Below are 54,828 nucleotides of genomic sequence, written 5' to 3'. Positions count from 1 at the left end.
ACCAGGAAGCCGGAGGTCCGTGCCTGGGAGGGTTGGACCAAAGAGCTGACTCGGCAAGTGGTGGACATCGAGGGTGAAGGGTCTGTGGAGGAGTGGAAGCAGCTGACTGGAGTCGACGGCGAGTTCGTCAGCTTCGAATCTCCCACCATCTTTCACACCGATGGCGAGCGCATCGTTTCTCTCTCCACGCTGCGATTCAGACCCGAACAGGTCCTGCGGCGAAACCTGGCAGAGGCCGGTTTTGCTCAGGTGGAGGTTCTCGACCTGCCCTATGCGCCAGACCGCAGCTGGTTGTTCATCGCCCATGCCTGAGCCTGCTCACCGCACGCCGGGTCGCAGGACGCGGTAGTGGCGGGTGTGGGCACCTCATGCATGAAGGCCGCGATCTCCGGATAGTGCTGGTGAGCCTCGGGAGAGAGCCAGAACTCCGCGAAATGATCGTAGGTACGCCGCCCCAGCAGAAGGGTGCCGACGTGTGGAGACTGCCGGGCCTGGCGGGTCTTCCAGACGAAGAGCTCGGGATCGTCAGTGTTCCAGTCCAGGCGCTGCTCGGTGTCCTCCACAAAGCCGTCCAGGGAGCAGAAGATGAAGGCGAAGACCTGCGGCGATCGTGTGGTGCTGGTAGTGGTGATCATCTCATTCAGTCCATCAGCGGGTGGATGGTGGTGGAGCCGTAGCTGAGGTGGGGCATATCGGCTGCGACCTGCTCGGCGGCGTCGTCGGAATCCACCACGATGGCATGTACCGCGAAGGTCACTTGCGTGCCGGAATTCGACTCGACGGCCCCCAGAGTGGCGGTTGCGGTGTTCAGTGCCCATCCTTCGACCAGCTGTCCAGCCTTACGCAGATCGGCATCAATCCGGGCCCAGACCTTCATCTCAGCGTCCAGCTCTGGTGTGCCTTCCTGCGGCCCGGTGCCGGGAGTGTAGCGGTGGACGAGAAGGTGGGTGGGGGTTGTCATGAAGTTCCTCCTATCAGTTATCCGATTGCACTCTGCAACTGGTAGAACCATCGCACCACAACTGGATGTAGAATGCAAGCAGTTAATGTCGGAGTTCTCGAAAGGAGCCCAGTGACTGAGCCGAATCAGCACCGCTCAGGCTGTCCCATCAACCTCTCCCTGGAGGTCCTGGGGGACAGCTGGTCGCTGATCATCATCCGCGACATTATGTTCGGCAACCGTCGCCACTACCGCCAGCTGCTGAATGAGTCGGAGGAGGGCATCGCCTCGAACATCCTGGGTGATCGGCTCAAGCGACTCACGGCCCACGGCCTGGTCACCAAGGCACCTGATCCCGCACATAAGCAGCGCCAGCTCTACAGCCTCACCGAGCAGGCCATCCAGCTGGTGCCTGTGCTGGTCCAGCTGGGCACCTGGGGACGGAAGTTTCTGCCGGTCAGCCGGGAGCTGAGCATTCGGGCCAAGATCCTGGAGGAAGGCGGGCCGCAGCTGTGGGCAGACTTCATGGACGAGCTGCGCGTGATGCACCTCGGGGCACCGCCTCAGGGCGCAGGGTCAGTGTTTGACAGGCTGGAGCAGGCCTATCAGGATGCGGCGGCTGCCCAGGTGTGAGACTCGGCGGTCAGCACGATCAGCGCAGACTCGGCGCTGCCGCCCACCAGGAATCCCCAGAAGATCGCAAATGGAGTCAATCTTGCGGGTCTTCTGTATCGGAGGTGCGAGCGCCTCTCATCGGAGAGAGTCCGATGACCAGTGCTGCTGCGGTGAATACGCCCACGATCGTCCACAGCGTCCAGTGATACCCGATCACTCCGGCCAATAGGCCGCCGAGCAGCGCGCCGATCACGGCGCAGGTGCGGTTGGCCGAACGCATGGTGGCATGCATCCGGCCCAGCAGATGCCGGGGAGTGACGGATTGGCAGTAGCCCATCTCATTGGGATCCTCAAACCCCATACAGAACCCGTAGAGCGACTGCGCCAGCCCCAGCATCACCAAGCCCCAGACCGGATCCTGCGGAGCCAGGGCCACCAGCGCCCAGGAGATCGGATAGAGCAGTCTGGCCAGAATGACAGCATTGCCCTCACCCAGGCGTCGGCCGATCTGCGGGGCAATCAGCGCGCCGAGCAGTCCCGAGATCCCAGCCAGTGCCAGCGTGACTCCATAAAGAAACGGGCTGAGACCCAGATGCCGCAGTGCGAACAGCGCGAAGACGGTCACCGCCGCACTATTGGCCACGAACCAGATATGTGTGGAAACAGCCAGTGGCGTGAGTGTGCGATGCCGGTAGAGGAAGCCCATTCCCGCGCGGATTTCCCGCCAGATGCTCGGTCGACCCGCATCTGATGGTGCAGCCTCTGAGGATGCCGTTTCGGAGATTCTTCTTCGAGCGTAGAGCAATGCAGACAGCAGATATCCCAGGGCGCTGGCCCCCAGGCTCAGCGCAGCACCCAGCAGACTGACCAGTGCACCACCAAGCGGCGGGCCCGAGGTCTGAGCCACCGTCATCGACTGACCCAGCCGCGCATTCGCTGGGACCAGCTCGTCGCGTTCCACCAAGGAGGGAAGGATGGACTGCTGGGCCGCAGCAGTGAAGACGCCGAAGACGCCGGCCAGAAACAGCACCACGGCCACCGCCGCCAAGGATAAGCTTCCGGTCCACCACAGCGCAGGAATCACCGCCAGTGCGACGCCGCTGCCCAGAGCGCTCAGGACCAGCACCGGCTTCTTCCGCCACCGGTCGATCAGGGCACCAGCGATCAGACCCACCAGAAGATATGGCAGGAACTGCACCGCGCGGATGAGCCCGACCTCCGCCTCCGAGGCACCGAGTTCATTGATCACCAGGGCATCCACCGCCACGGTGGCCATTGATGCGGCAAAGAAGGTCAGCGTACTGCCCGCCCAGAACTGTGCGAAGCCAGGACGGTGCAGCGGCTCCCGAGGAGGCGGTGAGTCGCTTTCCTGCCGCATTGTTGGGATTAGCCCTCTTTTCCGCCCTGTGCCGCTGGCCTCCATGAACTGCCTAAAGAGTACATCCACGCAGTGTCTGTTTTCCCGAGGCCCTTCGGGGCGTCTATCGTTACAGCGGACTCGTAGCTCATTAGCTCATCCAGCTGAGAATCGATGGTTCGAGGCAGATAGCTCATAGATCTGCGCTACAAATAGCAGCGTGTGGCTCCAGGCTCTAATCTCTACGACGAGCTCGAACTGTCGCTATGAAGCGTCCCTCAGGGCGTTCTGACGCCTGCCTGCGGTTGACAGCACGTCTTGTTGATTCAATAATTGAAGTGCCAGTTCAAAAAATAAAGTGAAAGTGATTGCCATGAGCACAGCCCTCATTCGCTCGATCGTCCTTTATGTGTCGGATCCTGCGACGTCTCAGCGCTTCTACGAACGTGCGCTCGGCATCACCGCTAGTGGTGTCACGAATGGCCGCGTGGAATTCGAGGCCGGCGGGATCCGTCTGTTGCTTCACCCGACAAGCGTTGATGAACACGACCGTGCAGCAGCGCGGCATGGCCGTACGGAGGTGTACTTCACGGTCGATGACCTTGAGGCATCGCTGGTCAGACTCCGCGAAGGTGGCGCTGAGGTGATTCAGGAGATCATCGAACAGCCCTGGGGCGAACGCGACGCTGCCGTTGTGGACCCGGATGGCTTTCCGCTCTTTCTGACCCAGGCGGCGTGATGAGCATTCGCATGAACAAGCTGGCCGAAGAATCGGGATTGGCCAGGGCTTCCGAGTTACTGGCGCGCCCCTGGACACTGCTGATCATCGACCAACTATCCAAAGGCCCGCTCAGGTTTACGGAGATTGCTACCTCGCTCAAAGGCATCTCAACGAACCTGCTGACAGAGCGGCTCAGAATGATGGTCGCCCATGACATTGCCCGGCGGGCCCCTGGAATCCCCGTGTCGAGCTATGAGCTCACCGAGCGTGGCCGGTCAGTCCTCCCCGCCCTAGAGATGCTGAGGCAGTGGGGCGAGGAACTTCCGGCGTGACTTTCGCGGGCCGCGAGGGCGTAACATCCTTTTGCCGGAGACCGGATTGCCGTTCATCAACGCCAACGTTATTGCCGCGGAGCGGTGGCCCGAAGCCCAGGCGTAGCATGCGTATGACGCTTCTCAGGGGGCATTGCAAGAGCGTGATCGGCACCAGGAGCGCAGGCGCTCCTTTATCACGGAGACAATGTTCAGCCATCCCAGCAAGGTGGACTTGGTGGAAAGGTCTGTCGAAGCGGGTTTCTTGGTGCACCTCCATGTGATCATGGTGCCGGTTGACCTTAAGGTACAGCGTGTTTCAGAACGAGTTCGACGCGGTGGGCATAACGTGCCTGAGCCCAAGATCAGGGAGAGATACCCCAGACTGTGGCGACTGGTCGTTGAAGCTCGGCGCATTGCGCACTGGACAGATTTCTACGACAACAGCAATCCCCGAACTCCTCATCGGCACGTTGCCTCCTATGAGCGCAGTGTACTTATCGGTCACGCCCAATGGCCGCAGTGGACACCTGAGGAGCTTCTATGAATACGACGAGCACAGCTATCGACTGGCTGATGGCAGGGGACCCGGCTATCCGCTGGCAGACGATGCGCGACCTGCTGGGCTCCCCGCAAGCAGCATTGCGGGCTGAACGATCGAAGGTGGAGGACCAGGGCTGGGGTGCTCGGCTGCTGAGCCTCCAGGATCAGGACGGCCAATGGGCCGGCGGGGCTTACCTGCCCAGTGACTTCGCCTGGGAGCAGATGCGTTCCGAGGGACAGCCCTGGACCGCCACCAGCTGGGCACTCACCGAACTGCGGGAGCTGGGACTGGACCCAGGGTCACCGAGTGCTCGCCGCACGGTGACCCTGGTCGGGGAGAACTCCCGCTGGGACCACGACGGCCAGCCCTACTGGGAGGGCGAGGTGGAGGAGTGCATCAATGGCCGTACGGTGGCCCAAGGGGCGTACTTCGGCGTCGACGTCGCCCCTATCGTTGAGAGGCTGGTGAGTCAGCGTATGGAAGACGGAGGTTGGAACTGCGAACGGGAGAACGGTTCGGTGCGCTCATCCTTCGACTCCACGATCAATGTGCTCGAAGGCCTGCTTGAGTTCGAACGGTCCACCGGCGGCACCGCAGACTCGCGGGGGGCCCGGGCGGCGGGGGAGGAGTACCTGCTCACCCGCGGGCTTATGCACCGGCGCAGCACAGGCGAACTGGTGGACCAGGAGTATCTCGACTTCAGATACCCATCCCGCTGGCGCTATGACCTGCTGCGTGTCCTCGACTATTTCCGTGAGGCCAGTCTCTTCGCGGGGACGCTGCCTGATCCCAGACTCGCCGATGCGGTGGAGTATGTGCGCTCCCGCCAGCAGCCTGAGGGGACCTGGCACCTGGACAAGACCTATCGCGGGCGCTCCTGGTTCCAGATGGACCCAGGAGCCGGGCAACCTTCACGCTGGATCACACTGAAGGCTCTGCGCGTGCTGCATTGGTGGGAGAGCCCATGAGCGAACTTGGAGATCTGGACATCACCGATGCCACCCTCATTCCGGCACCCGATGCGGATCAGCTTCCCGGAGTGACGATCCGGATTCGCTCCGGAGTGATCACCCAGATCGAGCGGGGATCGGCACCTGCGGGGGGTGAGGAGTACGACGCCGGAGGCCGCGTCGTCGTCCCCGGTTTCTGGAACTGCCATGTCCATCTGACCGAGCGTGTCTGGGCGCGGGCAGCCACGGTGCCCGCCGGTCGTCTACAGCAGGAGCTCGACGATATGTTCCTGGTCCGAGGATTCACCGGTGCGGTCGACCTGGGTTCCCACCCACGTGACCATGTTGCGGTGAAGCACCGCGTGAGTTCCGGGGAACTGGTCGGTCCGCGACTGCTCACCGCGGGGATGGGACTGTATCCGCCGCGCGGGCTGCCTTTCTACGTACGCGCTGATCTGCCGTGGTACATCCGGCCGCTGCTGCCGCAGTCCAGCAGCCGGGGCGCTGCCCGTCGGGCGATGGGCCGTTCCCAGCGCCGCGGTGCGGAGGTCGCCAAACTGTTCACCGGCTCGTATGTGCAGCCTGATCGGATCAAGCCGATGCCTCTGGAGATCGCCCGCGTCGCCGCGGAGGAGGCGCATCGACAGGGTCGGCTGGTCTTCGCGCACACCTCGGATCGAGAGGGCCTGAGGATCGCAGTAGAGGCGGGGGTGGACGTCATCGCCCATGTTCCCGACGCTCCGGAGGGAACCGAGCCGCTGCTGCAGGAGGCGGCCCGGCGAGGTATGTGGATGGTGCCGACTCTGGAGATGTTCGCACAGACGGTGACCCGCGATCCCAGCTATCTGGAGCCTGTCTACCACGCCTTGGGAGTCTTCCTGGAAGCAGGAGGACGTCTTCTGTTCGGCACTGACGTGGGGTATCTCACCGACCGCCGGACTCGTGGGGAGCTGGAGGCTTTGGATGCCTGCGGGCTGAGCGTTGCCGATGTGCTCACCATGCTCACCACCGCGCCGGCGGAAGCCCTGAGCGTCGGCTCAGGGCGACTCGATGCGGGGGAGCCGGCGGACCTGGTGGTGATCGACCATAGGCAGCTGAACAATCCTGCTCAGCTGGCGGACGTCCTGGCGACCATCCGCTCCGGCCGTGTGGTCTGGCCGCGGGAATCGGCCTAGAGCCGCAGGGGGCCAGAATCTCCTCGACTATAGGTATGAGCCTGACTTTGCCGTTCCATCCTGACTGGCCGTATCAGGGTGGGCTGGTGATCGACGCGATGGTGGGGGATACCGATGCTCTTGACCGGGACCAGCCCTGGGGATCAGTGTGGTTGCTCCTGCGGAAACTGTGCTGTCAGCCAGTCGTTCCAGGCGCTTTCGAGATCCGAGGCGATCGAAGCGCCCTTTTCTCCGAAGAGGAATACTCGGAAAGAGACCATCGTCTGCTCGCCCATCGGCATGATGAACAGGTGGGCGAAGCCCGGCGCTGGCCGCTCCAGGCGCAGTAGCAGTTCCGGTACCGTCCCGTCCATGCCTTCAAGGGTGGCTTTGACCAGGGGGGAGGTTTCTCTCACCCGGAGCAGTGTGGGGTCGGTGATCTCCTTGCTCTGCTGCACACCGGAGAGTTCCGGGACACCAGGGACCGATTCAACCCTGCGTGAGAACTCATCAATAGTGAATGCCTCCACCAGTGTGGCCCATGTCTGCGGCGGGCTGGTCTTGCTGAAGGCAGCAAGATCAAAGGCCGAGCATGTCTGCCCCGCGAAATGCTCGAGGTAGAGGCGCAGCATGCGGAAGTATGAGGCTGCCCATCCGTAGGCGTGGCCTTCGAACTCTCCGTCCCAGTCGTCGGAGTCGGCAAACCAGCGATGCACCACCCGCACCACGCAGGTCGACTCATCCCGGGCCTCGACGATCCATTCAGTGGCAATGGTCCCCGGGCCTTCGGGAGCTTCTGCCACAGGTTCTTCCTGGGCAGTCTCCGCTGTATACCTCGTCGGCGGATCCCAGTGGGTGATATGCGCGACCGAGTCCATGCCGGGTCCGAAACTGTTCACCACCTCACCGCCTGCACGTTCATCGCTGCGGGTGGGGACAAACCATGAGGAGATGCCCTCACCGGTTGCGATCGCCTGCCACACCTCCTCCGGTGTGCCTGGTACTTCGACCTCGGCTTGGACGCGTCGCTGATTGTTCTCGTTCTTTTCGACCGGCATGGTTACCCTGCTCCCCTTCACTCTTCTTGTTTTATGTACTAGTTCGTTTCTGGGTGCGCTCTCTCGGCTCCCGGTGCAGGGAGTGGGTGGGCCATCAGCATCAGCCGATGTGAGCGCCCGCCGGGGGCGGAGTCATCGTGGTACTTCGCCACCAGACGGTTGATCTCCTCGGTGAGCTCCCGGCTGAATGCGGCGCGATCCTTGGCGGAGCGAAAGCGCACGACTGTATCCACCGACAACGTCGCCAGGTGTTTTCCTGCTTCACCTGCACGGCGGAACAGATCGCCGACCTCGCGCACCGCCCGAGCGGCCAGCGCGATGAGGTAACTGGCCGAGAGTCGGTCCAGCTCCCGCTCGGGGTCGGCCGCGACCGAGCCAAGAACTCCGGGCGAAACGACGAACGAGGTTGCTGTGGTCACCAGTTGCCGTTCAGTGAGGCCGCCCCACTTTTTGGTCTCCACTACCTCTACCAGGCCGTGAGACTCCAGGGCGCGCAGATGGTAGTTCACTTTTTGGCGCGACATGCCCACGCGCTGAGCCAGTGTCGCAGCGGAGGTCGGCTCGCGAATCTCCGACAATAGTCGGCTGCGCACCGGGTCGATGGCCACCAACGCCGTGGCAGGATCGTCAATCACGCTCACATCCAACATGCGCAGCATCCTGACATTGAAAAATATTATTGTCAAGCACTGATGGCTACTTGGCGGCGGGCGATGTTGTCGGCGGCATGTGCACCATCGGGATGGGCGTGGCGCTGCCTGGAGCCATATCAACGACTGGCTCGATGCCGCACCAGGCATGGCTGTCGGCACCCGGTCCCCGCCGCCGGGACGTTCTCGGTCAGTTCCTGATGGCAACCTTCACGGGAACCTCGTCACAGACGCCCACCTCGCAGCGCTGGCCATCGAGCACGGAACCGGCATCTGCTCGTTCGACAGCGACTTCGCCCGGTTCAAAGGTCTCCACTGGGTGAACCCCGACCGTCGGTGAACCTGCCTGTCACTGTGCGGGCTGGCATCTGCTTGCCCGCTTCGGTCGGCAAGCTGCCGGGGGCTTCAGCTTTCGCGGAAGCTGAGGCCCTTCTCCGCCATCGCCGCTTTCATGAGCCGGATGGCCTTAGGGCCGACGCCGTGGATCGCCAGCAGTTCTTTCTCGGTGTGCTCGCTGGCCTTCTGCAGGGAATCGATGCCTGCGTACTTCAGCTCGCGGGGAGCTGTCTTTCCCATCGAATCAGGAAGATCTCCCACAGGGCGGATATCTGGTGTGCTCATGGTTCCGATTATCTCCTCTAATCCAGGCAGAACTCATTGTCTTCCGGGTCGGCCATGATGATGAACCCGGTGCTCATCGGAGGCTGAGGCTCATGCCGCTCAAGACGGGTGGCGCCCAGGGACACCAGACGGTCGCACTCTTTTTCCAGTGCTGCCATCCGTTCCTCGTGGTGCAGGTCCGAGGCGGTGCGCACATCCAGGTGGACGCGGTTCTTAGCTGTCTTGCCTTCCGGGACCTTCTGGAAGAAGAGCCGCGGGCCTTTGCCTTCGGGATCTACCAGGGCGGAGGCGCTGTTGCGCTGTTCCTCCGGCACGCCGGATGTTTCGAGGAACTCGTCCCAGGCTGACCAGATGTCTTCACCTGGCTGCAGCTTCACCCCGGGTGGGGCCGGATGAACATAGCCGAGCACCTCAGCCCAGAAAGTCGAAAGTGCCTGTGGGTCATGGGCGTCGAACGTGATCTGGACCATGCGGCTCATTTCTGTGCCTCCTCCTGGTTGAACGTGCCGTGGGTGTGCAGGTAGAGGTCACGCAGCAGGCAGACCTCAGAGAGATGATGGATCAGTTCGCGGTGGATATGGAGCACCAGCCGGGCCATGGAGTCCTCCTCGAAGTGTTCCTCTCCACAGGGCCGGTGCAGCCCTTCTTCGCCGAGTGACTCCACGCCGGTCAGCCACGTCGCGTATTCGGCGTCGAGCTGGTCCAGAGCCTCGGAGGCGGTGGCGGCATAGTTGAAGGATCGGTAGTCGGTGGCCGCACGTCCGAAATGTGAGGCGTTGCGCATCGCCAGGACTCCGACGATGACATGCCCCAACCGCCAGGCGATGGTGGTGAAGGGCTCCGGTTCCGGCGGGGGAGCGGCGAATTCGATGATCATGCTTCCCGAACCTGCCTGAATGGGTGCGTTGCTAATGCCATGAGGGCGCACGTTCCAGGAGCCCGGGGCCGGCTCCCAGAAATACTCCTGGTCGGTGAGTCCCTCCAGCCGCGGCCGCAGCTGATGCCTCCAGTGCCAGTCGATCTGGTCTCGCAGAACTTCGTTCCAGGTTTCGTTCGTCATAGGATCATACTTTCAGTGATAGCGGACAGTTGTCTTCCGTGATTGTTCAGCTGAGGCTCAGAACTGCCTGGGCATCAGCAGCCGTTCGGTGATTGCGGCCTCTCGCCTACCTTCAGCCTTGCGCAGCTGGGCCCTGCCCCGCAGAGTTTCATTGCGCCATGAGGGAGAAGAACTCTTTCTCTGTGCAGAGGCCTCCGCCCATGCGGACAGGGCTTCGGATAGGGCCAGTGCGATGCGTGGCGCTGAACGGTACTGGCCTGAGGGTGGTGATGGAGACATGGCATTCTCCTCAAGCCGAAGACGGGGGTGGGGAACAAAGTGGTGTAGATGATGGGGCGGGGCAGGGGCCCTCGTCTTGGTTGCGGCCTGAGATGTGCTGCTCATGACTACAGGTTCCCAGCAATAGCGGACAGTTTATGTCCGTGATGAGTGCGAGAATCTCTGTATGCCCTCAGAAGGAACCACAGAACGCGTACTCCGTCTGCTGGCGCTGCTGCAGCGGCGCGCCATGTGGACGGCTGTCGAATTGTCAGCTGAGCTGGGTGTCACCGATCGTTCGGTGCGCCGCGATATCGAGCGGCTGCGCAGTCTGGGGTATCCGGTGGATGCGGTGCCGGGCGTGGGCGGCGGGTACCGCCTGGGCGCAGGCAAGGAGCTTCCGCCCCTGCTGCTGGATGATGAGGAGGCCACCGCCACGGCAGTCTCATTACGGATGGCCGCAGGCGGGACGATCTCCGGGATCGGGGACGCCGCCTTACGTGCACTGGCCAAGCTCGATCAGGTGATGCCGCCCAGGCTGCGCGGCGGGGTGCGCGCAGTCTATGAGGCCACAGAGACCCTTGACGGGACCCAGGAGATCGATGTCGAGATTCTCACTGTGCTCTCCCGTGCCTGCCGCGACCGGGTCCGTGTTCGCTTCCTGTACACCCGGTACGGGGCCCAGGAGCAGGAACGGCGGGTCGAGCCGGTGCGGATGGTCGCCGCTGGCTGGCATTGGTACCTGATGGCATACGACGTGGACCGGGAGGACTGGCGGACTTTCCGCCTGGATCGGATGAGGAGCGTGGTGGCCACCACCTGGCGCTTCCGCGCCCGGGAGCACCCCGATCCGGTGGAGTATGTCCAGGAGTCGGTGACCGCCTCGCCCTACAGCCACCTGGCCCGGGTGCGGCTGCACGCTCCGGCTGAGGAGGTACGCCGCAGGGTGCCGCCACGGATGGCTCGGATCGAAGAGGACACTGAAGGCTGGTGCATTCTCACTGCTGGAGCCGATGACCTCGACTGGCTGGCATTGCACATTGCGATGCTGGACCTTGAGACCGAGATCCTCGAGCCTCCGGAGCTCCGCGACGCCGCAGCCGCTCTGGCCCACCGACTGATGATGATGTCCTAGAGCTCGTTTCGCAGCTCCGGCAGCCTGATCTCCTGTAGCGTGGTCCTATGAGACGGCGTGGAACGGTCGACGCTCTGGCTGATGTCATCGGGGCTACCACAGTAGGTATCGGTGCCGGGCTGAGCCTGGATCCGATTCGTTGCGCAAAGTTGCTGGGGCTGCCCGGTGAGCCGCGACGGAGTCGCGCCATCGGTTTGGTGGATGTTGTGTTGGGCACGATGATCCTGACCTCAGGTCGTGTCTGGCCGCGCAGGCGATGGCCTGTGCTGGTAGGCAGGGAAGCACTGCACCTGGTCATCGTGAATGAGTACCGCCGTCAAGGCAACGCCCAAGGAGCGTTGACGATGTGCGGTCTTTTCCTGGTCGACGGTATCGCGACAGTGCTGATGTACAGGCAGGAAGCTTCTTCCTGACCGGATCCGGAAACTGTCTCTTGGGCGCCTAGGAACTGCGGAAAGAGTCAGCGATGGACTGGAGTTTGATGCTGTTCGCCAGCCTCAGAATATTTGTCACCTGCTGTGTCCTGACATGTAGAACGTCATCCTGGTCTGCTTCTGGAAAGCACCGCTTAGGGTTGGAGTCATGAACCCTCGCCGTTCCCGCAGACTTCCTTGGGCATGGGGAGTTGCCGTACCGGATGTCAGCGAGTGCCCAGGGTCGGAATCTCGGGTGGCAACACGATCAGTGACGACTTCTGCCCGCCCGGAAACGTTGTTCCTCTGGCTGTGTCAGCTCAGGCGCGCACCGTACAGCTATGACTGGATCGACAATCTCGGCCGCCGGAGCCCTCGTGAGCCAGACGCGGGTCTGCGTGCGCTGGAGGTAGGCCAGCAGTTCATGACGATCTTCACCTTGACCGATTTCGTCCCTGATGAATCGATCATCGTGGAGATGAACCCTGGCTGGCCGCAGCGTGCGTTCGGGGCCATCCGCCTGCAATACCGGATTGATCGCGTTGCTGAGGAGAGTTCGCGGCTGAGCGCGATCATGTGGATGCCACCCATCGGCAGGCTGCTCAACCGCCAGCGTCGCTATGCGTTGGCCTGGGGAGACCTGATCATGATGCGCAAACAGCTCCTGGTGCTCAGGGGTCTCGCTGAACAGAGGAACTCATCCAAAGCTCAGTGAGCCTCACCCCTGCATCTCAGCCGGGGACCGGACCACGCAGAACTCATTGCCCTCGGGTCTGCGATGATTACGCAGAAGCCGCCCTCGCTGCGATCGCCGAATCTGATGGCCTACCCGACCTCGGCGATGATCTGCCAGGCGTGGCCGTCCGGATCGGTGGCCACAGCAGTGAAACCCCAGTCCTGCTGAGCGGGTTCAGCGAGGACTTCACCGCCGGCGTCGTGCATCCGGGTGACGACGGCGCTGACCGCCTCGGCCGAGGCGACGTTTAGGCTCAGCAGGACCTCGCTGACTCCCGGCGGTGCGACGTCCCGGCTTCCTAGCACCCAGCCGAAGCCGCCGGTGGGAACGAGCATCAGCGAGGTGCGTTGATCCAGTCGGAACTGCAGCGGCTCGGGTACGCCGTCCTCAGCAGGTTCGCCGAACGGCTCGAGGCCAAGCGTGTCCTGATAGAAGGCGTAGGAACGCTGGCGGTCAGCAATCGGCAGGCTGATGGTGAGTAGTCGAGACATCAGGTCTCCTTCAGCTGGTAGGTCAGATGGGTGGCATGTGGGGTGACGGTGACATCGCCTTGGGTGAGCAGGATGCGTTCGTCGAGCAGGTCGAACAGGCGGGTTCCGCCGCCCAAGATGACAGGGGAGAGGTGGATCCGCAGCGTGTCGACCAGACCTTCGGACAGAGCCTGGTCTATGACCTCGGCTCCTCCCATGATGACGGTTTCGCTCTGCCCGGCGACTTTCTGGGCAGCGTTGACTGCCGCGGCCAGTCCAGCTGTCATAAAAGTGAATCCTGCCAGTCGAGGCGTTTCCGGTGCCTCATGAGTGACGACGAAAATCGGTGGCCGAGAGGGCGGTTTGTGGTCGTAGGCGTAGCCGACGTCGTCGTTCCAGCCGTTCGGACCGTCGATGAAGTCGAAAGTTCTTCGGCCCATGACCACAGCACCGGTTCCCTCTCCGGCGGATTCGAGGAAACGGCGATCCTCTGGAGAGTTTTGTGAGTTGAATACCCACTGCTGAATGGCCTCACCTCCCAAGCCTAATCCGTGCTCAAGATCAGGCTCGGGTCCGGTGACATAGCCGTCCAGGGACATCGAGATATCGGCGACGACGGTGCTCATGAGTCTTCTTTCCGCACAACGTTGTAGATCATCTTCTGCACTCCGTTGCTGTAGACCTCGTGCTCGACCAGATCCAGTTTTTCGGCGTCCTTGTCGGCCGTGCTGAACAGCCGTTTGCCGGCGCCGAGCAGCAGCGGGAAGACCAGCAGGTGATAGCGGTCCACCAGTCCGGCATCGGCAAGAGCATGCCCGAGCGTGGCACTGCCGTGCACGCTGATCGGACCGCCGTTGGTCTTCCTGAGCCGAGCCACCTCCTCCGCCGAGCGCAGGATGGTGATCTCACCCCAGTCCCCGACAAGGTCCTCTTCCTTGAGTGTGGTGGAGACGACGTACTTCGGCAGGGCGTTGAAGCGGGCGAACTCCGTGGTCATCGTCGGCCAGACCGGAGAGAACGCCTCGTAGCTGCAACGGCCGATCAGCAGCGCCGCAGCCTCCTGTTGCTCGCGTTCCTTGATCTCGTAAGCGGACTCGTCGAAGGGAACGTCCTTGAACGTCCAGCCCGCGTTGCGGTATCCCTGCTCCCCGCCGGGTGCCTCCATGACGCCGTCGAGGGAGACGAAGGCGGTGATGATGAGGGTGCGCATCTCTTCCTATCAGTCTGGTTTACGGTGTGGGTCAGTTTTGGGCAAGCAGAGCATCGAGCCGGTCGATACGGCCCTGCCAGATCCGTTCGTAGGCGTTCAGGAGGGTCTGTGCTTTTCGGATGGCCTCGGGATTGCCGCGGATGCGGCGCTCGCGGCCGTTGCGGTGCTTAGTCACGAGTCCGGCTCCTTCCAGGACCGTGATGTGCTTCTGCACTGCCGCGAACGACATCTCGTAGCGGTGTGCCAGATCGGAGATGGAGGCCTCGTCGGTGAGTGTGCGGCGGACGATGTCACGGCGTGTGGTGTCGGCGAGGGCCCGGAAGATCCGGTCCACCTCGTCATCGCTGAGGTCCATGTCCTGTGTTTGATATACAACCATTTGGTTTTACATTAGGGCATGATGAGGATTCGGTCAAGGGCGAGCGTTTGCCCTTGCTCAGCCCGCTGCGGTGTTGAGCAGTACCTCTGTCAAATCCTCCGGACGACTGAACTGGGGCCAGTGCCCGGTGGGCAGGTCGATGTAGTTCAGCTTCTCCAACAGGGGGAACTCTGTGGTGGGTGCGAAGCCGGCCGCGGTCCAACCTTGCAGGTCTGCCGCCGAGTACTCGGTGCAGATCGCCGTGATGGCAACGCTGCGGCGAGCTGCGTTCTCCAGCTGCAGGACGTCGTCGAGGACCTTGGCCGGTACCGGCACAGCGGATGCGCGGAACTGACCCAGCGCAGCATCATCGAGCCCCGCCAGGTCCTCAGCGGTGAAAGCCGAGAAGTCAGGTAGCGGAATGAGCCCTTTCGACTCTGGGAAGTCCTCGTCGAGCAGGGGCATGCCGTTGGGCAGGGGGAATCCGCCGATGAGCACCAGATGCTTCACGGCATCCGGACGGGCGTCGAGCGCTGCATAGGCCACGCCGCAACCGGCCGAATGTCCGACTATCACGGGCGCCTCAGCAGAGGCGTCTACGGCGCGGACGACGGTTTCGACCCAGTCCTGCAGCGTCGCTTCGCGGTCCCCGGGAAGGCTCAGCGCAGCAGTGGTGTGCCTGGCAGCCTCCAGGCGAGGGGCCACTCTGCTCCAGCTGGAGGCGTCGAGCCACAGTCCGGGTATCAGGATGAAATGAGCCATAGTGTGCCTTTCGTGCCAAGGGCGCCAGGTGGTACTGAGCTTAGCCCGCGGGCCGACTGGCGTCACCAGAAGATCTCCTGCCCAGGGCTACTGCCGCACCCAGAAGACCCGTCCCAAGAATGATGATGTACAGGGTGCCGAAGCTGGGGGCGGCTTGGCCGAGAGCCTGTCGACACCGTGGCGGCAACAGCCAGAGGGTACCAATGGGTGCCTCCGAGGTCTGATGCCACCACAGGCAGCACGGTGGTGACGGCGAAGCTCAAAGGCGATGAACGTCATCAGCAGCAGCGTGCTGAGGATGAAGACCCAGGAGGCGGAGGTTCACAGCCGCGCTGCGGAAGACTCTTCCTCCAGGCTCACAGCTCGATGCCGATGTACTCGAGATCCTCCGTGTGGGCACCGTGCCCGGTCATGTCCTGAGGCTGATGAACCTCGAGCACCATCTTGCCCCTGCCGTGACCGGCCTCGATCGCACGGTGTGCCTCGACGATCTCCTCCAGACGGTAACGATGGCGGATCGGCACGGTGAGATACCCCTTGGCCGTCAGTTCTGCCAGCTCATAGAGACGTTCTGCGGAGCGCTGACTGCGAATGAAGAGGCCTCCCAGCTCATCGGCGAGAGGCGGCTCCGCGATACTTCCGATACGTGACCGATCAGCTACCAGCTCGACGGCGGTGCGCAGGCTCCCGTGACCGGCGGCGTCGAGGACGGCATCGGCCCTGCCCGAGCCGGAATGCTCGCTGATGGCAGCGCGAAGACGGCTGAGCTGACCGGTTCCGTACTCCACTGCCACGGCACCCAGCGAGTGCAGATAGTCCTGGTTCTCAGCGCCTGCTGTGCCGATCACCGTTGTGCCTGCCCGGAGGGCCAGCTGGACGAAAATCGTCCCGACGCCTCCGGCCGCGCCGTGGACGATTACGGTCTCGCCTGCTGTGACGCTGAGCGCCTCCAGTGCGGTATGCGCCGTCTGTCCGGAGGCAGACAGCGCCCCGGCCACATCCCACGGCAGCGCGGCCGGTTTGCGGATCACCTGGGAGGCCGGCACGGCCACGTACTCCGCTGAGCAGCCGAAGACCCGGAAGCCGAGGACCGGATCGCCGAGCTCGAAACCCGATACATTCTTCCCGATGGCCGCAATGGTGCCGGAGAACTCATTGCCCGGAATGAGAGGAGATACTGCCGCCGCACCTGGCGGCACCCAGCCGGCGCGAGTCGCGGCATCGGCCGGCTGGAGGCCGGCATAAGCCACCTGCACCAGCACCTCGTCTGTGGCGATCTCCGGCACGGCGATCTTGCGCACCTGCAGAACATCTGGCCCTCCGAAGGACTCAGCGACGGCGGCGCGCATTGTGGGGAGGGGCATGGTCAGGATCCTTTCCTAATTTCATCAAGGGAACTTCATATAGAGTTGACTACATCAAGTGGACTTGACGTCAAGAGGAGCAGGTATGCCGCAGATCCCCGAAGGGCGGAACTGGCTCAAACCCGGAGAGGTGGCCGAGCGAGCAGGGGTGGCTGTCTCCACGCTCCATTACTACGAGAGCCTGGGGCTGATCAGCAGCCGCCGTACTTCCGGCAACCGGCGAGAGTACCGCCGGGACACCCTGCGCGTACTGGCGTTCATCAGGTCAGCTCAGCGGGTGGGGGTCTCCTTGGACCGAGTCAAGGAAGCCCTGGACCAGCTGCCGCGTAAGGGTCTGCCCACCAAGAAGGACTGGGCTCGCATCTCGCGCCAATGGCATGACGAGCTGACTGAGCGGATCGAGTACCTGACCGGGCTGCGCGACCGGTTTTCCGACTGCATCGGCTGCGGCTGCCTCTCCCTGAAGTCCTGCCCCTACTCCAATCCCGATGATGCGCTGGGCGCAGGCGGCCAGGGCCCCCGCCGATTTCCGTGAGATGCGCTGTTCCATGCCCTCAATGTAGTTTCGTCAGTCGTCTCCGGTGCGAGCGGCATCTTCCTGTGAGGCGTTGGAGGAGCAGCTGGTCAGAGTCCAGTTGTCCCATCAGTCTGCTCGCGAAGAATGTCCGCGTGGCCAGCATGCCGTGCCGTCTCCTCAACCATATGGGCGAGAATCACCCGAAGAGAGTCTCGCGCGTCCTCACCGGGGTTCGGTATGGCCGCTCGGACAGAGAGGTCGGCCGCGGCGTGAACAATCTCGTCACTGCGTTGGCACGCTCGTTGGTAGGCCTCTACCACATCGGCAGCCGCGATATCGTCCGGCACGATCATTGACTTATCAGCCTCGATCTCCTCGCCGAGAAACACGCGCTGGAACCAATGGCGCTCCACGCCTGTGAGATGTTGGACGATCCCAAGAAGACTCGTGTCGGAAGGAACCTGCGGCCGCCGTAGATCCTCTTCGCTCACCCCTTCCACAGTGCGGATCACGGAGCCTCGGACACGGTTGAGGTAAGCGAGCAGAACAAACTGCTCGGTGTATTTTTCGTCGTACTCCTCATGATCCATAGTGATATGCCGTTCTCGATGTAGTGCCGGTGAGCTTATGATGTTGACATTCACTGTATCTGTGCCGCTGCGCGCATGGATTCGATGATCCGGTCGAAGTCCTCCGCGCCGTGCCCGGCGTCGATCTGTTGCCGGATGAGCCGCTGGACCGTCTCCACCGGTGCGGCGGTGATGCCCTGTTCACGGCTGGCCCGTTCAATCGTGTCCAGCAGCGTCGTCGTCCATTCCAGACTCTGCAGCGGTTGGCTGTAGTCACGGGTGTCCAGATGTTCGGTGGAGTGCCCCAGCAATTCGGTCATAGCAGCCAGGAACGGAGCGGCGCGCTGAGCATAGCTCCTTGCCGGGATGGCGGCCGATTGCAGCATGGCCACACCGTGGAGGAAGCCTGCGAACATCGAATACATCCCGGAGAGCATGGCCAGATCCCAGAGCGAGGCGAGACCGGCGTCGTCGCCGTCGTAGGTGCTGGTGGCCCAGGCGCCCAGAAGCTCCCGGTGGATGTTGAATGCCTTCTGGGAGCCGCTGTAGAGGATGACGGAGTCGGGGGAGCCGATCATTGACGGGGTGGCCATGATGGCACCGTCCAGGTAGGTGATCCCGTGTCGTTCTGACCAGGCAGCGAGTTCGCGTGCTTCCTCCGGTGTGGTGGTGGTCAGGTTGATCAGTGTGCGTCCGCGCAGGGTCTCAGCTTCGGTGTCCAGTACCGCGTGGACTGAGGCGTGGTCGTAGAGGCAGACGACGATGACTTCGGAGGCGGTCACCGCCTCGCGGACTGATCCGGCCGCGGTGGCACCTTGGGTGGTGAGTCCGTCGGTTTTGCCTGATGTGCGGTTCCAGATGGTGAGTGGGTGTCCGGCCTCGAGTGCAGTGCTGGCGAGGGCCTGCCCCATCGCGCCGAGGCCGAGCAGGGTGAGAGAGAAAGTTGTCATGGCTCTATGCTCTGTTGGCACCTAGACTTTGGGAAGTACCCACTATTTACTGGGGTACTTCCCAATTGGTAAGTCATGTAAGAAGGAGGGCCTGTGCCGGTAGCGCTGTCGAAGAATCTGCGCCGTGGGCCGTATATCTGCGGTATCGACGCGGCCATGGATGTGGTCAGCGGAAAGTGGAAAGGACTCATCCTCTGGGAGTTGGAGGCTCACGGGGTGCGGCGGTTCGCCCAGCTGCGCCGCGGGCTTCCTGGGGTCAGCGAGAAGATGCTCACCCAGCACCTGCGGGAGATGGAGCAGGACGGGCTGGTGCACCGCGAGGTCTACGCGGAGGTTCCGCCCCGGGTGGAGTATTCGCTGACCGAGCACGGCCGCAGCCTCAACGCCGCGCTCGGGGCGCTGGGGGAGTGGGGCCTGGACCGCATCGAGCGTGAGCGGCTGGATACCCAGGCGGCTGTCTGACGCGAACCGGGGATGTTCGGCCTATGGCCGGGCGGCGATGAGCACCAGCGAACCCTCGAACTGCTCTGCGGTGCGCAGATGCCCGTACTTCTGGTCCCAGCGGCCGGAGTCCAGGTCACGGCGCAGGATATCTTCTGCCTTGGTGACCTCTGCCTCGCTCAGGAAGCTCCAGGCTGAGTTGGCGCGGCGGGCCCCTGGGTCCAGAAGTATCTCTGGCCGGCCGTAGTAGGCCTCATTGAAGCCGTCGGCGCACTTCAGCGGGATCGGCAGGAGCGTGACCTCGACGTTTCCGCCGAGCGCGGCGGCGATCCTGTCGATCGCCGGATAGCGGCGTGCCTCGGTCTCAATCACTTTTGGCGCATAATCGGTCAGCCAGAATCGATCCAGCAGCTGAGGATCACAGGTCATCACGATCACAGGCCCCTTGGTGACCCGTCGCATCTGGTGTAGCCCTTTCTCCAGGTCACCCCATTGATGAACGGAGAACGTGATCATCGCCGCGTCGAAGTGATCATCGGGGAACGGAAGGTCCTCGGCGGTGGCATCCACGGCCTCAACTAGCTCCGCCGGGCGCTGCCCCCGCATGGAGGCCGAGGGCTCAACAGGAGTGACCGCCCGGTCCCGGGGCTCATAGGACCCGGCGCCGGCACCGACGTTGAGCACGGTCTCCGCTTCACCCAACGCCTGTGCGATGGCGGTCTCGAAAGCTGGCTCAGGCTGCCGGTAGTTCCGGTAGCCGGTCCCGATCCGGCCGTAGTCGGCATCCCCTGCCGATCCGTCACTGTGCTGTCGGTTCATCTCCACCCCGTGTTAATCGTTGCTGACACTACGCCTGCATCGGGTCGTAAGTCCTCAGGCCGAGATGCTCGGCGACTGCTTTCATGGTGCTGTCGTGGGTGACCACTGTTGGATTCGTCTCCGAGAGCACCGCTGTTGCCAGATGTATGGCGTCCAGCGAACGGATATGCGGTTCGATGCTCGCGGCATAGCGCAGGACTCGGCCATCGAGGCGGATGAAGGCAGTGCCCTCCAGCAGCCAGTCGCCTTTGTCCAGAGGCTGCCGGTCTCGTCGAAGAATGCGGGTGAACTCCAGTCTCAGAAGCGTGGACGCAAGTAGTGTTTCTTTGTTCCCAATCGCGTGTTGAAACCATTCTTCTGCGCGGATGTCTCCGTCCGGAACAACTGTGTGCAGAGCGGCTGATGAGTCGATAAACCACATTGCCTCAGTGGTCGCCCTTCATCTCGTCGATGAGGCGATCGACGCGTTCAGGGTTGCGTGGTCGGTCGTAGTCGATGGGTGGCATGGGCGGAGGGTTATCCGACGGCGGGATGAGCATCCCAGACCGGCGAAGCCGCTCCAGCGGATCAAGGGAGGGTTCCCGGCGCCGGATCTCATACTTCTCCTCACCACGCTCAGTGATGATGATCAAGTCCTCGCCCAGCTCCAGGGCATTCAAGACCTCAGCGGTTTTCTGATTGAGCTCCCGCTTGGTGAAAGTCTTCATACTATTAATGTACTACCTGTGTCAGACATCGGATAGGTCGAATAGCTCAGCTGTATCGAGAGCGGGCTGGGCGCACCGACCAGTTTCGCCACGGCGAAGCTGCTTGCTTGTGGCGCTTACACGGTTCGGAGAGGATAGTGGCGTATCAGCACCGCATATCCCCGAGGCAGGAGCTCTTCATGTCAGCGCAGAACGTCGAAGACTTCTGGACACGAGCCTCCCGGCATGTGGTGGGCTACGGAGGACCGTTCAGCCCGGCAGTCATCGAACGGGCTGAAGGATCCTATGTCTACGACCAGACCGGCAAAGCCATCCTGGACTTCACCTCAGGCCAGATGAGCGCCGTGCTCGGACACGGGCACCCTGCCATCGTCGATGCGGTCAGTTCATCGGTGAAGACACTGGATCACCTGTTCTCCGGAATGCTGAGCCGGCCCGTGGTGGACTTCGCCGAAAAGCTCGCCTCCACCATGCCCGATCCGCTGACCAAGACCCTGCTGCTGACCACCGGAGCGGAATCCAATGAGGCCGCGCTCAAAATGGCCAAGATGTACACCGGCGGCTATGAGGTCATCACCTTCGACCGCTCCTGGCACGGCATGACCTACGGGGCGGCCTCAGCCACCATGTCCGCAGGCCGCCGGGGCTACGGGCCATGGATGCCGGGAAGCTACGCACTGCCCACCCCGCACCCCGGCGTCTCACCCTTCCGGAACACCGACGGCAGCCACGACTGGGCCACCGAGCTCGACTACGGATTCTCGCTGATCGACAAGCAGTCCACCGGGGCGCTCGCAGCCGTGCTGGTCGAACCGATCCTCTCCTCCGGAGGCATCATCGAACTGCCCGAGGGCTACCTCGCCAGGCTCAAGGAGCACTGCGAAGTCCGCGGCGGGCTACTGATCCTCGATGAGGCCCAGACCGGAGTGGGGCGCACCGGCACCATGTACGCCTTCGAGCGCGACGGCGTGGTGCCGGACATCATCACCCTCTCCAAAACCCTCGGGGCGGGACTCCCCGTCGCCGCGGTCGTCACCTCCGCCGAGATCGAGGAACGCATCGCCGAACGCGGCTTCCTCTTCTACACCACCCATCTCAACGATCCGCTGGCCGCCAGCGTGGGCTCCACCGTGCTCGACGTGGTCGAACGTGAGGGACTCGTGGAGCAGGCGGCCAAGCTCGGCAATCAGCTCGGCCAGGGTCTGCGCGACCTGCAGGACACGATGGAGGTGGTGGTCGATGTGCGCGGCCGCGGCCTGCTGCAGGGGCTGGAGCTGGGAGCACCCGAGCAGGGAACTGTGGACGATCTTGTCGCTTCCATCACCCGCCAGAGCCTGCAGCGCGGGCTCCATATCAATATCGTTCAGATTCCGGGGATGGGCGGAGTCTTCCGCATCGCACCGCCGCTGACCATCAGCGAGTCCGAACTCGTCCAAGGCATCGACATCCTCCGGGACTCGATCACCGCCGTGGCCGGATGAGGTGCTGAGCTCTCCGGTGCAGTGCCGTGGGTAGACTGTCCGGGTGACTCCCGAAGAACTCTCCTCCGTTGTGAAAACCACTCTCGCCGAGGCGGTCGACGCCGGCGACGTCCTCCTCGACACCATCCCTGATGAGGTGCGAGTGGAGCGGCCCAAGAGCCGCGAGCACGGAGACTGGGCCACCAATATCGCCCTGCAGCTGGCCAAGCAGGCCCAAACCAACCCCCGCCAGCTGGCAGAGGTCATCGCCGCCCGGCTCACCGAGCACCAGGGCGTTCAATCCGTCGACATTGCTGGCCCCGGGTTCATCAACATCACGCTCGACGCCGCGGCCGCCGGTCAGCTCGCCCGGACCATCGTCGAGGCCGGGGGCGCTTATGGGCACAACAGTGCCTTCTCGGGGATCAGAATCAACCTGGAGTTCGTCTCCGCCAACCCCACCGGCCCCATCCACATTGGGCACACTCGGTGGGCCGCTGTCGGCGACAGTCTGGCCAGAATCCTCACGGCTTCCGGGGCAGAGGTCACCCGGGAGTACTACTTCAACGACCATGGCGCGCAGATCGACCGGTTCGCCAGGTCGCTGCTGTCCCGCGCCAAAGGCCAACCGGCACCAGAGGACGGCTACGGCGGGCAGTACATCACCGAGATCGCCGAACAGGTGATCGCCGCTGCTCTGGCCGAGGGCCAGCCGGACCCGAGTACGCTCCATGAGGCTGATGCGATCGAGGTGTTCCGGGCCCGCGGGGTGAACCTCATGTTCGACCAGATCAAGGACTCCCTGCGGAATTTCGGGGTCGAGTTCGACGTCTACTTCCACGAGGACACCCTCCACGAGTCCGGGGCCGTGGAGCGTTCAGTGGAACGGCTGCGCGAAGCAGGGCATATCTACGAAGAGGGTGGCGCAGTCTGGCTGCGCACCACGGTGTTCGGGGACGACAAGGACCGTGTCATCATCAAATCCGACGGTGACGGCGCCTATATCTCTGGGGATATTGCCTATTACCTGGACAAGCGCGAACGAGGCTTCGACCAGTGCTACATCATGCTCGGAGCCGACCACCACGGCTACATCGGGCGCATGATGGCTGTCTGCGCGGCCTTCGGCGATACCCCGCATGAGAACCTCGAGCTGCTCATCGGCCAGATGGTCAACCTCGTTCAGGATGGCAAGCCGGTGCGGATGTCCAAGCGGGCCGGTACGGTGTTGACCTTGGAGGACCTGGTGGACGCGATTGGTGTCGACGCCGCCCGGTACTCGCTCGCCCGGTACTCGGCCGACCAGTCCATCGATCTCGACCTGGATCTGCTGCAGTCCAAGACCAACGACAACCCGGTCTTCTACGTCCAGTACGCCCACGCCCGGGCCTGCAATGCCGCTCGCAACGCGGCCGCACAAGGGGTGGACCGCACGGGTCCGGAGGGGGGAGGGTTCGACGCCGCCCTGCTCACCCATGTCCGGGAGGAGGAGCTGCTGGCCCACCTCGCCAAGTTCCCCAACACCATCGCCCGGGCCGCCGAGCTGCGTGAACCGCACCGGGTAGCCCGATATCTGGAGGATCTGGCCTCGGCCTACCACGCCTGGTACGCCAAGTGCAGGATCGCGCCCAGCGTCCACGAGGACGGCACTGTGGAACCGGTCACTGACCTGCACCGCACCCGGCTGTGGCTCAACGACGCCGCAGTCCAGGTGCTGCGCAACGGCCTGGCACTGCTGGGGGTCTCCGCCCCGGAGAAGATGTAGGGGGTGGCTATGACAACCGCCCCGCACCCCCTTGCCCCGGAGTGGCTGGCCGCACGGGAGAGCACCGATGACTTAGAGGCCAAGCTCTTCCCGGCTGATACCGCCCGCACCACTGAAGGCGAGCTCACCCTGGGCGGCATCCCGGTCAGCGAGCTGGCCGCCAGCTACGGCACCCCGCTCTACGTTGTCTCCGAGAACGACTTCCGGGCCCGGGCCCGCGGCTTCCGCGAGGCCTTCACCGCAGCTTTCGCTCCGGACACTGAGGTCGACGTGTTCTACGCAGGCAAGGCCTTCCTGACCACCCACGCCGCGCGCTGGGCTGCCGAGGAGGGGCTGAACATCGACACCGCCAGCGGCGGCGAGCTGGCCATCACCCTGGCCGCAGGCGTCGAACCCGCCCGGATCGGCCTGCACGGCAACAATAAGTCCGATGCCGAGATCACCCGCGCGGTCGAACTCGGGATCGGTCGCATCATTGCCGACTCCGTGGATGAGATCAGCCGCATCTCGGCCATCGCCAGCCAGTTGGGCCGCACCGCCAAGGTCATGCTGCGGCTGACCCCCGGAGTGTACGCATCCACCCACGAATACATCGCCACCGCCCACGAGGATCAGAAATTCGGGTTGTCGCTCACCCCAGTGCCGGGCACACAGACTGAAGCCGCCAACCCCTACCTCGGCTCCCCGGCCTGGACTGCAGTGGAGCAGGCCCTGGACACCCCCGGCGTAGAGCTGATCGGCCTGCACTGCCACATCGGCTCGCAGATCTTCGAGCCCGCCGGATTCGAACTGGCCGCCGGCAAACTGATCGGGTTCCTGGCGCGGATTGGAGCCAGCCGCGGCGTCGTCCTGCCCGAACTGGATCTGGGCGGCGGTCACGGCATCGCCTACACCGAGGCCGACCACCCCCGTCCGCCGGAGGATATCGCCCAGGCGCTGGCGGCAGCGGTGCGGGAAGCCTGCACCGAGCAGGGCATCAGCATCCCCCGGATCAGCATCGAACCCGGCCGCAGCATCGCCGGACCGGCCGGAGTCACCCTCTACACGGCCGGCACCACCAAAGACGTGGTGGTCCAGGATGGCATCACCCGCCGCTATATCGCGGTGGACGGCGGGATGGCCGACAATGCCCGGCCGGTCCTCTACGACGCCGATTACTCAGCGGTCCTCGCCGACCGTCGGGTGACCGGGGAGCATATTCTGTCTCGCATCGTGGGAAAGCACTGTGAGTCCGGTGACATCGTGGTCAGAAACGTATACTTGCCACCGGCTGTCACGCGGGGGGATATCCTCGCGGTGCCGGCCACCGGGGCGTACTGCCACTCGCTGTCCAGCAACTACAACTACCTCACCCGGCCCGCCGTGGTCGCGGTGAGGGACGGACAGGCCCAGGTGCTCATCCGCCGGGAGACCGAAGAGATGATGCTGGCCCGGGACACCGGCTATCCCTGAGGTGGCCCCACCCTGACCGACCACGACGCCGCCCCGCTCACCGGACAACCGAACCTGCCGCATACTGAAGAAGGTGACCATGACCCCGCTCCCGAAGCTGTCTCCGTCCGCACCGAGCGATGCGATCACCATCGGGCTGCTGGGCGCAGGCAATGTGGGCGCCCAGGTGGCCCGCACCCTGGTGGAGGAACGGGAACTGATCTCCGCACGGGTGGGAACCCCAGTGCGGCTGGTCGGGGTGGCCGTGCGTGACCCCGAGGCCCCCCGTGACTGGAAGATCCCCGGCGAACTGTTGACCACCGATGCGGAGTCCCTGGTGGACAGTGTGGACCTGGTCATCGAGCTGATCGGTGGTCTGGAGCCTGCCGGTGCGCTGATCGAACGAGCCCTGGACCGTGGCGCGGCCGTGGTGACCGGCAATAAGGCACTGCTGGCCTCCCGCGGCGCTGAGCTGAACGCGGTGGCTGCCCAGACCGGCGCCCTGCTGCGCTACGAGGCCTCAGTGGGTGGGGCCATCCCGATTCTGCGGCCGATCGAGGAGTCGCTCTCCGGGGACCGGATCACCAAGGTGATGGGCATCGTCAACGGCACCACCAACTACATTCTGGACCAGATGGACAGCACCGGCGCTGCCTTCGACCACGCTCTTGCCGAGGCCCAGAAGCTCGGCTACGCCGAATCCGACCCCACTGCCGATGTGGCAGGGCACGACGCCGCAGCCAAGGCAGCCATCCTGGGCACCCTGGCCTTCCACGCCCCCTTCAGCTTTGATGATGTCTACTGCGAAGGCATCACCGAGGTCACCCAGGACGATATTGAGGCCGCCGCAGCCTCCGGATACGTGATCAAGCTGCTGGCCATCGCAGAGAAGCACAGCAAGGGCCAGGACCCCGGAGTGGTGCTGCGAGTGCACCCCACCCTGCTGCCCCGCACCCACCCGCTGGCCAGTGTGCGCGGTGCCTTCAACGCCGTGTTCGTCGTGGCTGAGAACGCCGGTGAGCTGATGTTCTACGGACAGGGCGCCGGGGGTAAGCCCACATCCAGCGCCATCATGGGCGATGTGGTGGCCGTAGCCCGCCGACTGCGCGCCCCCGTCCCAGAGGCCCCCACCATCTCCAGCGAGGTAGACCTGCCCGCCCTGCCCATCGAGAAGGCCACCACCCAGTACTACATCGATATGGACGTGGCCGATAAGGAGGGTGTGATCGCCGAGGTCGCCCGGGTGCTGGCCGATCATCACGTTTCCATCGAAGCCATGCGCCAGCCGGGCTCGGTCACGGTTGAGGGTGAGGTCGAGGACAGCGACAACGGCGCCAAAGTCCAGATCGTCACCCACCTGGCCAGCGAGAAGGACCTGCACGAAACCGTTCTTCAGCTGCATGGACTGGAAGTGGTCAAGAGCGTGAACTCGGTGCTGCGCGTCGAGGTTGAGAAGTAGGGGGAGAGAAGATGGCGCATCAGTGGCGCGGAGTCATCCGCGAATACTTCGACAGGCTCCCCGTGGAGGAGGGCCAGAGGATCATCACCCTGGGCGAGGGCGGCACCCCGCTGGTCCACGCCCCGGCGCTGTCTGAACTGGTGGACGGCGAGGTCCATCTGAAGGTGGAGGGGATGAACCCCACCGGATCCTTCAAGGACCGCGGGATGACCATGGCCATCACCACCGCAGTCAGCGAGGGCGCCAAGGCTGTGGTCTGCGCCTCCACCGGCAATACTTCAGCCTCTGCAGCGGCCTATGCCACCCAGGCCGGGCTGACCTGTGCAGTGCTGGTGCCGGCCGGAAAGATCGCCATGGGGAAGCTTTCCCAGGCGGTGGCCCACGGGGCGGAGCTGATCCAGATTGACGGCAACTTTGACGGCTGCCTGGAGGTGGCCCGAAAACTTGCCGAGAACTATCCGGTCTTCCTGGTCAACTCGGTCAACCCGGCCCGTATCCAGGGGCAGAAGACCGCAGCCTTCGAGGTGGTCGACGCCCTGGGCACAGCCCCGGACTACCACCTGCTGCCAGTGGGCAACGCAGGCAACATCACCGCTTACTGGAAGGGCTACCAGGAGTACTACGAAGACGGCGTCGTCTCATCGCTGCCGGTGATGTGGGGATTCCAGGCTGCAGGCTCAGCCCCGATTGTGGCCGGACATCCGATCACCGAGCCGGAGACCGTGGCCACCGCCATCCGGATCGGCAACCCGGCCTCCTGGGAGCAGGCTGAAGCCGCCCGGGACGCCTCTGGCGGAGTGATCGAGGCGGTCACTGATGAGCAGATCCTTGCTGCGCATCGCTGGCTCTCCGCCAAGGAGGGCGTCTTCGTGGAGCCTGCCTCCGCCTCCGGGGTGGCCGGGCTGATCAAGAAGCACAGTGCCGGTGAGGTGCCGGCCGGCAAGTGCTGGGTGATCACGGTGACCGGCCACGGGCTGAAGGACCCCGACTGGGCCATCAATAACCCTGAGCTGAGCTCAGGAGCCTACGACGCCGCAGCCCCCACCCAGGTGCCCCAGGACGTGGAGACTGTGGCCCGCACCCTGGGACTGTGAGCCGAAAGATGCCCGCTCATCTCCGAAAGCTCGGCCAGGGACTGGCCCCGGACGCAGCTGCCGGTGCCCCTGCCGAGCAGCTGCGTGAACCACTCGCCGCCTCGGTGCGTTTCCGGCTGTCCGTACCGGCCACCAGCGCCAACCTCGGCCCTGGCTACGACACCCTGGGTCTGGCCTTGGAATGGCGTGACGAGATTGAGGTCAGCGCCGCACCCCGGCGGGATCCGGAGAAGCCGGCTGTGCACGTCGTCGTCGACGGTGAAGGTGCGGATCAGCTGCCCACCGATGCCTCACATCTGGTGATCACCGCCGTGGAGCGGATCCTCGCAGCCAAAGGTTACTGGCTGCCTGACCTGCAGGTTAACGCGCAGAACGCCATTCCGCACTCTCGCGGGCTCGGTTCCTCCGCAGCGGCGATCACCACTGCCGTGCTCACTGCGCACCAGCTGGTACCCGGCGGGCTGAGTGCTGAGGAGCAGCTGCAGATCGGCTCACGGATCGAAGGCCACCCGGATAACTATGTCCCAGCCCTGCGCGGCTCAGTGGCCGTCTCCTGGCAGGCGGCGGATACTCCTGAACCGTTGTTCAAAACCGCGCCGTTGACGCCCCATCCGGAGGTGACCTGCGTGCTGGCGGTGCCGAACTCTGTTCAGTCCACCCAGGCTGCCCGGGACCTGCTGCCGGTCAGCGTGCCCCATGAGCAGGCAGCCAAGAACAGCTCCCGAGCCGCCCTGCTGGTGCATGCCATCACCACTGAGCCCGCCCTGCTGCTCGATGCCACCGAGGACTACCTGCACCAGGAGTACCGACGCCAGGCTTTCCCAGCCTCCATGGCGCTGGTGGACCAGCTGCGTGGCGCAGGATACGCTGCGGTGATCTCCGGTGCCGGCCCTGCGGTGCTGGTGCTGACCGAGGCGAGCCGGGCGGCGTCCTGCGCTGAGCTTATGGGGCGCTTTGCGGCGGAAACCGGCTTCGACGACACATTTTCACCCAAGAGTCTGCCAATAGCGCGTACAGGTGCTACAGTGGAGGTACTGCGGTGATCGAAGAATCGCCGAGTAGCTTTCGCGCAGTTCGCGCTCTCCCAGATGGGCTAATCATCAGTACCGCACCCGTGCATAGCCTGTTTGTGTGTCATTGAACGCATCTGAGGAGAATCTATATGCCGCAGGTATGCGCGAAAGCCTGACATGGAAACCGTTGGCTGCATCTGAACGCAGTCTGCCCGACGAGGGAGAAGGAAACCTTCGTGACAGAAACCACCACTGAAGCCCCAGCGGCTCAGGATGTGAAGAACAATGCTGAAGCAAACGGCACCGGAAGCGGATTGGCCGGGCTCAAACTGGCCCAGCTGAAGGCGCTGGCCTCCCAGCTCGGCATCGCCGGATCCTCCCGGATGCGCAAATCTGATCTGGTAGAGGCGATCTCCGCCCACCAGCGCGGCGGAGCCGTGGCAGATCGGGATACCAAGAAGGCCGAGAAGAACGGCCGTGCCAAGGAGCAGAAGGAGCAGGGCGACCGACCCAGCCGAAAGAAGAGCGAACAGGATGCTGGCTCCTCCGAGGCGACTGAGGCAGCGGCGGAGCAAAGCTCCGACCACCAGCAAGAACAGTCCGACCAGGACAAGGGCCGTGGCCGCAACCGCCGCAGTCGCAACGATCGGAGCAGGAACGACGACGCCCAGCAGGGTGGCGAGAACCAGGGCAAGTCCCAGCAGAAGAAGTCTGAGGACCACCAGGATCGCCAGCAGGGCGGAGGCAATGAGGATTCCCGCGACCAGTCCGATCAGGACAGCCAGGGGCGCGACAACGACGACGATCGTGGCGGCAATAACCGAGATGACCGCAACGACCGGCGCAACCGCCGCCGGAACCGCAATGACCGCAACCGCAACCGGCGCGACCGCAACGACCGCAACCGCGGTCCTGAGTTCGACGACGAGCAGGTCACTGACGAGGACCAGCTGATCCCGATCGCCGGTATCCTCGATGTGCTGGACAACTACGCCTTTGTGCGCACCTCCGGCTACCTGCCCGGTCAGAACGACGTCTACGTCTCTCTGCAGCAGGTCAAGAAGAACAGTCTGCGCAAGGGCGATGTGGTCACCGGCTTCATCAAGGCCCCCAACGAGAACCAGAAGCCCAATAAGCGGCAGAAGTTCGCCGCCCTGGTCAAGGTGGAGAAGGTCAACGGCCGCCCCGTGGAGGCCAATACCGAGCGGGTCGAGTTCAACAAACTCACTCCTCTCTATCCTCAGGACCGGCTGCGCCTGGAGGGTGACCCCAAGAACCTCGCCCCCCGCGTCATTGACCTGGTGGCTCCTATCGGCAAGGGTCAGCGCGGCCTCATCGTCTCCCCTCCCAAGGCCGGCAAGACGATGATCCTGCAGGCCCTGGCCCAGGCGATCAAGACCAATAACCCCGAGGTGCACCTGATGATGGTGCTGGTCGATGAGCGCCCTGAGGAAGTCACCGATATGCAGCGCACTGTGGACGGCGAGGTCATCGCCTCCACCTTCGACCGGCCCGCTGACGACCACACCACCGTGGCCGAGCTGGCCATCGAGCGCGCCAAGCGCCTGGTGGAGCTGGGCAAGGACGTGGTGGTCCTCCTGGACTCCATGACCCGCCTGGGCCGTGCCTACAACACTGCCGCTCCGGCGTCGGGCCGTATTCTCTCCGGCGGTGTGGACGCCAACGCGCTCTACCCGCCCAAGCGCTTCTTCGGCGCCGCCCGCAATATCGAGCACGGCGGATCGCTGACCATCCTGGCCACCGCCCTGGTAGAGACCGGATCGAAGATGGACGAGGTGATCTTCGAAGAGTTCAAGGGCACCGGCAATATGGAGCTGCGGCTCAGCCGCCGTCTGGCTGATAAGCGGATCTTCCCGGCGATCAGCGTCTCCGAGTCCTCCACCCGTCGTGAGGAGAACCTGCTCTCCGGCGATGAGGTCCAGATCATGTGGAAGCTGCGCCGCGTGCTCTCCGGCCTGGAGCAGGAGCAGGGCCTTGACCTGCTGCTGAAGAAGATCAAGGAGACCAGCTCCAATGCAGAGTTCCTGCTGCTGACCCAGAAGACCACCCTGGGCGGCAACGGCGACAAATAGTCATGGGAATGTTCGACTCCGTGACCGGCCTGCTGGCCGAGCACAAGGAGCTGCAGGCTAGGCTGGCCGAGCCTGAGACGCATACTGACCAGGCTCTGGCCCGCAAGCTCGGCCGCCGCTACGCCCAGCTCAGTGGCGTGGTGGAGGCACACGGCCGCGTCTCCCAGCTGCAGGACGACCTGGAGACCGCCCAGGAGTTCGCAGAGGACGACGCCGAGCTCGCTGCTGAGGTGCCCCGGCTCCAGGAACAGCTCGAGGAAGCCTCCGAGAAGCTGCTGCGGATGCTCATCCCGCGCGATGAGAACGATGTCCGCAACGCCATCCTGGAGATCAAGGGCGGTGCCGGCGGGGACGAGGCGGCACTGTTCGCCGGGGACCTGCTGCGGATGTACACCCGCTACGCTGAGTCCAAGGGCTGGAAGACTGAGATCATCTCCTCCACGGCCTCGGATCTCGGCGGGTATAAGGACGTCCAGGTGGCGATCAAGGCCAACACCAATGATCCTGCCGAGGGCGTCTACGCCCAGCTGAAGTTCGAGGGCGGGGTGCACCGCGTCCAGCGCGTCCCGGAGACCGAGTCCCAGGGCCGCATCCACACCTCGGCCGCCGGGGTGCTGGTGCTGCCCGAGGTGGACGAGCCCGAGGAGATCGAGATCGCGCAGAACGATCTCAAGATTGATGTCTACCGCTCCTCGGGGCCCGGCGGCCAGTCGGTGAACACCACCGACTCTGCGGTACGGATCACCCACCTTCCCACTGGCATCGTGGTGGCCATGCAGAATGAGAAGTCCCAGCTGCAGAACAAGGAGGCCGCCATGCGGGTGCTGCGCTCCCGCCTGCTGGCCCACCAGCAGGAGCAGTTGGACGCAGAGTCCGCTGAGGCCCGGAAGTCCCAGGTGCGCACCATGGACCGCTCCGAACGCATCCGCACCTACAATTTCCCGGAGAACCGGATTGCCGACCACCGCACCGGCTACAAGGCCTACAACCTGGACGCGGTGATCAACGGGGACCTGGACGCCGTGATCGCCTCCTGCATCCAGATGGATGAGCAGGAGCGGCTCGCTGCGCTCAACAAGGATGATGACTGAGCTCTCAGCGCTGCTCCGTGCCGCGGCGGCTCAGCTGGCCGAGGCGCAAGTGCCCAGCCCGCGGGCTGATGCTGAACTGCTGGCCGCCCATGTGCTGGGGTTCAGCAGAGGCGAGGTCCAGGCCAAGGCCAGTTCAGGGATGGACATCACCGACGCCGCCGAGCAGCTCACCGCCCTTGTGGCCGAGCGTGCCCGCAGGATCCCGCTGCAGCATCTGACCGGCTGGGCCCCCTTCCGCACTCTGGAGCTGCGCGTGGGTCCCGGCGTCTTCGTTCCGCGCCCAGAGACCGAGACCGTCGTTGAGCTGGCCCTGGCCCGGCTGCGCGAGATGGCAGCCGGCGGCCTGGTACGCCCCAGGGTCGTTGACCTGGGCACCGGCTCAGGGGCCATTGCGGCCTCGATGGCGGCTGAATTCCCGGCCGCCGAAGTCCACGCAGTGGAGGTCTCCGAGGAGGCAGCCGCCTGGGCCCAGCTGAATTTCCAGAACCTCCCGGAAGGCGCAGCGCCGGTCACCCTGCACCGCTGCGACCTCCGCGATTTCCCCGCCACTGCGGCCTTTGCGGAATTGATGTGCCCAATATCGGTTCCAAACGGTCCGGAGCAGGGCTCAGAACACCGAAAATGGGTACATCAACCCGTGGGCGGGGGCTCCAAGGGGAATCAGGACGGCCACGCCAGGCGGAAGAGCCCAGCTGAGGGCTTCGACCTGGTGGTGTCCAATCCGCCGTATATCCCTCCCGATATGGTGCCCGCCGAGAAGGAAGTCCGTGAGCATGACCCCGAGATTGCGCTCTACGGTGGGGGAGCGGACGGGCTGGAGCTGCCTCGGGCAGTGATCGAGACCGCCAAGCGAATCCTGACCTCCGGCGGCTGGCTGATCCTGGAGCACGCAGAAGTCCAAGCTGCGGCGCTGGCCGAGTTCTGTGCGGCAGAACCGAGCCTGAGCGCAGTGACCACCCACCAGGACCTCACTGGCCGGGACAGGGCGATTTCTGCGGTGTTCACCAGTCCGGTCACGGCGGGCAGGGGTGCGCAGCTGCGCCAGAAGCAGGCCTGAGCGTGAAAGAATACAGCGCGTGAGCCAGAGGATCGACCTGTCCAGCCCGCAGCACCGCGAGGCCGGAATCGAAGCCGCAGCCGCAGCGGTACGCCGCGGCGAACCCGTGGTGCTGCCCACTGACACGGTCTACGGGATCGGGTCGGACGCCTTCAGCCCGCAGGCGGTGGCCGTGCTGCTGGCTGCCAAAGGCCGCAACCGCACAATGCCCCCGCCGGTGCTGATCGGCCGCCCCCAGGTGATGGATGCCCTGGCCGATGAGATCCCCGAGACCGCCCGCGTTCTGGCTGAGACCTTCTGGCCCGGCGGATTGACCATCATCCTGAGAGCCCAGCCCTCGCTGGCCTGGGACCTCGGCGAGACCCGCGGCACTGTAGCTCTGCGCATGCCTGCCGATGAGATTGCCCTGGATCTGCTCAACGCGGTGGGCCCGATGGCGGTCTCCAGCGCCAATCGCACCGGGCTGCCAGCCGCCACCACTGCCGCTGCCGCCCAAGAGATGCTCGCCGAGTCAGTGACCGTCTACCTGGACGGCGGGGAGCGCAGCACCCAGCGGGCCTCCACCATTATCGACTGCACCCGGGAGAAGCCTGTGGTGGTGCGTGACGGGGCCATCCCCCTGCATGAGCTGCAGGCCGTGGTGCCGGATGTGCGTGGCCCCGGCTCCGGGGACGGCGCCTCTTCCGAGGACGACTCCGACCAGGGGGCGGTACCCCGCGGATGATCTATTTCCTGCTCGTGCTGACCGTGTCGGCCGTAGTCACCTATGCGCTGACACCACCGGTCCGCAAGCTCTCTCTGCGGATGGGCATCTACACCGGGATTCGTTCACGGGACATCCATACCGAAGTCAAGCCGCGTTGGGGCGGAGTGGCCATCTATATCGGAATGCTCGCCGGGATTGCCGTCTCCGCGCTGATTCCGCTGTTCTCTGGGATTTTCACCGACCGCACCCAGGTCCTCGGTGTCATCCTGGCCATGACGCTGATCGTGATCATCGGTATGGCCGACGATGCCTGGGACGTTCACTGGCTGCTCAAACTCGTTGCCCAGGTGGGCTCCGGTATCATCCTGGTGCTCTACGGCATCCAGCTTGAGGTCATGCCGGTGGGCTGGCTGGGGGTGGGCGGTCCGCTGCTGCAGGGCTTCCTCACTGTGTTCCTGGTGGTGCTGACCATCAATGCCTTCAACTTCATCGACGGACTGGACGGTCTGGCTGCCGGGGTGGCCGCCATCGGCGGCTCAGCCTTCTTCATCTACAGCTACCTGCTGACCCTGTCCATCCGTGAGTTTGAGCCCTCGCACCTGGCCACCCTGCTGATGGCAGTGCTGGTGGGTGCCTGCCTGGGCTTCCTGCCGCACAACTTCCACCCCTCCAAAATCTTCATGGGCGATACCGGCGCTATGCTGCTGGGACTGGTCATGGTGGTCGGAGCGCTGATCGCCACCAGTTCCCTGGAACTGCACCAGGAACAGTTCCGCTTCCGCAACATCCCTGCCTATATGCCGGTGCTGCTGCCCCTGGCAGTGATGGTGCTGCCGGTGCTCGACCTGGTGCTCGCCGTCATCCGCCGCACCCTGCGCGGCCAAGTCCCATTCAGCCCCGACCGCGGCCACCTGCACCATAAGCTGCTGGACTCCGGCTATTCCCACCCCCAGGCGGTGCTGCTGCTCTACCTCTGGGCCGCGGTGATCGCCTTCGGCTCGATCTCCTTCAACTTCCTGCCCTGGTGGCTGGTCGGCTTGGCCATGGCGGTCACACTGGCGGTGGCCACGGTGCTCACCCTGGGGCCCTGGATGCGCCGACGGGCCACACGGATCAACCAGCGTGCCGTCCGCCGCACCCGCTCAGGAGAGAACACATGAGCACCGGATGGCGCAGGGTTCTTATGACGACGACGTCCGCGGGCCTGGTCTGCCTCGGCTTGGGCACCACCGCCGCAGCTCTGGTGAGTGGGGCAGAAGCGGCTGCCTCGGCGGCTGCAGCCGGAGGCCTCGTCGTCATACTCTCTTTTCTCTCCCTGGCCCTGATCGACTGGGCTGAGCGCAACCGACCCCAGTTGGCCATCCCGCTGTTCATGATCGGATTTGCGCTCAAGCTCGCCGTGCTGGCCCTGGTGCTGCCGATGGTGCGAGTGGGGGAGTGGCTGGATCCAGCTTGGGCGCTGGGAACCGGGGTGGCTGTGCTGCTGGTCTGGCAGATCGTCGAGGTGATGAGCTTCGCGAAGATGCGCCTGGCCGTAGGAACAGCTTCTGCAGCCGACTGAGCCGATGCGGGGTTTTTCTACTCGTTGTAGTAGTGTTATCACAGCACGGATCACGTGCCGAAATCCGTAGCAAGACTTTGGTAGGCTTGGCGCGGGCTGCGGCAGGTAATCTCTGCGCCGACTTCCCTCGCCCGAAGCCGAGATCAGTATGTCTCGATCATTCGACGACCGATGAGAGGACCAGCGTTGTCATCGCTTGCCCTGAGTGCCGCCGAAGAGGACGGTTTCCAGCCGCCTACTATCAGTGAGACCCACCTCCCGGAGATTTTCCCGTGGATGGCCGAATGGGGCACTGGCTTCGGCAAGAACATGCTGATGGCTGTTCTGGCCGTTATTCTCATCTGGTGGCTGTTCAGCGCCGCGATCCGCAAGCAGGCCCTGGTGCCCTCCCGCGGCCAGTTCCTGGCCGAGGGCGCCTACGGTTTTGTGCGCAACACCATTGGTCGCGACATCCTGGGCGATAAGCACTTCAAGCCCTGGATCCCGCTGCTGTTCACCGTGTTCTTCTTCGTGCTGTTCAACAATCTGTTCGGCGCGATCCCGTTCCTGCAGATGCCCACCTTCAGCCACGCCGGCCCCGCCTACGCGATGGCCGGAATCATCTGGATCACCTGGGTGGCGCTGGGCTTCAAACTGTACGGTGCAAAGTTCATGAAGCTGATGACCGTGCCCTCCGGTGTGCCCAAGCCGCTGCTGATCATCCTCACCCCGCTGGAGTTCCTCTCCAACTTTGTGATCCGCCCGTTGACCCACAGCCTGCGTTTGATGGCCGTGATGCTGGCCGGACACATCATCGTGATGCTCTGCGGCTCCGGCGCGGAGTTCCTGATCACCCAGGCCGAGGGTGCGTTCAACACCGGTCTGGGCGTGGCGATCCTGCTCGGATCAGTGCCGCTGTACTTCCTGGAGCTGATCATGATGGTGCTGCAGGCCTTCGTGTTCGCCCTGCTGACTGCCATCTATATCCAAGGCTCCATAGAAGCCGACGCACACTGACCGCCTTGACCACCTGACCCCTAAGTTCCCGTACGAGTTCCCGGTGAAAGCCACCGGGAGCGAGACAAGAAAGAGAGAAACACATGGACGGCTCCCTGAACATGCTCGGTATGGGCATCGCCGGACTCGGCGCTGCCATCGCCATCGGCCTGGTCTTCGCTGCCTACCTCAACGGTGTTGCCCGCCAGCCCGAGGCTCAGCGCGTGCTGCAGCCGATCGCGCTGCTCGGCTTCGCACTGGCTGAGGCCGTGTTCATTCTGGCCATCGTCTTCGCCTTCGTGCTCTAGCCAGCCGCTAGAGAACGCTCAGCCTGCCGGGACCACCGGCAGCCCGAAGACCAACAGATCCGAGAAAAGATGGGTGAACACATGATCAGCACAGCACTGGTCCAGGCAGCGGAGGGCGACGCCAACCCGCTGTTCCCCAACCCCTGGGAAGCCGCTGTGGCCGGCATCGGGTTCCTGGTGCTGCTCTTCATCGTCATCAAGTGGATTGCTCCGAAGTTCGAGCAGACCTACCAGAACCGCATTGAGGCGATCGAAGGCGGCATTAACCAGGCTGAGGAGGCCAAGGCTGAGGCCGCTGCGCTGAAGGCGGAGTACGAGAAGCAGCTGGCCGACTCCCGCACCGCGGCCGCCGCCCTGCGCGAGGAAGCCCGTGCCGAAGCCGCCCAGATTGTGACCGAGGCCCAGGAGAAGGCTGCTGCGGAGGGCGCACGCATCCGCGAGCAGGCGCATGCCCAGATTGAGGCCGACCGCGCCGCCGCAGCTGCATCGCTGCGGACCGATGTCGGAGCGCTGGCCACCGAGCTGGCCTCCAAGATCGTCGGTGAGGCACTGGACGACGACGCCCGCTCCCAGCGCGTGATCGATCGGTTCCTGGCAGACCTCGACGCTGAGCAGCAGACCCAGGGGGCAGCACAGTAATGGCAGTCCAGTTCAGCGGATCCAGCGCCTCCAGCGAATCCTTCGGCTCGCTGCAGAGTGATCTGGCGGAGACCATCGCCTCCGCCGACCTTGCGGTGGCCGATGAGCTGTTCAGCGCCCTGGACGTCATCGACAGCTCCGCGGCGCTGCGCCGTTCGCTGACAGACCCCTCTCGGGAGCCGGCTGCCCGCACCGGTGTGGTCCACTCGCTCTTTGGCTCCAAGGCCCAGGATGCCACTGTGCGAATCCTGGAGGCTGTGGTCTCCCGCCGCTGGGGTGCTGAACGCGATCTCGGCGATGGTGTGGAAGCATTGGCCGTCACCGTGGTGGCAGCCAAGGTCGAACGGGACGGCCTGCAGGGCCTGGAAGCGCTGGAGTCCGCGCTGCTGAGCTTCCGGCGCACCATCGCTGAGTCGCATGAGCTCCAGCATGCGTTCACCGACCACCAGGCACCAGCCGCAGCCAAGCAGAAGCTGGCCGCATCGCTGAGCCCCCAGGTCTCCGCGGAAGCCCGGCTGCTCATCGACCGGGCGGTCACCGCCTCGCGCGGAGCGCGCCCCTCGGCACTGATCGAGCGTTTCGCCTCAGCGGTTGCGGCCCGGCAGCAGCGCTGGATCGCCCAGGTGACCGTGGCCAAGGACCTGGACAGCTCCTACCTGGAGAAACTCTCTGCCAGCCTTGATAAGTACTTCGGCAGAGAACTGAAGCTAGACGTCGCCGTCGACCCCTCAGTGGTCGGCGGTATCCGGGTTCAGGTCGGTGACGAGGTGGTTGACAGCACCCTCGCCTCCCGACTGAGCAGCCTGAGCCGAAAGATTTCCGGCTAGCGCTTGCGCGCTGGCCCAAGAACACCAACTGAACCGTACGGCCGTCACAGGCGGCCACCAAATACAGGAGAGCAGGGAGAAGCAGATGGCCGATCTGACCATCAACGCCGACGACGTTCGCAATGCCTTGAACGAGTTTGCGGCGTCCTACGACCCGGGCAGCGCAGAGCGCACCGAGGTCGGTCGCGTGATCTCCGCGGCCGACGGCATCGCACGAGTCGAGGGTCTGCCCTCGGCCATGTCGAACGAGCTGCTGCGCTTTGAGGACGGCACGCTGGGACTCGCCCAGAACCTAGACACCCGTGAGATCGGTGTGGTGATCCTCGGCGAGTTCTCCGGCATCGAAGAGGGCCAGGAGGTCACCCGCACCGGAGAGATTCTCTCCGTGCCGGTGGGAGACAAGTTCCTGGGCCGTGTGGTGGATCCGCTGGGCGCACCCATCGACGGCCTCGGCGAGATCGAGGCTGAAGACCGCCGTGCCCTGGAGCTGCAGGCACCCGGGGTCACCCAGCGCAAGTCGGTGCACGAACCGCTGCAGACCGGCATCAAGGCGATCGACGCGATGATCCCGATCGGCCGCGGCCAGCGCCAGCTGATCATCGGCGACCGCCAGACCGGCAAGACCGCCATCGCCATCGACACCATCCTGAACCAGAAGGACAACTGGGCCACCGGCGATGTCGACAAGCAGGTGCGCTGTGTCTACGTGGCGGTGGGCCAGAAGGCCTCCACCATCGCTGCGGTGCGCCAGACCCTGGCCGAGCAGGGTGCCCTGGAGTACACCACCATCGTGGCAGCTCCGGCCTCCGACCCCTCCGGCTTCAAGTACCTGGCACCCTTCGCCGGCTCTGCGATCGGCCAGCACTGGATGTACGGCGGCAAGCACGTGCTGATCGTGTTCGACGACCTGTCCAAGCAGGCTGAGGCCTACCGCGCGATCTCGCTGCTGCTGCGCCGCCCGCCGGGCCGTGAGGCATTCCCCGGCGATGTGTTCTACCTGCACTCCCGCCTGCTGGAGCGCTGCGCCAAGCTCTCTGATGAACTCGGCGCTGGTTCGATGACCGGGTTCCCGATCATCGAGACCAAGGCCAATGACGTGGGTGCCTTCATCCCCACCAACGTCATCTCCATCACCGACGGCCAGATCTTCCTGCAGTCCGACCTGTTCAACGCCAACCAGCGGCCCGCTGTGGATGTGGGCATCTCGGTGTCCCGGGTGGGCGGTGCCGCACAGACCAAGGCGATGAAGAAGGTCTCCGGAACCCTGAAGCTGGACCTTGCCCAGTACCGGGATATGCAGGCTTTCGCCATGTTCGCCTCGGACCTGGACCCCGCCACCCGTGCTCAGCTGACCCGCGGTGAGGTGCAGACCGAGCTGCTCAAGCAGCCGCAGTACACCCCTTATCCGGTGGAGGAGCAGGTTGTCGCCATCTGGGCCGGCTCCCAGGGCCACCTGGACGATGTGGAAGTCGGTGACGTCAAGCGCTTCGAGGCCGAGTGGATCGACTACCTCAAGCGCAAGACCGATGTGCTGACCAATATCGCCGCCAGCGGCAAGCTGGAGGATGACACCGTGGAGGCTCTGAACTCTGGCATCAAGGAGTTCAAGAGCCAGTTCCAGGCCGGGGAGTCCGAGTCGCTGGTCGGTACTGAGGAGGCCATCGCCATGGACGCCGCCGAGATTCAGCAGGAAGAGCTCAAGGCCTGAGGCTGCTGTACGCATCTGAAGACCTAAGGAAGGACACGCATGGGAGCCCAGATTCGGGTCTATCGCGACAAGATCCGATCGACCTCGTCGATGAAGAAGATCTTCAAAGCGATGGAGCTGATCGCCACCGCACGGGTGGGCAAGGCGCGCTCTCGCGCCCAGGCCTCCACTCCGTACGCCGAGGCGATCACCCGCGCCGTGGCAGCAGTGGCCGCTCAGGACGACATCGACCACGTGCTGACCGAGAAGGTGGCGCAGCCCCAACGTGCCGCTGTACTGATCATGGCCTCCGACCGCGGCCTGGCAGGGGCCTACTCCACCAATGTGATCAAACAGTCCGAGTCGCTGCTGGCCACGCTGAAGGATCAGGGCGTGGAGGCCCGGCCCTACCTCTACGGCCGCAAGGCCCAAGCCTTCTACGACTTCCGCTCCCGGGAGTATGACCAGGTCTGGACCGGCAACACGGACAACCCTGTGGTCACCGTGGGCCAGGAGATCGGCAAGACCCTGGTGGACCGGTTCATCCAGCCTACCGAAGAGGGCGGGGTGGACGAGATCTATCTGGTCTACACAGAGTTCCAATCCATGGTCACCCAGGAACCGGTGGTCAAGCGCCTGCTCCCGCTGGCCGTGGTGGAGGCCGATGAGCCCGCTGCCCACCCGCTCTACGAGTTCGAGCCATCCGCGGAGGAGGTGCTGGACGCGCTGCTGCCCAAGTACATCGAGTCCCGGATCTTCTCCGCCATGCTGGAGGCCTCGGCCTCGGAGCTGGCCGCCCGCCAGAGGGCCATGAAGTCTGCCGGCGACAACGCCAACGACCTCATCCTGAAGTACACCCTGCTGCGCAACAACGCGCGCCAGGCCGAGATCACCCAGGAGCTCTCCGAGCTCATCGCCGGTGCCGACGCGCTGGCGTCGTCGTAATTGAAAGTGAGAGAGATGACTGCCACTACTGCAGAACAGCCCACAGGGGCCGTGCAGCCCGGCGCGACCGGCCGGGTCGCCCGGGTCATCGGCCCGGTGGTGGACATTGAGTTCCCCGCCGATGCCATCCCCAAGATGTATAACGCGCTGAACGCTGAGCTGACCCTGGGCGGTGAGACCAAGACGATCACCTTCGAGGTCGCCGCCCACCTGGGCGACAACCTTGTGCGTGCCATCTCCCTGCAGGCCACCGACGGCCTGGTGCGCGGGGTGCAGGTCCAGGACACCGGAGCGCCGATCTCGGTGCCGGTGGGTGACGCCGTCAAGGGGCACATCTTCAACGTGCTCGGCGACACCCTGGACATTCCCTCCGATCAGCTGGAGGTCACCGAGCGCTGGCCCATCCACCGGCGTGCCCCCGGCTTCGACCAGCTGGAGGGCTCCACCGAGATGCTGGAGACCGGTATCAAGGTCATCGACCTGCTCACCCCCTACATCAAGGGCGGCAAGATCGGTCTGTTCGGCGGCGCCGGTGTGGGCAAGACCGTGCTCATCCAGGAGATGATCACCCGTGTGGCCCGCAACTTCGGCGGCACCTCGGTATTCGCCGGTGTGGGCGAGCGCACCCGTGAGGGCAACGACCTCTGGGTCGAGATGGAAGAAGCCGGGGTGCTCAAAGACACCGCCCTGGTGTTCGGCCAGATGGACGAGCCGCCGGGAACCCGTCTGCGCGTGGCACTGAGCGCACTGACCATGGCGGAGTACTTCCGCGATGTGCAGAACCAGGACGTGCTGCTGTTCATCGACAACATTTTCCGCTTCTCCCAGGCCGGCTCCGAGGTCTCCACGCTGCTGGGCCGCATGCCCTCCGCGGTGGGCTATCAGCCGAACCTGGCCGATGAGATGGGTGTGCTCCAGGAACGGATCACCTCCACCCGCGGCCACTCCATCACCTCGATGCAGGCTGTCTATGTGCCCGCCGATGACTACACCGACCCGGCCCCGGCCAATGTGTTCGCCCACCTGGACGCCACCACCGAGCTGGACCGTGCGATTGCTTCCCGCGGTCTCTACCCGGCAGTGAACCCGCTGACCTCCACCTCTCGCATCCTGGACCCGCAGTACATCGGCCAGGAGCACTACGACTGCGCGATCCGGGTCAAGCAGATTCTGCAGAAGAACAAGGAGCTGCAGGACATCATCGCGATCCTCGGTGTGGACGAGCTCTCCGAGGAGGACAAGATCCTGGTGGCCCGTGCCCGCCGCATCGAGCAGTTCCTCTCCCAGAACACCTACACTGCGCTGCAGTTCACCGGTGTGGAGGGCTCCACGGTGCCGATCAAGGACACCGTGGACGGCTTCAACGCGATTGCCAACGGCGACCTGGACCACATCCCTGAGCAAGCCTTCTACAACATCGGCGGGCTCGACGACGTGGAGCGCAAGTACGCCGAGCTGCAGAAGCAGGGCTGATCGGCCATGGCTGCACTCGACGTACAGGTTGTCGCCGTAGACCACGCGGTGTGGTCCGGGGAAGCCAAGGCGCTCACCGGCCGCACCGTGGACGGTGATATAGGGATTCTTCCCGGCCACACTCCGGTGCTGGCGCTGCTGGCGGAGGGGGAGCTGACCATCGAACCGGTGGCGGGCGGCCCCGTCAGGGCTCATGTCAAGGGCGGGTTCTTCTCCGTGGATGATGACAAGGTGACCATCGTGGCTGACGAGGCCGACATCCAGAGCTAGTCCTGGCGGCGCGCCGCAGCTTGACCGGCTGCAGTGGCGCTGGCCTTCACACCTGTCGCTGTCTCGTGTGACTCGCAGCTGATGTCTCTCACTTGAGTCTGAGGCCCTGGCACTGCGTCAGGGCCCCAGTAGGTCTGTGCTGTTTACCCAGCCGTTGTTTCAAATACGGCGAATTTTAGGCGATGTCTGAAACATCGGCCGGGCATTTAGGGACTTGGGGCCTGCCGTCAGGCACGCCACCAGTTCAGAACAGCCGCGGAGCGCCGGACTCTTCGCCTTTCATGTTCTCGTAGTCCAGCACTACGCAGCGGATTCCCCGGTCCTCAGCCAGGGTGCGCGCCTGGGGTTTGATCTGCTGAGCGGCGAAGACCCCCGTGACCGGAGCAAGCAGGGGGTCACGGTTGAGCAGGTCGAGGTATCGGGTCAGCTGCTCAACGCCGTCGATGTCCCCACGGCGCTTCAGCTCCACGGCCACCGTACCGGCGGGCCCCTTGGCCAGGATGTCCACCGGGCCGATCGGGGTCGCGTGCTCCCGGCGGATGAGGGTATGGCCTTCCCCAAGCCGCTCGATCTGCTCCGCGAGCAGCCGCTGCAGGTCGGCCTCGACGCCGTCCTTCACCAGCCCCGGATCAGAGCCCAGCTGGTGGGAGGAATCGTGATGCAGCTCGGAGATGAGGATCTTCAGCTCGTCGTCGGACTTCTCCGCCGAGACCGTCCAGACTTCGGCGATCCCGGCATCGCGCTGCTGACCATCCGGCTCCGAGATGCGCATTGAGGCTGGCGGGGACATCCAGTTCAGAGGTTTGTAGGAGCCTCCGTCGGAATGCACCAGCACTGCACCGTCGGCCTTGATCATCAGCAGGCGCTTGGCCTGGGCAAGATGGGCGTTCAGACGTCCTGAGTAGGTCACGGAGCAGGTGGCAATGACAAGTCGCACAGTGATCGATCTTAGCCAATCCGCCAGCAGTGGGTGTGCCAGTGCCGGCGCTCCGAGGCCGCATATTCGTCACCCAGTATGGAGTCAGCCCGCCAGGCCACCACATGATCGGTCCCGGCGCCGATGGTCAGCCCGCACCCCGGGCAGCTGTAGTCCTTGGCCGCTGCCGCACCTGAGATATGCCGCACATGGTACTCGCCGTCGCGGCGCTGGACCCGTCCGGCGGAGAGCCCGCCCGGTGCCAGGAAACCGGTGCTCAGCGGGCGGTGCTCCTGCTGCCATTTGGAGGTGCCGCGGCGTCGTCCTCTGCCTTTTCCCACCCTCCTATTCTCCCAGGTGCGCAGCGCCGCCCCTGGCTGGGAGAATCCTGAATTGTAACCATATCGTTATCATCTGTAAGCTAGAGCGCTGGACATTCCCACGCGGGCCGAATCAGTGCCCGCAACGCCACATATAAGGACTACACCCCAGTGCGAATTCTTTCTGCCATCATTGCGTTCCTCGCCGGACTGGCGCTGGTCGGCTTCGGCATCGACCGGCTGACCGCCGAGACCGAGGAGACGAACACCGTCGAGACCGAGGGCGCCGAGGACGCACCCTTCACCGTCATCACCGATGATGTGATCGACGCCGCGGACGGCCGCGATGAGTTCACCATCGAGGCTGAAGGGGAGTACCTGATCGCGGTGGGCCGCACCTATGACATCGAGGCATGGCTCGACGACGCCGCCCATAACCGGATCACCGGGTTCGAGGCCTCGGAGGACCCTGAGCAGCCCTCCCACATCACCGCTGAGTTCATCGACGGCGAGACCGATGTGCCAAACCCCACCGGCTCCGATCTCTGGGTCAGTGTAGAGAACGCTGAGGGTGAGATGCCCTACCGATGGGACACCCCGGATGAGGCCGGCGACTGGGCTCTGCTGATCTACCGCGAGGACCTCGAGTCCGCGCCCAACTCGATCACCACCACCGAGACGGTCACCTTTGGCAATGACGGCGGGGTCTGGATGATCATCGGTGGGGCCCTGCTGGTGCTGCTCTCCCTGGTGCTCTTCTACTGGGCGGTGGGCACTCCACGCCGGAAGCGCCGCAAGGCCGAGAACGCAGCCGCTGTTGCACCCGCTGAGAAGACCACCGAATCCTCTGCGAACTCTGCACCAGAGGACCAGGACGCGGCCTCAGCAGAAGAGGAAGATGGCCGATTGAACCGAGAGGAGACCGCGACCGGCGCCGAGACTGCTGAGGAAGCCGAGGCGGAGGAGACTGCCGCCGAGGCTCCGGCGTCGGCACCCGCCTGGGTCATCCCTAGTGTGGAGACCGGGAAGATCCCGGCAGTCGAGGATGAGGAGCCGGAAGACCCTGAGCAGAACGACCAGCCCACCGAGGCCGTGCCGGCTTACACCGAGGAGAACGACGACGCCGCCCAGGCGGAGGAGGCCGCAGAGGCACCCGACGCTCAGGAGGCTGAGACAGAGGACCGGGACGAGAATGACGATGAGGACCAGGATCCGCCGGCCTCATCCGCTGCCGATGAGGGGCGCACCGAGAAGCTCTCCGGCTGGGCTCAGGGCCTGCGCGACCGGCTCGGACGCGGCAAGTCACCCTTTACCGCAGTGCTGGCCATGCTGGTGGCCCTGGCTGCCGGCCTGGGCCTGAGCGGCCCCGCATACGCCGATGAGGAGGACCAGTCCGAGAACGGCCAGACGGAGGAGGCCGAGGACGAAGACTCTGCGGAGGAGCAGGAGGAGACCGGCCGGGACGAGGAGCCCGAGGGCACCGAGGATCCTGATCAGGAGGAGGATGCCCCCGATCAGCCCGATCCCGAGGAGCTGGAGGAAGAGACCGAGGCTGAAGCAGAGGTGGAGGCTGAGGAGATCCCCTCCGAGGGCTACTCCGTGCTGTTGAGCTCTCAGCTGGATCGGATCCTGGAGGATGTTGCTGAGACGGTAGCCGCCGGCGATGAGGAGCAGGACGTGGAGCTGCTCGAGGACCGGGTGGCAGGTGAGGCTCTGGAGTACCGAGAGCTGGCCTACCGCAACCATGACCTGGCCGAGATCGCTCTGCCCCATCCCATCGGCACTGAGGTGCTCTCCGCAGTCGTCTCCGGCGACCCGGAGTTCCCCCGCCAGGCCATGGTGATCGTGGAGGAGCCCGAGTCCGAGTCGCTGCAGATCCTGTTCCTGGAGCAGACCACTGCCCGGGAGAACTACAAGCTCGTCCACTCCACCATGATGGCTCCGGGCACCGAGTTTCCCACCTTCTCCGCAGAGCAGGGCGGCATCACCGTAGCTGATCCGGGCGACGCCGAGGATGAGGACTCCCCGGCCCGGGTGCTGCGCAGCATGTCACGTTGGTTCGTGGACGATGGCCACGACTTTGGCGACCAGGTGGCCGAGAGCCTCTACATTGAGGCTCTGCACGAATACCACGAGGAGCTCAGCGAGGCAGCTGAGGATACTGAGATCAACTTCCCCAACCCGGCTGTGGACTATGAGGATCTCTCTGCCATCGAGCTGCCCGACGGCACCCTGGTGCTGGCCGGCTCCTTCGACATGACCATGGAGATGTCCCCGATCAGCGACGGCGATACCATCTTCTTAGACCACGACCTGGTCATCGAGATGGTCGGCACCGACTGGACCACCTTCGACACGCAGATCACCTCCCGCGAATTCGTGGTCATCCAGATCCCGCCGGCTGACTCTGAGGAAGAGATCGTACTGATCGGAGTGGACAACCTGATCGCCGACGCCAATATCGATACCCCAGACTGGTTCGACGACTACTAGGATGGTGGCTGATGAGTGAGAATCCTTCAGCCCAACACCGTACTGTCAACGCTCACGGTGCAGTAGACCTCTCTGCCCTGGCCGGGAGCAGCGGCCAGCAGCCTGCCTCCTCCAGTTCCCCGGGCGGAGGGCAGGACTCCTGGACTGCAGCCGTGGCCCCGCAGCAGCTGCAGCAGATCGTGCAGCTCTCCGCCCAGGTCCCAGCCCTGGTGCTGATCCACGGCCAGGATGCGGTCTCCCAGCAGTTCCTCAGCTCCCTGCAGCACGCGGTGGATGCTCAGCGGGGGCGGATCGTGCTGGCCACCATCGATGCTGCGGCCAGTCCTGAGCTCGCCCAGCAGGCTGGCAAGCTGCCGGTGGTCACCGCATTCCTCTCGGGCCAGCCCATCGCCGAGTTCGATTCCACCGCCCCGGCCGACCAGCTGCCCCAAGTGGTCACCCAGATCCTGCAGCTGGCCACCCAGAACGGGATCACCGGCACGGTCAAACCCCTGAGCCGCACAGCAGGTGAGGACGACGACGCCGAGACCGAGCCTGAGCTGCCCCCGCTGCACCAGAAGGCCCACCGTGCCCTGGAAGAAGGTGACTACGACGCCGCCCTCACCGCTTTCGAGCAGGCGGTCAAGGAGAACCCGGGAGATGCTGAGGCCAAACTGGGCATCGCCCAGGTGCAGCTGATGAAGCGCACCCAGGGAGCAGACCTGGCTGCTGTCCGGCAGCGGGCCGCAGAGAACCCTGAGGACGTGCGGGCCCAGACCGATGTGGCCGATGTGGATGTGCTCGGCGGCCACGTGGAGGATGCCTTCAACCGGCTGATCCGCTATATCCAGACGCACTTCGGCGATGACCGCGAGACCGCGCGCAAACACCTGGTGGAGCTGTTCAGCATTGTCGGCGATACCGACCCGAGGGTCGCCGCCGCCCGGAAGAAACTGGCCTCTGCCCTGTTCTGAGTCTGTCCCGGTGGCGGGAAGATTCCGCTCGCCTCTCGGCCGGTTGAAGTGTACCGACCTTCACGCCTGCAGTGTTTCGCTCGCAGCGTACAGGGGCGGTTAGTCCACCTGCTCCAGGGCCTGTTCCATGGCCAGGCATTCGCGGGTCTGCTCGATGGCACTGACCGGAGTGGAGAGGGCTACCTGCACATCCATCATGGTGGACTCGCTGACGTGCTCATCCTCAATCAGCAGCTCCACCGCAGGCTCGCGCCCGTAGCTGATCAGCTGAGTGTGCTCCTCATGTTCCACCCAGACCCAGTCCACCCCGGAAGGTGCCACACAGGGCAGCCGAGTGGGCGCCATGAGCGGCTCCACCCCACAGCGCAGTATCACGGCCGAGGGATCCCCCCAGGCAGAGGTGGCCTGAGAGGTGGTGGGGCGCTGTTCGAACTCCCCGACCTGCTCGGGCAGAGTCAGCATCACCTGCGCACAGTCCGGATGATGCGCCTGGGGGGCGGCTTCCACATCAGCTGTTGCGGCGCAGGAGCTCAGCCCCAGGGCAGCCGCAGGCAGGGCCAGAACCGCAGTCCACCGGTGTGTCGCTGCGGGATGGGCGGGGATTTCAGGCACGTGACATATTCTGTAGGAATCTTTCACTGTGCGCTAACCGCGCCACTTGCATCACGAGGAGAACACCGATGACTGCTGTCGGTTCCACCGAGCAGTTCTTCGTCCACGACGACGAGGAGCCGCCACGCCGGAAGAAGAACAAGGGTGCCCGCTGGGTGCTGGGGTCAGTAGCCACCCTGGTGGTTCTGGCCCTGGTTGCCGCCGGTGCCTATCTGTTCAGCCTGCACCGCTCCTACAGCAGCAACGTCAGCCATTTCCCGGAGCTCAGCGAGGAAGAGGCCCAGGAGATCTTCCCGCCGGAGGAGGAACGGCCCGAACCCACTGAGGCCACCAATGTGCTGCTGCTGGGCACCGATGCCAACGGCGGCTCAGGTGATGACGAGGACCTGCCCCGGGTGCCCGGCGGCGGGCGCAGCGACACCCTAATGCTGGTGCACATCCCCGAGGACCGCGACTCTGTTCAGGTGATCTCCATCCCACGTGACCTGTGGGTGGAGATCCCCGGCGGACGCGGCTGGCACAAGGTGAACGCGGGCCTGGCCCTGGGCGGCGAAAACGGGCACTGGCTGACCGCGGCCACCGTGGAGCAGCTGCTGGACGTGCGGATCGACCACGTGGCTGCCATCGACATGCTCGGCTTTGTGGGGTTAGTGGACGCTCTGGACGGGGTACGGGTCAACTCCAGCTACTCACAGTCCTTCACCACCAACGAGGGGTACACCTTCAACCCCGGCACCCAGTACATGGATTCCGACCAGGCACTGAGCTTTGTGCGCCATCGCAGGAGCTTCCCCGATGGTGACCTGCAGCGGATCCGCAATCAGCAGGCCTTCATCCGGGCGGTCATCCAGCAGGCGGCCACACCCTCCACCTTGGCCAACCCAGTACGCACCAACCAGATGGTGGCCACCTTCGCCGAGCATCTGATCACCGATCCGGACCTGACCTCCACCCGCGCCGGCACTCTGGCCTGGGAGGGCCGCGGTGCGCTGGACAACATCATCTTCACCACCCTGCCCAACGGTGGGTCCGGATGGTCCTCCGACGGGCAGTGGATCTGGCACCAGAACATCGAGGAGCAGCAGCGGATCTCCCAGGCCATGCGCGAGGGCACCTTGGATGATTACCTCACCGAGGATGAGGAAGAGGACAACTCCGACTGATCAACTAAGCTTCTGGCGTGGGCACCTTTAGGCGTGAAGGCCGCGGCAACGCGGCCGAGAGGAGTGCGACACCTGTGCGCACCGCCGGGACCAGCAGAGGCAAAGTCAGGGGAGCTGCCGCCGCGCGGCGTTGGTTCGCCCTGGCCGAGGATACCGTGCAGACCCACCGGCCGCGCCTGGACCGGATCAACGTCTACCCAGTGGCCGACTCCGACACCGGAGCCAATATGCTGGCCACCATCCGCTCCAGCCGGGCCGCCCTGGACCACGCTCCGGGAGACGATTTGGGCAAGCTGCTCTCCGCCGCCGGGGAGCAGGCTATGGGTTCGGCCTACGGCAACTCCGGAACTCTGCTGGCCGTTCTGATCAGCGGTTTCGCTGAACCCCTGCAGGGCCATGACCGGCTCACCGTCACCGTGCTGAGCCGCGGACTCCAGCGGGCCAGTCTGCGCGGCTGGTCAGCACTGTCCAACCCGGTGAACGGCACTATGCTCTCAGTGCTCGACGCCGCCCGGGATGAGGCTGCCCGCTGCGCGGCCGCCGCGGAGGAACCGGAGTCCCGCGCCGTGCTGGAAGCCGCTATGGCTCCGGTGGTCCAGGCAGCTCGAGCCGCAGTGGTGCGCACCGAGCGGCAGCTTGATGAGCTCAGCCGTGCCGGGGTGGTGGACTCTGGAGGGCTGGGCCTGCTCATGGTGCTCGCCGCCCTGGCCGCCACCGTCCGCGGCAGCGAGGTGGACCACAGCATCTTCGACGGGCTGGCCGGCTGGGAGCGGCAGGAGGGGCAGGAGACCCGCCCCGCCTCGTCGTCACCTGATGAGGCGGCAGAGCTGAAGGGCGGTGTGGAACTGATGTGCACTGTCCGGCTGGATCCCCTGGGCGCAGCATCCCTGCGGCACCGGCTCGACGAACTGGGCGAATCGGTGATCATCACCCCGATCGGCGCAGACCCGGCTCCCGATGGCACCCTGCGCTGGCGCATCCACGTGCACACCGCGGCTCCGGAGGCTACGCTGAGCGCAGTGCAGCAGGCCGGCTCCCTGGAGTCCAGCACCAGCACACCGCTGACCGGACACGGCACCCACAGCTGAGAGGGGCGCCATGATCCAACCGGTGCAGCCGCAGACCCCCTTGCCGCAGCTGTTGGCACCCCAGGCAGCGCAGGCCCTGCACAAGGCCTTCGGGCACACCACCGCCAAAGACCTGCTCGACCACTTTCCCCGCGAGCACCTGCCGCATAATGCACTCTCCAGCTTCGCCGGCCTGCGCGAGGGCGAGTTGGCCTCCTTCGTCGCCAAAGTCGAGCGGGTCAGCAGCCGCCGCCTGCAGACTCGCCGCGGCCAGGTGGTCGATGTTGCCGTGGCGGACCAGACCGGCCAGGAGATGACCATGGGGTTCTTCGGCGGATTCCAGGCCACCAGGCAGCTGAGGACCGGCACCCTGGCCATGTTTCACGGCAAAGTCCGGCTCTTCCAGAACCGGCCGACTCTGACCAACCCCAAGTATGAGGTGCTCGGCCGCCAGGAGGACGGCCCGGCGGACAGCTCCCAGCTTGCCGGCCCAGAGTTGGAGCAGGACAAGATCATCGCCGTCTACCCGGCCAGTGCGATGCTGACCAGCGGACAGATCCGCGACTGCGTGCGCACCGTGCTGGATCAGACCGACCTTTCGCTCTGGCCGGACGCAGTCCCGCCGCAGATTGCCCAAGCTGAGCAGCTGCCCAGCCTGGCCGAGGCCTACCGGATGATGCACCGTCCGGACACCATGGACGAGCCGGAGGCCGCCTGGTACCGCTTCAGGATGGAGGAGGCACTGCTGCTGCAGGGGCTGATGGAACGCCGCCGCCGCCTGGCCGGCCAGCTGCCCGGGATCGCAGCCCCGCAGCAGGCGGGCGGACGGTTGGAGGCCCTCGATGCCCAGCTGCCCTTCCAGCTGACCGAGGGTCAGCGCGAATGCGGGCAGCTGCTGGCTGCAGAGCTAGAGCGGGAGACCCCGATGAACCGGCTGCTGCAGGGCGAGGTGGGCTCCGGAAAGACCCTGGTGGCGCTGCGGGCGATGCTGCAGGTCATCGACGCCGGGGCACAAGCAGCGCTGGTGGCCCCCACCGAAGTGCTGGCCCTGCAGCATGAGCGGTCACTGCGCCGGATGCTCGGGGCCCTGGCCGATGACTCCGTCCGGATGACCCTGCTCACCGGCTCGATGAGCGCTGCTGAGCGTAAGCAGGCGCTGCTGGACATTGCCTCCGGGCGGACCGACTTGGTGATCGGCACGCACGCCGTGCTGGGGGAGAAGGTGCATTTTGCCCAGTTGGGCCTGACGGTGATCGACGAGCAGCACCGCTTCGGGGTCGCCCAGCGCAACGCCCTGCGCCAGCGCAGCAGGCCAGCCCCGCATATGCTGGTGATGTCAGCCACTCCGATTCCGCGCTCTGTGGCCATGACCCTGTTCGGCGATCTGGAGCTGACCGTACTGCGCGGCCTGCCCGGCGGGCGCAGCCCGATCAAGACTGTGGTGGTGCCTGAGCTGCGCAAGAGCTGGCGGGAACGAGTCTGGGAGAAGATTGCCGAGGAGGCCGAGGCCGGCCGGCAGGTCTACGTGGTCTGCCCCAAGATCAGCGCTCTGGAGCGAACCAAGGCCCAGATCCAGAGTCAGCTGGCCGAACGCTTCGGCTTCGAAGATGGCCAGGACTCAGTCAGGATTCCGGCACCCGCTGCGGAGGGCGAGGTCATCTACGTGGACTTCAGCCGCAAGGAGGCCGTGGAACACATCACCAACGACGCCTCCGTGGAGCGGATCGAGCAGAAGTTTGCCGAGCACCCCCAGCTGCGCCGTCTGCGCTGCGGCAGCCTGCACGGTCAGATGCCCGCGGAGGCTGCCCGAGAGGTCATGCAGGGCTTCGAGTCCGGTGAGATCCGGGTGCTGATCGCCACCACCGTGATCGAGGTCGGAGTCGATGTGCCCAACGCCACCCTGATGGTGGTCCTGGACGCTGATGCTTTCGGAGTCTCCACTCTGCACCAGCTGCGCGGACGGATCGGCCGCGGCAGCACCCAGGACAACCTCTGCCTGCTGGTGACCCGCATGCCTGAAGGCCACCCCTCCCTGCAGCGGCTCAACGAGGTAGCCAAGCACACCGACGGGCTGCGCCTGGCAGAGCTGGACCTTGCCCGGCGACGGGAGGGCAATGTGCTCGGGGCCGAACAGTCAGGCGGTGCCTCTGTGCTGCGCCGCCTGCGGATCGTCACCGATGCAGAGATCATCGCCGCCGCTGGCGAGCACATCGGCGAATTGACCCGCCGGGACCCCGAATGGGCTACCGCACCCATGCTGTGGCGGGCCGTGGAGCAGTGGCGGCTGGAGCACGATGAGGCTGAGAAGTACATCCACCAGGGATAGGGTAGGCGGGTGGCACGGATCATCGCGGGAACCCATAAGGGACGCCGCCTAGCAGCAGTCTCCGGGACGCGCACCCGGCCCACCAGCGACCGGGTCAAAGAGTCACTGTTCTCCCGGCTGGAGGGATACAACGCCATCGAGGGGGCGGTGGTGGTGGACCTCTTCGCCGGCTCCGGGGCGCTGGGCCTGGAGGCGCTCAGCCGCGGCGCGGCCAGCCTGGAGGCAGTGGACCTGGCCGAACCCGCCTACCGTGCGCTGATCAAGAATGCCGCGCTGTTCAGCGGCACGGCTCAGGTCGCCGTCCACAAGGCTGCGGCCCTGCGCTATCTCAGAGCCCGGAACGGCGAGCCCATCGAACTGCTCTTCCTCGACCCGCCCTATGAGCTGTCCGAGCCTGAATTGGCCACAATCCTGACCACTGCGGCCCCCCAGCTGCATGAGGCCGCCACAGTGGTGGTGGAACGGGACGCCCGCTCCCCAGAACCCACCTGGCCCAGCGGCGTCGTCCTCTTTCACCACAAGACCTACGGCTCCACCCAGCTGTGGTTGGCTGAACCGGCCACGTAGACTAGCCGGGTGCGCGTCGTATACATCCATCAGCACTTCAACTTCCCCTGGGAGCCCGGCTGGCAGCGCCCCTGGCAGTTCGCACGCCGACTAGCTGCAGCCGGCCACGAGGTCACCGTGATCTGCGGTGGGCGCGAGGCAGCCCAGCACCAGATGGAAGGGGTGGATGTCCAGCGCCTGGCCGTGCCCTACGAGAACGCCATGGTGTTCCAGCAGCGGGTGCGCTCCTTCGTCTTCTTCATGGCCCGGGCCAGCTGGGCGGCGGCCAAGGTGGACGCTGATGTGGTCTTCGCCTCCTCCACACCGCTGACCACTGCGGTGCCAGGCATCATCGCCTCCACATACCGCCGCGTCCCGTTCGTCTTCGAGGTCCGCGATCTCTGGCCTGAGGCGCCAGTGGCCCTGGGCTTCCTGAAGTCCCGGCCGGCCATCCGGGCCGCCGAGGCCCTGGAGAAGTTCGCCTACCGCTCAGCAAAGCACGTTATCGCCCTCTCACCAGGCATGGAGGCCGGTATCAAGCGAGTCTGGCCGGCGGCGCAGACCACTGTGGTGCCCAATGCCTCCGATGTGGAGAACTTCACCCCCGGCCGGGTGAACCGCAGCCAGATCCGCGCCGAGCTCGGCTGGACCGAGGATGAGACCGTGCTCTTCTACGCCGGCAGCTTCGGAGTCACCTATGACGTGCCCTGGCTGATCCGACTGGCCGGTGAGCTCAAGGACCACGGCCAGAAATTCCGCGTAGTGGCCTATGGGGAGGGCGCGGACACCTCCAACTGCCGTCGGATCGCCCGCGAGTACGGCTTGGTGCCGCTGGAGATCCTGCCCGGCAAGATCCCGCGCACCGAGATCGAGCGGATGCTCCCGGCCGCCGACTTTGCCGTCTCCACCCTGGTGGACAACCCTGCCCTGGAGATCAACTCGCTCAACAAAGTCTTCGACGCCCTGGCCGCCGCCCGCCCGGTGCTGTTCAACCACGCCGGCTGGCTGCCCGATGTGCTCAGCGCCGCCGGCGCCGGCTGGCAGCTCTCCCGCGACCCGGTCACCGCCGCTGAACAGCTGGTGGAGAAGACCAGCAGCGGAGAGATCGAGGCCAGCGCAGCCTCGGCCGCGGCCCTTCAACTCGCCCAGCAGGAGTTCGACCGCGACCTGCTCTTCGGCAGGTTCCTCCGGGTCCTGGAGACCGCCGCAGAGATCGGCAGTGACCACAGTACGCCGACGCCAGCACAGGTGGGATGAGAATGCAGTCAGCAGTGTGCCCAGGATCCTTCGACCCCATGCACAATGGGCATGTGGAGATCATTGCCCGGGCGGTCAACCTGTTTGAGGAGGTGGTGGTGGCCGTCTCCGCGAATATGCACAAATCCCCCATGTTCAGCCTTCAGGACCGCATTGAGATGGCTCAGGAGACCTTCTCCTACCTGCGCGGAGTCATTGTGAAGCCCCTGCCGCCGGGCGTGCTCCTTACCGAGTTCTGCAAGGAGGTCGGCGCCTCCGCAGTGGTCAAGGGCCTGCGCGGAGCCCACGACCTGTCCTACGAAGCCTCCATGGCCACTATGAACCGGCACCTGGCCGGGCTGGAGACCGTGTTCCTCACCGCTGACGGACGCTACACCCACCTCTCATCCACCCTGGTCAAAGAGGTCCACACCCTGGGCGGCGACGTCGCCGAATTCATCCCCCGGGCGGTGCAGAAGCGACTGGCCACGGCCGACATGTAACAAAATGGGTCTCATACACACGGTAAGGTGACCTGCATGAGCAACGCCGTACCGATTACTAAAGCAGTTATTCCAGCAGCGGGTTTGGGTACCCGGTTTTTGCCTGCGACTAAGGCTATGCCTAAGGAGATGTTGCCGGTGGTGGATGA

The 54,828-nt window shown here is 64.6% G+C and carries 64 protein-coding genes and 1 pseudogene (1 of these 65 only partly in view); 42 read left to right on the top strand and 23 right to left on the bottom strand.

The genetic code is table 11. The features are described from left to right. Nucleotides 1-312 carry the 3' end of a class I SAM-dependent methyltransferase gene (locus tag F0311_RS01555; protein ID WP_150460206.1) on the top strand. 426 nt of this gene lie to the left of the window's left edge, so only the last 312 of its 738 coding nucleotides appear in the window; its start codon lies off the left edge, out of view; its stop codon occupies nt 310-312. Here the strand turns inward: F0311_RS01555 and F0311_RS01550 are convergent. Beyond that, on the bottom strand, nt 270-635 hold the full coding sequence (locus tag F0311_RS01550) for a dihydrofolate reductase family protein (RefSeq protein ID WP_150460205.1): 366 nt from the start codon (nt 633-635) through the stop codon (nt 270-272). The genes F0311_RS01555 and F0311_RS01550 overlap by 43 nt on opposite strands. 5 nt (nt 636-640) lie before the next feature. After that, nucleotides 641-961, bottom strand: coding sequence for a hypothetical protein (locus F0311_RS01545; protein WP_150460204.1), 321 nt, complete (start codon nt 959-961; stop codon nt 641-643). Nucleotides 962-1,072: 111 nt separating this feature from the next. On the opposite strand from F0311_RS01545, the gene F0311_RS01540 reads away from it, so the two are divergent. After that, nucleotides 1,073-1,573, top strand: coding sequence for a winged helix-turn-helix transcriptional regulator (locus F0311_RS01540; RefSeq protein WP_223881063.1), 501 nt, complete (start codon nt 1,073-1,075; stop codon nt 1,571-1,573). A gap of 76 nt (nt 1,574-1,649) precedes the next feature. Here the strand turns inward: F0311_RS01540 and F0311_RS01535 are convergent, their stop codons facing one another. Beyond that, nucleotides 1,650-2,933: an MFS transporter gene (locus F0311_RS01535; protein WP_150460202.1), complete on the bottom strand. Its 1,284-nt coding sequence runs from the start codon at nt 2,931-2,933 to the stop codon at nt 1,650-1,652. A 352-nt stretch (nt 2,934-3,285) separates the two neighbouring features. Between F0311_RS01535 and F0311_RS01530 the strand changes: the two genes are divergently transcribed. The 5 genes from F0311_RS01530 (at nt 3,286) to F0311_RS01510 (ending at nt 6,613) form a co-directional block, all read left to right on the top strand. Beyond that, nucleotides 3,286-3,651, top strand: coding sequence for a VOC family protein (locus F0311_RS01530; RefSeq protein ID WP_150460201.1), 366 nt, complete (start codon nt 3,286-3,288; stop codon nt 3,649-3,651). Continuing rightward, nucleotides 3,651-3,965 (top strand): winged helix-turn-helix transcriptional regulator, encoded by a 315-nt coding sequence (locus F0311_RS01525; RefSeq protein WP_150460200.1) that lies wholly within the window; start codon nt 3,651-3,653, stop codon nt 3,963-3,965. The genes F0311_RS01530 and F0311_RS01525 overlap by 1 nt, the downstream gene beginning before the upstream one ends. 133 nt (nt 3,966-4,098) lie before the next feature. After that, complete coding sequence (locus F0311_RS01520) at nt 4,099-4,491, top strand: zeta toxin family protein (protein ID WP_223881062.1); 393 nt, start codon at nt 4,099-4,101, stop codon at nt 4,489-4,491. Beyond that, the gene (locus tag F0311_RS01515) at nt 4,488-5,456 is read left to right on the top strand and encodes a prenyltransferase/squalene oxidase repeat-containing protein (RefSeq protein ID WP_150460199.1); all 969 of its coding nucleotides are present in this window, start codon (nt 4,488-4,490) and stop codon (nt 5,454-5,456) included. Before F0311_RS01520 ends, F0311_RS01515 begins: the two co-directional genes overlap by 4 nt. After that, entirely contained in the window at nt 5,453-6,613 is a 1,161-nt protein-coding gene (locus tag F0311_RS01510) for an amidohydrolase family protein (protein WP_150460198.1), read from the top strand. Before F0311_RS01515 ends, F0311_RS01510 begins: the two co-directional genes overlap by 4 nt. Before the next feature lie 143 nt (nt 6,614-6,756). Here F0311_RS01510 and F0311_RS01505 read toward each other — a convergent pair whose 3' ends face one another. Then, the gene (locus F0311_RS01505) at nt 6,757-7,650 is read right to left on the bottom strand and encodes an SRPBCC family protein (RefSeq protein ID WP_150460197.1); all 894 of its coding nucleotides are present in this window, start codon (nt 7,648-7,650) and stop codon (nt 6,757-6,759) included. Nucleotides 7,651-7,688: 38 nt separating this feature from the next. Next, nucleotides 7,689-8,300, bottom strand: coding sequence for a winged helix-turn-helix domain-containing protein (locus tag F0311_RS01500; protein WP_150460196.1), 612 nt, complete (start codon nt 8,298-8,300; stop codon nt 7,689-7,691). Between the two features lie 79 nt (nt 8,301-8,379). Between F0311_RS01500 and F0311_RS18290 the strand changes: the two genes are divergently transcribed. Beyond that, a complete protein-coding gene (locus tag F0311_RS18290) occupies nt 8,380-8,640 on the top strand; it encodes a PIN domain-containing protein (RefSeq protein ID WP_223881061.1) in 261 nt (86 codons plus the stop codon). Between the two features lie 65 nt (nt 8,641-8,705). On the opposite strand, the gene F0311_RS01490 is transcribed toward F0311_RS18290, so the two are convergent. Genes F0311_RS01490 through F0311_RS01475 form a run of 4 tightly spaced genes read right to left on the bottom strand, consistent with a single transcriptional unit; the run spans nt 8,706 to nt 10,260 of the window. After that, nucleotides 8,706-8,921 (bottom strand): helix-hairpin-helix domain-containing protein, encoded by a 216-nt coding sequence (locus tag F0311_RS01490; RefSeq protein WP_150460195.1) that lies wholly within the window; start codon nt 8,919-8,921, stop codon nt 8,706-8,708. 17 nt (nt 8,922-8,938) lie between these two features. After that, on the bottom strand, nt 8,939-9,400 hold the full coding sequence (locus F0311_RS01485; RefSeq protein WP_150460194.1) for a VOC family protein: 462 nt from the start codon (nt 9,398-9,400) through the stop codon (nt 8,939-8,941). Then, the gene (locus F0311_RS01480; RefSeq protein WP_150460193.1) at nt 9,397-9,981 is read right to left on the bottom strand and encodes a DinB family protein; all 585 of its coding nucleotides are present in this window, start codon (nt 9,979-9,981) and stop codon (nt 9,397-9,399) included. Before F0311_RS01480 ends, F0311_RS01485 begins: the two co-directional genes overlap by 4 nt. 57 nt (nt 9,982-10,038) lie before the next feature. Then, nucleotides 10,039-10,260, bottom strand: coding sequence for a hypothetical protein (locus F0311_RS01475; RefSeq protein ID WP_150460192.1), 222 nt, complete (start codon nt 10,258-10,260; stop codon nt 10,039-10,041). Nucleotides 10,261-10,426: 166 nt separating this feature from the next. Between F0311_RS01475 and F0311_RS01470 the strand changes: the two genes are divergently transcribed. The 3 genes from F0311_RS01470 (at nt 10,427) to F0311_RS01460 (ending at nt 12,502) form a co-directional block, all read left to right on the top strand. Then, the gene (locus F0311_RS01470; RefSeq protein ID WP_150460191.1) at nt 10,427-11,374 is read left to right on the top strand and encodes a helix-turn-helix transcriptional regulator; all 948 of its coding nucleotides are present in this window, start codon (nt 10,427-10,429) and stop codon (nt 11,372-11,374) included. A 47-nt stretch (nt 11,375-11,421) separates the two neighbouring features. Then, a complete protein-coding gene (locus F0311_RS01465; RefSeq protein WP_150460190.1) occupies nt 11,422-11,787 on the top strand; it encodes a hypothetical protein in 366 nt (121 codons plus the stop codon). Nucleotides 11,788-12,043: 256 nt separating this feature from the next. Then, complete coding sequence (locus F0311_RS01460) at nt 12,044-12,502, top strand: hypothetical protein (RefSeq protein ID WP_191089677.1); 459 nt, start codon at nt 12,044-12,046, stop codon at nt 12,500-12,502. 110 nt (nt 12,503-12,612) lie between these two features. Here F0311_RS01460 and F0311_RS01455 read toward each other — a convergent pair whose 3' ends face one another. The 6 genes from F0311_RS01455 to F0311_RS01430 all read right to left on the bottom strand — a co-directional run bounded on the left by F0311_RS01455 (nt 12,613) and on the right by F0311_RS01430 (nt 16,687). Further along, nucleotides 12,613-13,014 (bottom strand): VOC family protein, encoded by a 402-nt coding sequence (locus F0311_RS01455; protein WP_150460189.1) that lies wholly within the window; start codon nt 13,012-13,014, stop codon nt 12,613-12,615. Then, nucleotides 13,014-13,619 carry a dihydrofolate reductase family protein gene (locus tag F0311_RS01450; protein WP_150460188.1) on the bottom strand — a complete coding sequence of 202 codons (606 nt, stop codon included), beginning with the start codon at nt 13,617-13,619 and terminating at the stop codon, nt 13,014-13,016. Before F0311_RS01450 ends, F0311_RS01455 begins: the two co-directional genes overlap by 1 nt. After that, nucleotides 13,616-14,203, bottom strand: a complete 588-nt coding sequence (locus tag F0311_RS01445) for a dihydrofolate reductase family protein (protein WP_150460187.1) — start codon at nt 14,201-14,203, stop codon at nt 13,616-13,618. Before F0311_RS01445 ends, F0311_RS01450 begins: the two co-directional genes overlap by 4 nt. A 31-nt stretch (nt 14,204-14,234) precedes the next feature. After that, nucleotides 14,235-14,582 carry an ArsR/SmtB family transcription factor gene (locus F0311_RS01440; RefSeq protein WP_150460186.1) on the bottom strand — a complete coding sequence of 116 codons (348 nt, stop codon included), beginning with the start codon at nt 14,580-14,582 and terminating at the stop codon, nt 14,235-14,237. Between the two features lie 57 nt (nt 14,583-14,639). Further along, entirely contained in the window at nt 14,640-15,323 is a 684-nt protein-coding gene (locus tag F0311_RS01435) for an alpha/beta fold hydrolase (RefSeq protein WP_150460185.1), read from the bottom strand. A gap of 356 nt (nt 15,324-15,679) precedes the next feature. Continuing rightward, nucleotides 15,680-16,687, bottom strand: a complete 1,008-nt coding sequence (locus F0311_RS01430) for an NADP-dependent oxidoreductase (protein ID WP_223881060.1) — start codon at nt 16,685-16,687, stop codon at nt 15,680-15,682. 85 nt (nt 16,688-16,772) lie between these two features. Between F0311_RS01430 and soxR the strand changes: the two genes are divergently transcribed. Beyond that, complete coding sequence (gene soxR / locus F0311_RS01425) at nt 16,773-17,222, top strand: redox-sensitive transcriptional activator SoxR (protein WP_150460184.1); 450 nt, start codon at nt 16,773-16,775, stop codon at nt 17,220-17,222. A gap of 89 nt (nt 17,223-17,311) precedes the next feature. Here soxR and F0311_RS01420 read toward each other — a convergent pair whose 3' ends face one another. Both F0311_RS01420 and F0311_RS01415 read right to left on the bottom strand, forming a co-directional pair. Continuing rightward, entirely contained in the window at nt 17,312-17,794 is a 483-nt protein-coding gene (locus F0311_RS01420; protein WP_150460183.1) for a DinB family protein, read from the bottom strand. A 50-nt stretch (nt 17,795-17,844) separates the two neighbouring features. Further along, on the bottom strand, nt 17,845-18,723 hold the full coding sequence (locus F0311_RS01415; protein WP_150460182.1) for an NAD(P)-dependent oxidoreductase: 879 nt from the start codon (nt 18,721-18,723) through the stop codon (nt 17,845-17,847). Nucleotides 18,724-18,816: 93 nt separating this feature from the next. On the opposite strand from F0311_RS01415, the gene F0311_RS01410 reads away from it, so the two are divergent. Beyond that, entirely contained in the window at nt 18,817-19,185 is a 369-nt protein-coding gene (locus F0311_RS01410; RefSeq protein ID WP_223881059.1) for a winged helix-turn-helix transcriptional regulator, read from the top strand. Nucleotides 19,186-19,206: 21 nt separating this feature from the next. Here the strand turns inward: F0311_RS01410 and F0311_RS01405 are convergent, their stop codons facing one another. From F0311_RS01405 to F0311_RS01395, 3 genes are read right to left on the bottom strand one after another with little or no spacing between them, the layout of a single operon-like run. Further along, nucleotides 19,207-19,983: a class I SAM-dependent methyltransferase gene (locus F0311_RS01405; RefSeq protein ID WP_150460181.1), complete on the bottom strand. Its 777-nt coding sequence runs from the start codon at nt 19,981-19,983 to the stop codon at nt 19,207-19,209. A 28-nt stretch (nt 19,984-20,011) separates the two neighbouring features. Continuing rightward, nucleotides 20,012-20,404: a type II toxin-antitoxin system VapC family toxin gene (locus tag F0311_RS01400; protein ID WP_150460180.1), complete on the bottom strand. Its 393-nt coding sequence runs from the start codon at nt 20,402-20,404 to the stop codon at nt 20,012-20,014. 4 nt (nt 20,405-20,408) lie between these two features. Continuing rightward, nucleotides 20,409-20,690 (bottom strand): type II toxin-antitoxin system Phd/YefM family antitoxin, encoded by a 282-nt coding sequence (locus F0311_RS01395; RefSeq protein WP_150460179.1) that lies wholly within the window; start codon nt 20,688-20,690, stop codon nt 20,409-20,411. A gap of 179 nt (nt 20,691-20,869) precedes the next feature. On the opposite strand from F0311_RS01395, the gene F0311_RS01390 reads away from it, so the two are divergent. The 20 genes from F0311_RS01390 to F0311_RS01295 all read left to right on the top strand — a co-directional run bounded on the left by F0311_RS01390 (nt 20,870) and on the right by F0311_RS01295 (nt 42,544). Continuing rightward, nucleotides 20,870-22,171 carry an aspartate aminotransferase family protein gene (locus F0311_RS01390; protein WP_150460178.1) on the top strand — a complete coding sequence of 434 codons (1,302 nt, stop codon included), beginning with the start codon at nt 20,870-20,872 and terminating at the stop codon, nt 22,169-22,171. A 43-nt stretch (nt 22,172-22,214) separates the two neighbouring features. Continuing rightward, complete coding sequence (gene argS / locus F0311_RS01385) at nt 22,215-23,915, top strand: arginine--tRNA ligase (RefSeq protein WP_150460177.1); 1,701 nt, start codon at nt 22,215-22,217, stop codon at nt 23,913-23,915. Between the two features lie 9 nt (nt 23,916-23,924). Then, nucleotides 23,925-25,367 (top strand): diaminopimelate decarboxylase, encoded by a 1,443-nt coding sequence (lysA, locus tag F0311_RS01380; protein ID WP_150460176.1) that lies wholly within the window; start codon nt 23,925-23,927, stop codon nt 25,365-25,367. Between the two features lie 79 nt (nt 25,368-25,446). After that, nucleotides 25,447-26,805 carry a homoserine dehydrogenase gene (locus tag F0311_RS01375; protein WP_150460175.1) on the top strand — a complete coding sequence of 453 codons (1,359 nt, stop codon included), beginning with the start codon at nt 25,447-25,449 and terminating at the stop codon, nt 26,803-26,805. Between the two features lie 11 nt (nt 26,806-26,816). After that, nucleotides 26,817-27,899 (top strand): threonine synthase, encoded by a 1,083-nt coding sequence (gene thrC / locus F0311_RS01370; protein ID WP_150460174.1) that lies wholly within the window; start codon nt 26,817-26,819, stop codon nt 27,897-27,899. Beyond that, nucleotides 27,896-28,942: a homoserine kinase gene (gene thrB / locus F0311_RS01365; RefSeq protein WP_150460173.1), complete on the top strand. Its 1,047-nt coding sequence runs from the start codon at nt 27,896-27,898 to the stop codon at nt 28,940-28,942. Before thrC ends, thrB begins: the two co-directional genes overlap by 4 nt. A gap of 206 nt (nt 28,943-29,148) precedes the next feature. Then, a complete protein-coding gene (gene rho, locus F0311_RS01360; protein ID WP_150460172.1) occupies nt 29,149-31,005 on the top strand; it encodes a transcription termination factor Rho in 1,857 nt (618 codons plus the stop codon). Between the two features lie 8 nt (nt 31,006-31,013). Beyond that, nucleotides 31,014-32,096, top strand: coding sequence for a peptide chain release factor 1 (gene prfA, locus F0311_RS01355; RefSeq protein ID WP_150460171.1), 1,083 nt, complete (start codon nt 31,014-31,016; stop codon nt 32,094-32,096). Next, nucleotides 32,089-33,153, top strand: coding sequence for a N5-glutamine methyltransferase family protein (locus tag F0311_RS18285; protein WP_223881058.1), 1,065 nt, complete (start codon nt 32,089-32,091; stop codon nt 33,151-33,153). Before prfA ends, F0311_RS18285 begins: the two co-directional genes overlap by 8 nt. A 19-nt stretch (nt 33,154-33,172) precedes the next feature. Next, nucleotides 33,173-33,877 carry an L-threonylcarbamoyladenylate synthase gene (locus tag F0311_RS01345; RefSeq protein ID WP_191089676.1) on the top strand — a complete coding sequence of 235 codons (705 nt, stop codon included), beginning with the start codon at nt 33,173-33,175 and terminating at the stop codon, nt 33,875-33,877. After that, the gene (locus F0311_RS01340) at nt 33,874-35,019 is read left to right on the top strand and encodes an MraY family glycosyltransferase (protein ID WP_150460170.1); all 1,146 of its coding nucleotides are present in this window, start codon (nt 33,874-33,876) and stop codon (nt 35,017-35,019) included. Before F0311_RS01345 ends, F0311_RS01340 begins: the two co-directional genes overlap by 4 nt. Further along, on the top strand, nt 35,016-35,420 hold the full coding sequence (locus F0311_RS01335) for a hypothetical protein (RefSeq protein WP_150460169.1): 405 nt from the start codon (nt 35,016-35,018) through the stop codon (nt 35,418-35,420). Before F0311_RS01340 ends, F0311_RS01335 begins: the two co-directional genes overlap by 4 nt. Before the next feature lie 186 nt (nt 35,421-35,606). Further along, entirely contained in the window at nt 35,607-36,416 is an 810-nt protein-coding gene (atpB, locus tag F0311_RS01330; protein ID WP_223881057.1) for a F0F1 ATP synthase subunit A, read from the top strand. 83 nt (nt 36,417-36,499) lie between these two features. Next, nucleotides 36,500-36,703, top strand: coding sequence for an ATP synthase F0 subunit C (locus F0311_RS01325; RefSeq protein ID WP_150460167.1), 204 nt, complete (start codon nt 36,500-36,502; stop codon nt 36,701-36,703). 81 nt (nt 36,704-36,784) lie between these two features. Continuing rightward, nucleotides 36,785-37,342 (top strand): F0F1 ATP synthase subunit B, encoded by a 558-nt coding sequence (locus F0311_RS01320; protein ID WP_150460166.1) that lies wholly within the window; start codon nt 36,785-36,787, stop codon nt 37,340-37,342. Beyond that, a complete protein-coding gene (locus tag F0311_RS01315) occupies nt 37,342-38,169 on the top strand; it encodes a F0F1 ATP synthase subunit delta (protein ID WP_150460165.1) in 828 nt (275 codons plus the stop codon). Before F0311_RS01320 ends, F0311_RS01315 begins: the two co-directional genes overlap by 1 nt. An 85-nt stretch (nt 38,170-38,254) precedes the next feature. Further along, entirely contained in the window at nt 38,255-39,877 is a 1,623-nt protein-coding gene (atpA, locus tag F0311_RS01310; RefSeq protein ID WP_150460164.1) for a F0F1 ATP synthase subunit alpha, read from the top strand. A gap of 39 nt (nt 39,878-39,916) precedes the next feature. Then, nucleotides 39,917-40,801 carry a F0F1 ATP synthase subunit gamma gene (locus F0311_RS01305; protein ID WP_150460163.1) on the top strand — a complete coding sequence of 295 codons (885 nt, stop codon included), beginning with the start codon at nt 39,917-39,919 and terminating at the stop codon, nt 40,799-40,801. A 15-nt stretch (nt 40,802-40,816) separates the two neighbouring features. Beyond that, nucleotides 40,817-42,274, top strand: coding sequence for a F0F1 ATP synthase subunit beta (atpD, locus tag F0311_RS01300; protein WP_150460162.1), 1,458 nt, complete (start codon nt 40,817-40,819; stop codon nt 42,272-42,274). Between the two features lie 6 nt (nt 42,275-42,280). Next, entirely contained in the window at nt 42,281-42,544 is a 264-nt protein-coding gene (locus F0311_RS01295; protein ID WP_150460161.1) for a F0F1 ATP synthase subunit epsilon, read from the top strand. A gap of 244 nt (nt 42,545-42,788) precedes the next feature. On the opposite strand, the gene nucS is transcribed toward F0311_RS01295, so the two are convergent. Beyond that, a complete protein-coding gene (gene nucS, locus F0311_RS01290; RefSeq protein ID WP_150460160.1) occupies nt 42,789-43,481 on the bottom strand; it encodes an endonuclease NucS in 693 nt (230 codons plus the stop codon). A gap of 11 nt (nt 43,482-43,492) precedes the next feature. Further along, entirely contained in the window at nt 43,493-43,801 is a 309-nt protein-coding gene (locus F0311_RS01285) for a hypothetical protein (protein WP_223881056.1), read from the bottom strand. A gap of 150 nt (nt 43,802-43,951) precedes the next feature. On the opposite strand from F0311_RS01285, the gene F0311_RS01280 reads away from it, so the two are divergent. Continuing rightward, nucleotides 43,952-46,273 (top strand): hypothetical protein, encoded by a 2,322-nt coding sequence (locus F0311_RS01280; RefSeq protein WP_150460159.1) that lies wholly within the window; start codon nt 43,952-43,954, stop codon nt 46,271-46,273. A gap of 11 nt (nt 46,274-46,284) precedes the next feature. Next, nucleotides 46,285-47,226, top strand: coding sequence for a co-chaperone YbbN (locus F0311_RS01275; RefSeq protein ID WP_150460158.1), 942 nt, complete (start codon nt 46,285-46,287; stop codon nt 47,224-47,226). Between the two features lie 99 nt (nt 47,227-47,325). Here F0311_RS01275 and F0311_RS01270 read toward each other — a convergent pair whose 3' ends face one another. After that, nucleotides 47,326-47,838, bottom strand: coding sequence for a DUF3515 family protein (locus tag F0311_RS01270; protein WP_223881055.1), 513 nt, complete (start codon nt 47,836-47,838; stop codon nt 47,326-47,328). 68 nt (nt 47,839-47,906) lie between these two features. Here F0311_RS01270 and F0311_RS01265 point away from each other — a divergent pair, with 68 nt between their 5' ends. The 7 genes and pseudogenes from F0311_RS01265 to F0311_RS01235 form a co-directional block, all read left to right on the top strand. Next, a complete protein-coding gene (locus tag F0311_RS01265) occupies nt 47,907-49,001 on the top strand; it encodes an LCP family protein (RefSeq protein WP_150460157.1) in 1,095 nt (364 codons plus the stop codon). A gap of 17 nt (nt 49,002-49,018) precedes the next feature. Further along, nucleotides 49,019-50,089 carry a DAK2 domain-containing protein gene (locus tag F0311_RS01260; RefSeq protein ID WP_150460156.1) on the top strand — a complete coding sequence of 357 codons (1,071 nt, stop codon included), beginning with the start codon at nt 49,019-49,021 and terminating at the stop codon, nt 50,087-50,089. A 10-nt stretch (nt 50,090-50,099) separates the two neighbouring features. After that, nucleotides 50,100-52,394, top strand: a complete 2,295-nt coding sequence (locus F0311_RS17875) for an ATP-dependent DNA helicase RecG (RefSeq protein ID WP_191089675.1) — start codon at nt 50,100-50,102, stop codon at nt 52,392-52,394. Nucleotides 52,395-52,403: 9 nt separating this feature from the next. Further along, on the top strand, nt 52,404-52,961 hold the full coding sequence (rsmD, locus tag F0311_RS01250) for a 16S rRNA (guanine(966)-N(2))-methyltransferase RsmD (RefSeq protein ID WP_150460155.1): 558 nt from the start codon (nt 52,404-52,406) through the stop codon (nt 52,959-52,961). A 9-nt stretch (nt 52,962-52,970) separates the two neighbouring features. Next, a complete protein-coding gene (locus F0311_RS01245; protein ID WP_150460154.1) occupies nt 52,971-54,197 on the top strand; it encodes a glycosyltransferase family 4 protein in 1,227 nt (408 codons plus the stop codon). A 2-nt stretch (nt 54,198-54,199) separates the two neighbouring features. After that, nucleotides 54,200-54,679 carry a pantetheine-phosphate adenylyltransferase gene (gene coaD, locus F0311_RS01240; RefSeq protein ID WP_150460153.1) on the top strand — a complete coding sequence of 160 codons (480 nt, stop codon included), beginning with the start codon at nt 54,200-54,202 and terminating at the stop codon, nt 54,677-54,679. Between the two features lie 36 nt (nt 54,680-54,715). Beyond that, nucleotides 54,716-54,828: pseudogene (locus F0311_RS01235) on the top strand (UTP--glucose-1-phosphate uridylyltransferase); the annotation flags it as partial.

The organism is Nesterenkonia ebinurensis (assembly GCF_008711175.1).
Classification (GTDB): Bacteria; Actinomycetota; Actinomycetes; order Actinomycetales; family Micrococcaceae; genus Nesterenkonia; species Nesterenkonia ebinurensis.
Note: the sequence above shows the minus strand (reverse complement) of the source record. Positions and strands in the feature narration are given on the sequence as shown.

Excerpts from the sequence above, each read along its gene's own strand:
- F0311_RS01550 (WP_150460205.1), bottom strand. The coding sequence starts at position 635 with ATGATCACCACTACCAGCACCACACGATCGCCGCAGGTCTTCGCCTTC.
- F0311_RS01545 (WP_150460204.1), bottom strand. The coding sequence starts at position 961 with ATGACAACCCCCACCCACCTTCTCGTCCACCGCTACACTCCCGGCACC.
- F0311_RS01535 (WP_150460202.1), bottom strand. The coding sequence starts at position 2,933 with ATGCGGCAGGAAAGCGACTCACCGCCTCCTCGGGAGCCGCTGCACCGT.
- F0311_RS01530 (WP_150460201.1), top strand. The coding sequence starts at position 3,286 with ATGAGCACAGCCCTCATTCGCTCGATCGTCCTTTATGTGTCGGATCCT.
- F0311_RS01525 (WP_150460200.1), top strand. The coding sequence starts at position 3,651 with ATGAGCATTCGCATGAACAAGCTGGCCGAAGAATCGGGATTGGCCAGG.
- F0311_RS01515 (WP_150460199.1), top strand. The coding sequence starts at position 4,488 with ATGAATACGACGAGCACAGCTATCGACTGGCTGATGGCAGGGGACCCG.
- F0311_RS01510 (WP_150460198.1), top strand. The coding sequence starts at position 5,453 with ATGAGCGAACTTGGAGATCTGGACATCACCGATGCCACCCTCATTCCG.
- F0311_RS01505 (WP_150460197.1), bottom strand. The coding sequence starts at position 7,650 with ATGCCGGTCGAAAAGAACGAGAACAATCAGCGACGCGTCCAAGCCGAG.
- F0311_RS01500 (WP_150460196.1), bottom strand. The coding sequence starts at position 8,300 with ATGTTGGATGTGAGCGTGATTGACGATCCTGCCACGGCGTTGGTGGCC.
- F0311_RS01490 (WP_150460195.1), bottom strand. The coding sequence starts at position 8,921 with ATGAGCACACCAGATATCCGCCCTGTGGGAGATCTTCCTGATTCGATG.
- F0311_RS01485 (WP_150460194.1), bottom strand. The coding sequence starts at position 9,400 with ATGAGCCGCATGGTCCAGATCACGTTCGACGCCCATGACCCACAGGCA.
- F0311_RS01480 (WP_150460193.1), bottom strand. The coding sequence starts at position 9,981 with ATGACGAACGAAACCTGGAACGAAGTTCTGCGAGACCAGATCGACTGG.
- F0311_RS01475 (WP_150460192.1), bottom strand. The coding sequence starts at position 10,260 with ATGTCTCCATCACCACCCTCAGGCCAGTACCGTTCAGCGCCACGCATC.
- F0311_RS01470 (WP_150460191.1), top strand. The coding sequence starts at position 10,427 with ATGCCCTCAGAAGGAACCACAGAACGCGTACTCCGTCTGCTGGCGCTG.
- F0311_RS01465 (WP_150460190.1), top strand. The coding sequence starts at position 11,422 with ATGAGACGGCGTGGAACGGTCGACGCTCTGGCTGATGTCATCGGGGCT.
- F0311_RS01455 (WP_150460189.1), bottom strand. The coding sequence starts at position 13,014 with ATGTCTCGACTACTCACCATCAGCCTGCCGATTGCTGACCGCCAGCGT.
- F0311_RS01450 (WP_150460188.1), bottom strand. The coding sequence starts at position 13,619 with ATGAGCACCGTCGTCGCCGATATCTCGATGTCCCTGGACGGCTATGTC.
- F0311_RS01445 (WP_150460187.1), bottom strand. The coding sequence starts at position 14,203 with ATGCGCACCCTCATCATCACCGCCTTCGTCTCCCTCGACGGCGTCATG.
- F0311_RS01440 (WP_150460186.1), bottom strand. The coding sequence starts at position 14,582 with ATGGTTGTATATCAAACACAGGACATGGACCTCAGCGATGACGAGGTG.
- F0311_RS01435 (WP_150460185.1), bottom strand. The coding sequence starts at position 15,323 with ATGGCTCATTTCATCCTGATACCCGGACTGTGGCTCGACGCCTCCAGC.
- F0311_RS01430 (WP_223881060.1), bottom strand. The coding sequence starts at position 16,687 with ATGCCCCTCCCCACAATGCGCGCCGCCGTCGCTGAGTCCTTCGGAGGG.
- soxR (WP_150460184.1), top strand. The coding sequence starts at position 16,773 with ATGCCGCAGATCCCCGAAGGGCGGAACTGGCTCAAACCCGGAGAGGTG.
- F0311_RS01420 (WP_150460183.1), bottom strand. The coding sequence starts at position 17,794 with ATGGATCATGAGGAGTACGACGAAAAATACACCGAGCAGTTTGTTCTG.
- F0311_RS01415 (WP_150460182.1), bottom strand. The coding sequence starts at position 18,723 with ATGACAACTTTCTCTCTCACCCTGCTCGGCCTCGGCGCGATGGGGCAG.
- F0311_RS01405 (WP_150460181.1), bottom strand. The coding sequence starts at position 19,983 with ATGAACCGACAGCACAGTGACGGATCGGCAGGGGATGCCGACTACGGC.
- F0311_RS01400 (WP_150460180.1), bottom strand. The coding sequence starts at position 20,404 with ATGTGGTTTATCGACTCATCAGCCGCTCTGCACACAGTTGTTCCGGAC.
- F0311_RS01395 (WP_150460179.1), bottom strand. The coding sequence starts at position 20,690 with ATGAAGACTTTCACCAAGCGGGAGCTCAATCAGAAAACCGCTGAGGTC.
- F0311_RS01390 (WP_150460178.1), top strand. The coding sequence starts at position 20,870 with ATGTCAGCGCAGAACGTCGAAGACTTCTGGACACGAGCCTCCCGGCAT.
- lysA (WP_150460176.1), top strand. The coding sequence starts at position 23,925 with ATGACAACCGCCCCGCACCCCCTTGCCCCGGAGTGGCTGGCCGCACGG.
- F0311_RS01375 (WP_150460175.1), top strand. The coding sequence starts at position 25,447 with ATGACCCCGCTCCCGAAGCTGTCTCCGTCCGCACCGAGCGATGCGATC.
- thrC (WP_150460174.1), top strand. The coding sequence starts at position 26,817 with ATGGCGCATCAGTGGCGCGGAGTCATCCGCGAATACTTCGACAGGCTC.
- prfA (WP_150460171.1), top strand. The coding sequence starts at position 31,014 with ATGTTCGACTCCGTGACCGGCCTGCTGGCCGAGCACAAGGAGCTGCAG.
- F0311_RS18285 (WP_223881058.1), top strand. The coding sequence starts at position 32,089 with ATGACTGAGCTCTCAGCGCTGCTCCGTGCCGCGGCGGCTCAGCTGGCC.
- F0311_RS01340 (WP_150460170.1), top strand. The coding sequence starts at position 33,874 with ATGATCTATTTCCTGCTCGTGCTGACCGTGTCGGCCGTAGTCACCTAT.
- F0311_RS01335 (WP_150460169.1), top strand. The coding sequence starts at position 35,016 with ATGAGCACCGGATGGCGCAGGGTTCTTATGACGACGACGTCCGCGGGC.
- F0311_RS01325 (WP_150460167.1), top strand. The coding sequence starts at position 36,500 with ATGGACGGCTCCCTGAACATGCTCGGTATGGGCATCGCCGGACTCGGC.
- F0311_RS01320 (WP_150460166.1), top strand. The coding sequence starts at position 36,785 with ATGATCAGCACAGCACTGGTCCAGGCAGCGGAGGGCGACGCCAACCCG.
- F0311_RS01315 (WP_150460165.1), top strand. The coding sequence starts at position 37,342 with ATGGCAGTCCAGTTCAGCGGATCCAGCGCCTCCAGCGAATCCTTCGGC.
- atpA (WP_150460164.1), top strand. The coding sequence starts at position 38,255 with ATGGCCGATCTGACCATCAACGCCGACGACGTTCGCAATGCCTTGAAC.
- F0311_RS01305 (WP_150460163.1), top strand. The coding sequence starts at position 39,917 with ATGGGAGCCCAGATTCGGGTCTATCGCGACAAGATCCGATCGACCTCG.
- atpD (WP_150460162.1), top strand. The coding sequence starts at position 40,817 with ATGACTGCCACTACTGCAGAACAGCCCACAGGGGCCGTGCAGCCCGGC.
- F0311_RS01295 (WP_150460161.1), top strand. The coding sequence starts at position 42,281 with ATGGCTGCACTCGACGTACAGGTTGTCGCCGTAGACCACGCGGTGTGG.
- F0311_RS01275 (WP_150460158.1), top strand. The coding sequence starts at position 46,285 with ATGAGTGAGAATCCTTCAGCCCAACACCGTACTGTCAACGCTCACGGT.
- F0311_RS01265 (WP_150460157.1), top strand. The coding sequence starts at position 47,907 with ATGACTGCTGTCGGTTCCACCGAGCAGTTCTTCGTCCACGACGACGAG.
- F0311_RS17875 (WP_191089675.1), top strand. The coding sequence starts at position 50,100 with ATGATCCAACCGGTGCAGCCGCAGACCCCCTTGCCGCAGCTGTTGGCA.
- coaD (WP_150460153.1), top strand. The coding sequence starts at position 54,200 with ATGCAGTCAGCAGTGTGCCCAGGATCCTTCGACCCCATGCACAATGGG.